The sequence below is a fragment of the Pseudomonas persica genome (assembly GCF_900291015.1).
Classification (GTDB): domain Bacteria; phylum Pseudomonadota; class Gammaproteobacteria; order Pseudomonadales; family Pseudomonadaceae; genus Aquipseudomonas.
Window position 1 is genome coordinate 1 of sequence record NZ_OLKL01000011.1, and the last position, 54,838, is coordinate 54,838.

54 protein-coding genes, 1 tRNA gene and 1 pseudogene (1 of these 56 cut by a window edge) are annotated in these 54,838 nt (G+C 63.0%); 31 read left to right on the plus strand and 25 right to left on the minus strand.

The genetic code is table 11. The annotated features are described in order from the left end of the window. Positions 1–142 precede the first annotated feature (142 nt). Positions 143–1,018, minus strand: a complete 876-nt coding sequence (locus tag FQ664_RS05615; protein ID WP_144170763.1) for a LysR substrate-binding domain-containing protein — start codon at positions 1,016–1,018, stop codon at positions 143–145. Positions 1,019–1,133: 115 nt separating this feature from the next. Here FQ664_RS05615 and FQ664_RS05620 point away from each other — a divergent pair, with 115 nt between their 5' ends. Beyond that, positions 1,134–2,771, plus strand: coding sequence for a 5-guanidino-2-oxopentanoate decarboxylase (locus FQ664_RS05620; protein WP_144170764.1), 1,638 nt, complete (start codon positions 1,134–1,136; stop codon positions 2,769–2,771). Between the two features lie 114 nt (positions 2,772–2,885). On the opposite strand, the gene FQ664_RS05625 is transcribed toward FQ664_RS05620, so the two are convergent. Further along, complete coding sequence (locus FQ664_RS05625) at positions 2,886–3,806, minus strand: AraC family transcriptional regulator (RefSeq protein WP_144170765.1); 921 nt, start codon at positions 3,804–3,806, stop codon at positions 2,886–2,888. A gap of 202 nt (positions 3,807–4,008) precedes the next feature. Between FQ664_RS05625 and FQ664_RS05630 the strand changes: the two genes are divergently transcribed. Together FQ664_RS05630 and FQ664_RS05635 are read left to right on the plus strand one after the other, a co-directional pair. Further along, on the plus strand, positions 4,009–4,302 hold the full coding sequence (locus tag FQ664_RS05630) for a putative quinol monooxygenase (RefSeq protein WP_063913220.1): 294 nt from the start codon (positions 4,009–4,011) through the stop codon (positions 4,300–4,302). 100 nt (positions 4,303–4,402) lie between these two features. Further along, positions 4,403–4,669 (plus strand): hypothetical protein, encoded by a 267-nt coding sequence (locus tag FQ664_RS05635; protein ID WP_144170766.1) that lies wholly within the window; start codon positions 4,403–4,405, stop codon positions 4,667–4,669. Here the strand turns inward: FQ664_RS05635 and FQ664_RS05640 are convergent, their stop codons facing one another. Then, entirely contained in the window at positions 4,670–5,275 is a 606-nt protein-coding gene (locus tag FQ664_RS05640; RefSeq protein WP_144170767.1) for a flavin reductase family protein, read from the minus strand. A gap of 118 nt (positions 5,276–5,393) precedes the next feature. Continuing rightward, the gene (locus FQ664_RS05645; RefSeq protein WP_144170768.1) at positions 5,394–5,837 is read right to left on the minus strand and encodes a heme utilization protein; all 444 of its coding nucleotides are present in this window, start codon (positions 5,835–5,837) and stop codon (positions 5,394–5,396) included. A gap of 344 nt (positions 5,838–6,181) precedes the next feature. Here FQ664_RS05645 and FQ664_RS05650 point away from each other — a divergent pair, with 344 nt between their 5' ends. Beyond that, positions 6,182–6,934, plus strand: a complete 753-nt coding sequence (locus FQ664_RS05650) for a COG4705 family protein (protein WP_144170769.1) — start codon at positions 6,182–6,184, stop codon at positions 6,932–6,934. Here FQ664_RS05650 and FQ664_RS05655 read toward each other — a convergent pair. The 5 genes and pseudogenes from FQ664_RS05655 to bglX form a co-directional block, all read right to left on the minus strand. Further along, a pseudogene (locus FQ664_RS05655) lies at positions 6,913–7,032 on the minus strand (DUF4172 domain-containing protein); the annotation flags it as partial. The gene FQ664_RS05650 and the pseudogene FQ664_RS05655 sit on opposite strands and share 22 nt — an antisense overlap. Before the next feature lie 118 nt (positions 7,033–7,150). Beyond that, the gene (locus FQ664_RS05660) at positions 7,151–8,470 is read right to left on the minus strand and encodes an MFS transporter (RefSeq protein ID WP_144170770.1); all 1,320 of its coding nucleotides are present in this window, start codon (positions 8,468–8,470) and stop codon (positions 7,151–7,153) included. A 278-nt stretch (positions 8,471–8,748) separates the two neighbouring features. Beyond that, positions 8,749–10,083, minus strand: a complete 1,335-nt coding sequence (locus FQ664_RS05665; RefSeq protein WP_144170771.1) for a sigma-54-dependent transcriptional regulator — start codon at positions 10,081–10,083, stop codon at positions 8,749–8,751. Beyond that, positions 10,077–11,834, minus strand: coding sequence for a sensor histidine kinase (locus FQ664_RS05670; protein WP_144170772.1), 1,758 nt, complete (start codon positions 11,832–11,834; stop codon positions 10,077–10,079). Before FQ664_RS05670 ends, FQ664_RS05665 begins: the two co-directional genes overlap by 7 nt. A gap of 145 nt (positions 11,835–11,979) precedes the next feature. Next, positions 11,980–14,271: a beta-glucosidase BglX gene (bglX, locus tag FQ664_RS05675; protein WP_144170773.1), complete on the minus strand. Its 2,292-nt coding sequence runs from the start codon at positions 14,269–14,271 to the stop codon at positions 11,980–11,982. A gap of 186 nt (positions 14,272–14,457) precedes the next feature. Here bglX and FQ664_RS05680 point away from each other — a divergent pair, with 186 nt between their 5' ends. After that, a complete protein-coding gene (locus FQ664_RS05680) occupies positions 14,458–15,075 on the plus strand; it encodes a TPM domain-containing protein (RefSeq protein WP_144170774.1) in 618 nt (205 codons plus the stop codon). A gap of 144 nt (positions 15,076–15,219) precedes the next feature. Next, positions 15,220–16,443 (plus strand): class I SAM-dependent methyltransferase, encoded by a 1,224-nt coding sequence (locus FQ664_RS05685; protein WP_144170775.1) that lies wholly within the window; start codon positions 15,220–15,222, stop codon positions 16,441–16,443. A gap of 4 nt (positions 16,444–16,447) precedes the next feature. Here FQ664_RS05685 and FQ664_RS05690 read toward each other — a convergent pair whose 3' ends face one another. Then, on the minus strand, positions 16,448–17,326 hold the full coding sequence (locus FQ664_RS05690) for a response regulator transcription factor (protein WP_144170776.1): 879 nt from the start codon (positions 17,324–17,326) through the stop codon (positions 16,448–16,450). Positions 17,327–17,775: 449 nt separating this feature from the next. On the opposite strand from FQ664_RS05690, the gene FQ664_RS05695 reads away from it, so the two are divergent. The 14 genes from FQ664_RS05695 to FQ664_RS05760 all read left to right on the plus strand — a co-directional run bounded on the left by FQ664_RS05695 (position 17,776) and on the right by FQ664_RS05760 (position 30,576). After that, positions 17,776–17,967 (plus strand): Flp family type IVb pilin, encoded by a 192-nt coding sequence (locus tag FQ664_RS05695; RefSeq protein WP_144170943.1) that lies wholly within the window; start codon positions 17,776–17,778, stop codon positions 17,965–17,967. 37 nt (positions 17,968–18,004) lie between these two features. Then, positions 18,005–18,523 (plus strand): A24 family peptidase, encoded by a 519-nt coding sequence (locus FQ664_RS05700; protein ID WP_144170777.1) that lies wholly within the window; start codon positions 18,005–18,007, stop codon positions 18,521–18,523. A 15-nt stretch (positions 18,524–18,538) separates the two neighbouring features. After that, complete coding sequence (locus FQ664_RS05705) at positions 18,539–19,873, plus strand: P-loop NTPase family protein (protein WP_144170778.1); 1,335 nt, start codon at positions 18,539–18,541, stop codon at positions 19,871–19,873. Between the two features lie 12 nt (positions 19,874–19,885). After that, the gene (gene cpaB / locus FQ664_RS05710; RefSeq protein ID WP_144170779.1) at positions 19,886–20,692 is read left to right on the plus strand and encodes a Flp pilus assembly protein CpaB; all 807 of its coding nucleotides are present in this window, start codon (positions 19,886–19,888) and stop codon (positions 20,690–20,692) included. Between the two features lie 63 nt (positions 20,693–20,755). Beyond that, positions 20,756–22,267 carry a type II and III secretion system protein family protein gene (locus FQ664_RS05715; protein ID WP_256675875.1) on the plus strand — a complete coding sequence of 504 codons (1,512 nt, stop codon included), beginning with the start codon at positions 20,756–20,758 and terminating at the stop codon, positions 22,265–22,267. A 15-nt stretch (positions 22,268–22,282) separates the two neighbouring features. Beyond that, on the plus strand, positions 22,283–22,564 hold the full coding sequence (locus FQ664_RS05720) for a hypothetical protein (RefSeq protein ID WP_144170780.1): 282 nt from the start codon (positions 22,283–22,285) through the stop codon (positions 22,562–22,564). Positions 22,565–22,575: 11 nt separating this feature from the next. After that, positions 22,576–23,913, plus strand: a complete 1,338-nt coding sequence (locus tag FQ664_RS05725; protein ID WP_144170947.1) for a TadE/TadG family type IV pilus assembly protein — start codon at positions 22,576–22,578, stop codon at positions 23,911–23,913. A 9-nt stretch (positions 23,914–23,922) separates the two neighbouring features. Continuing rightward, positions 23,923–24,393: a TadE/TadG family type IV pilus assembly protein gene (locus tag FQ664_RS05730; RefSeq protein ID WP_144170781.1), complete on the plus strand. Its 471-nt coding sequence runs from the start codon at positions 23,923–23,925 to the stop codon at positions 24,391–24,393. Further along, the gene (locus tag FQ664_RS05735; RefSeq protein ID WP_144170782.1) at positions 24,393–24,896 is read left to right on the plus strand and encodes a TadE/TadG family type IV pilus assembly protein; all 504 of its coding nucleotides are present in this window, start codon (positions 24,393–24,395) and stop codon (positions 24,894–24,896) included. Before FQ664_RS05730 ends, FQ664_RS05735 begins: the two co-directional genes overlap by 1 nt. Further along, positions 24,890–26,107, plus strand: coding sequence for an AAA family ATPase (locus FQ664_RS05740; RefSeq protein ID WP_144170783.1), 1,218 nt, complete (start codon positions 24,890–24,892; stop codon positions 26,105–26,107). Before FQ664_RS05735 ends, FQ664_RS05740 begins: the two co-directional genes overlap by 7 nt. A gap of 3 nt (positions 26,108–26,110) precedes the next feature. After that, the gene (locus tag FQ664_RS05745) at positions 26,111–27,553 is read left to right on the plus strand and encodes a TadA family conjugal transfer-associated ATPase (protein WP_144170784.1); all 1,443 of its coding nucleotides are present in this window, start codon (positions 26,111–26,113) and stop codon (positions 27,551–27,553) included. Further along, on the plus strand, positions 27,550–28,536 hold the full coding sequence (locus tag FQ664_RS05750) for a type II secretion system F family protein (RefSeq protein WP_144170785.1): 987 nt from the start codon (positions 27,550–27,552) through the stop codon (positions 28,534–28,536). The genes FQ664_RS05745 and FQ664_RS05750 overlap by 4 nt, the downstream gene beginning before the upstream one ends. 26 nt (positions 28,537–28,562) lie before the next feature. After that, a complete protein-coding gene (locus tag FQ664_RS05755; protein WP_144170786.1) occupies positions 28,563–29,531 on the plus strand; it encodes a type II secretion system F family protein in 969 nt (322 codons plus the stop codon). Position 29,532: 1 nt separating this feature from the next. After that, on the plus strand, positions 29,533–30,576 hold the full coding sequence (locus FQ664_RS05760) for a tetratricopeptide repeat protein (protein WP_144170787.1): 1,044 nt from the start codon (positions 29,533–29,535) through the stop codon (positions 30,574–30,576). 62 nt (positions 30,577–30,638) lie between these two features. On the opposite strand, the gene FQ664_RS05765 is transcribed toward FQ664_RS05760, so the two are convergent. Continuing rightward, complete coding sequence (locus FQ664_RS05765) at positions 30,639–31,649, minus strand: DUF4917 family protein (RefSeq protein ID WP_144170788.1); 1,011 nt, start codon at positions 31,647–31,649, stop codon at positions 30,639–30,641. Between the two features lie 260 nt (positions 31,650–31,909). Further along, positions 31,910–33,616, minus strand: a complete 1,707-nt coding sequence (locus FQ664_RS05770; protein WP_144170789.1) for a SulP family inorganic anion transporter — start codon at positions 33,614–33,616, stop codon at positions 31,910–31,912. Between FQ664_RS05770 and FQ664_RS27185 the strand changes: the two genes are divergently transcribed. Continuing rightward, entirely contained in the window at positions 33,615–33,785 is a 171-nt protein-coding gene (locus tag FQ664_RS27185; protein WP_178090951.1) for a hypothetical protein, read from the plus strand. The genes FQ664_RS05770 and FQ664_RS27185 overlap by 2 nt on opposite strands. Before the next feature lie 539 nt (positions 33,786–34,324). Here FQ664_RS27185 and FQ664_RS05775 read toward each other — a convergent pair. The 4 genes from FQ664_RS05775 to FQ664_RS05790 form a co-directional block, all read right to left on the minus strand. Continuing rightward, positions 34,325–34,398: transfer RNA gene (locus tag FQ664_RS05775), tRNA-Gly, on the minus strand. Between the two features lie 111 nt (positions 34,399–34,509). Beyond that, positions 34,510–35,397: a (R)-3-hydroxydecanoyl-ACP:CoA transacylase gene (gene phaG, locus FQ664_RS05780; RefSeq protein ID WP_144170790.1), complete on the minus strand. Its 888-nt coding sequence runs from the start codon at positions 35,395–35,397 to the stop codon at positions 34,510–34,512. Positions 35,398–35,845: 448 nt separating this feature from the next. Further along, positions 35,846–36,538 (minus strand): pseudouridine synthase, encoded by a 693-nt coding sequence (locus FQ664_RS05785; RefSeq protein ID WP_144170791.1) that lies wholly within the window; start codon positions 36,536–36,538, stop codon positions 35,846–35,848. A 9-nt stretch (positions 36,539–36,547) separates the two neighbouring features. After that, entirely contained in the window at positions 36,548–36,760 is a 213-nt protein-coding gene (locus tag FQ664_RS05790) for a cysteine-rich CWC family protein (RefSeq protein WP_144170792.1), read from the minus strand. Positions 36,761–36,902: 142 nt separating this feature from the next. On the opposite strand from FQ664_RS05790, the gene FQ664_RS05795 reads away from it, so the two are divergent. Then, on the plus strand, positions 36,903–37,352 hold the full coding sequence (locus tag FQ664_RS05795; protein ID WP_144170793.1) for a hypothetical protein: 450 nt from the start codon (positions 36,903–36,905) through the stop codon (positions 37,350–37,352). A 43-nt stretch (positions 37,353–37,395) separates the two neighbouring features. Here the strand turns inward: FQ664_RS05795 and FQ664_RS05800 are convergent, their stop codons facing one another. After that, positions 37,396–38,502: an enoyl-CoA hydratase/isomerase family protein gene (locus FQ664_RS05800; RefSeq protein WP_144170794.1), complete on the minus strand. Its 1,107-nt coding sequence runs from the start codon at positions 38,500–38,502 to the stop codon at positions 37,396–37,398. A gap of 126 nt (positions 38,503–38,628) precedes the next feature. Here FQ664_RS05800 and ung point away from each other — a divergent pair, with 126 nt between their 5' ends. After that, positions 38,629–39,321: a uracil-DNA glycosylase gene (ung, locus tag FQ664_RS05805; RefSeq protein WP_144170795.1), complete on the plus strand. Its 693-nt coding sequence runs from the start codon at positions 38,629–38,631 to the stop codon at positions 39,319–39,321. A gap of 120 nt (positions 39,322–39,441) precedes the next feature. On the opposite strand, the gene FQ664_RS05815 is transcribed toward ung, so the two are convergent. The 5 genes from FQ664_RS05815 to FQ664_RS05835 all read right to left on the minus strand — a co-directional run bounded on the left by FQ664_RS05815 (position 39,442) and on the right by FQ664_RS05835 (position 44,827). Then, on the minus strand, positions 39,442–40,473 hold the full coding sequence (locus FQ664_RS05815; RefSeq protein ID WP_144170796.1) for an AbrB family transcriptional regulator: 1,032 nt from the start codon (positions 40,471–40,473) through the stop codon (positions 39,442–39,444). After that, on the minus strand, positions 40,466–41,980 hold the full coding sequence (locus FQ664_RS05820) for a tripartite tricarboxylate transporter permease (RefSeq protein WP_144170797.1): 1,515 nt from the start codon (positions 41,978–41,980) through the stop codon (positions 40,466–40,468). Before FQ664_RS05820 ends, FQ664_RS05815 begins: the two co-directional genes overlap by 8 nt. Positions 41,981–41,983: 3 nt before the next feature. After that, positions 41,984–42,442: a tripartite tricarboxylate transporter TctB family protein gene (locus FQ664_RS05825; protein ID WP_144170798.1), complete on the minus strand. Its 459-nt coding sequence runs from the start codon at positions 42,440–42,442 to the stop codon at positions 41,984–41,986. A 68-nt stretch (positions 42,443–42,510) separates the two neighbouring features. Further along, positions 42,511–43,491, minus strand: coding sequence for a Bug family tripartite tricarboxylate transporter substrate binding protein (locus FQ664_RS05830; protein ID WP_144170799.1), 981 nt, complete (start codon positions 43,489–43,491; stop codon positions 42,511–42,513). Between the two features lie 46 nt (positions 43,492–43,537). Next, positions 43,538–44,827 carry an OprD family porin gene (locus FQ664_RS05835; RefSeq protein WP_144170949.1) on the minus strand — a complete coding sequence of 430 codons (1,290 nt, stop codon included), beginning with the start codon at positions 44,825–44,827 and terminating at the stop codon, positions 43,538–43,540. A 200-nt stretch (positions 44,828–45,027) separates the two neighbouring features. Here FQ664_RS05835 and FQ664_RS05840 point away from each other — a divergent pair, with 200 nt between their 5' ends. Next, positions 45,028–45,699, plus strand: a complete 672-nt coding sequence (locus FQ664_RS05840) for a response regulator (protein ID WP_144170800.1) — start codon at positions 45,028–45,030, stop codon at positions 45,697–45,699. After that, a complete protein-coding gene (locus FQ664_RS05845) occupies positions 45,692–47,071 on the plus strand; it encodes a sensor histidine kinase (protein WP_144170801.1) in 1,380 nt (459 codons plus the stop codon). Before FQ664_RS05840 ends, FQ664_RS05845 begins: the two co-directional genes overlap by 8 nt. 117 nt (positions 47,072–47,188) lie before the next feature. On the opposite strand, the gene FQ664_RS05850 is transcribed toward FQ664_RS05845, so the two are convergent. Both FQ664_RS05850 and ygfZ read right to left on the minus strand, forming a co-directional pair. Then, positions 47,189–47,995 (minus strand): HDOD domain-containing protein, encoded by an 807-nt coding sequence (locus FQ664_RS05850; protein ID WP_144170802.1) that lies wholly within the window; start codon positions 47,993–47,995, stop codon positions 47,189–47,191. A gap of 55 nt (positions 47,996–48,050) precedes the next feature. Continuing rightward, positions 48,051–48,992, minus strand: coding sequence for a CAF17-like 4Fe-4S cluster assembly/insertion protein YgfZ (gene ygfZ, locus FQ664_RS05855; protein WP_144170803.1), 942 nt, complete (start codon positions 48,990–48,992; stop codon positions 48,051–48,053). 133 nt (positions 48,993–49,125) lie between these two features. On the opposite strand from ygfZ, the gene FQ664_RS05860 reads away from it, so the two are divergent. Both FQ664_RS05860 and FQ664_RS05865 read left to right on the plus strand, forming a co-directional pair. Then, positions 49,126–49,380, plus strand: coding sequence for an FAD assembly factor SdhE (locus FQ664_RS05860; RefSeq protein ID WP_144170804.1), 255 nt, complete (start codon positions 49,126–49,128; stop codon positions 49,378–49,380). Then, entirely contained in the window at positions 49,364–49,822 is a 459-nt protein-coding gene (locus tag FQ664_RS05865; protein WP_144170805.1) for a protein YgfX, read from the plus strand. The genes FQ664_RS05860 and FQ664_RS05865 overlap by 17 nt, the downstream gene beginning before the upstream one ends. Positions 49,823–49,904: 82 nt before the next feature. Here FQ664_RS05865 and nadB read toward each other — a convergent pair whose 3' ends face one another. Next, entirely contained in the window at positions 49,905–51,509 is a 1,605-nt protein-coding gene (gene nadB / locus FQ664_RS05870; RefSeq protein WP_144170806.1) for an L-aspartate oxidase, read from the minus strand. Between the two features lie 434 nt (positions 51,510–51,943). Here nadB and rpoE point away from each other — a divergent pair, with 434 nt between their 5' ends. The 4 genes from rpoE to FQ664_RS05890 all read left to right on the plus strand — a co-directional run. Then, positions 51,944–52,525 (plus strand): RNA polymerase sigma factor RpoE/AlgU, encoded by a 582-nt coding sequence (rpoE, locus tag FQ664_RS05875; protein ID WP_003252049.1) that lies wholly within the window; start codon positions 51,944–51,946, stop codon positions 52,523–52,525. A 31-nt stretch (positions 52,526–52,556) separates the two neighbouring features. After that, entirely contained in the window at positions 52,557–53,147 is a 591-nt protein-coding gene (locus tag FQ664_RS05880) for a sigma-E factor negative regulatory protein (protein ID WP_144170807.1), read from the plus strand. Between the two features lie 12 nt (positions 53,148–53,159). Then, positions 53,160–54,122, plus strand: coding sequence for a MucB/RseB C-terminal domain-containing protein (locus FQ664_RS05885; RefSeq protein ID WP_144170808.1), 963 nt, complete (start codon positions 53,160–53,162; stop codon positions 54,120–54,122). Positions 54,123–54,344: 222 nt separating this feature from the next. After that, positions 54,345–54,838 carry the 5' portion of a DegQ family serine endoprotease gene (locus FQ664_RS05890; protein WP_474707134.1) on the plus strand. 907 nt of this gene lie beyond the right edge of the window, so 494 of the gene's 1,401 nt are visible here — the first part of the coding sequence; the start codon lies at positions 54,345–54,347; the stop codon falls past the right edge of the window.

The window sequence follows — 54,838 nt, forward strand, 5'->3', positions numbered from 1 at the left end:
GCCCTGATGAAAAATCAGGACGAATATGTCACCAAAGGCGGGAAACTGGCTTGCTGAAAACCATAGAATCTCCCACAGGCACTGCACAGATTTCGAAGTCGGTGTAGAACCTGTGGGAGCGGGTTTACCCGCGAAAGGGCCCTTACAGGCTGGCCCGATCCTCCAACCAATCCAGCAACTCCACCAAACCCGGTGGCAAACTCCTGGGCTGGCTCACCAGGTAATACCCCTTGCCGGTCATTACCTTCAGCGCAAACGGCATGCACAACCGCCCCCCGCGCAGGTCATCGCCGATCAGCGACCAGTCGCCGATGGCCACACCGGTCCCCTGCGAGGCCATGGCCATCGCCATGTCCAGCGTCTCGAAATGCTGCTTTGGCCCTTGAGTGCCCAGGGTCACCCCGGCTGCCTGCAGCCACAACCGCCAGTCATGCTCATCCCGCGACGGGTGCAGCAGCATATGTCGCGCCAGGTCCTCGACCTGCTGCAACGGTACCGGCCCCTGAGGCAGTGACGGCGCGCACACTGGCGTCAGCTGCTCGTCGAACAGCTTGCGCACGCGCAGCCCGTGGTTCGGCACATCGCCGTAGACCACCGCCGCATCGAAACCCTCGCGGCGAAAATCCACCCCATGTTGCACCGTGGTGGTCAGCTCCACCGGTACATCCGGGCGTAGCGCCTGCCATTCCATCAGGCGCGGCAGCAGCCAGCGCATCACGCAGGTCGGTGCCTTGAGCTGCAAGGTAGTGCTGCGCCCACCCACTTCACGCACCCCTTGCTCGATCAGCGTGAACACCTGCTGCACCCTTGGCAGCCAGTCCTGGCCTTCACGGGTCAGGCTCAGCCCGCGGGCCTGGCGCTGGAACAAGGCATAGCCCAGATGCTCCTCGAGGGCTGCGATCTGCCGGCTGACGGCGCCCTGGGTGATATGCAGCTGCTGCCCGGCACGGGTGAAGTTGCAGTGCTGGGCGGTGACCAGAAAGGTATGCAGGGCGGGCAGGGGCGGGAGGCGTTTCATTTGCGCTAAGCCATGATTACAGAACATGGCTAGTATGTGTTTTTTTGCATTGTGGCGATAGCCGTGTCTGGGTCCAATAAGGGCATAACCCAACCAGAATTCACGGTGAAACCCGATGGCAACCTGCGGCGAAGTACTGGTAAAACTCCTTGAAGGCTATGGCGTGGACCATGTCTTCGGCATTCCTGGTGTACATACCGTGGAGCTCTACCGCGGCCTGGCAGGCTCGTCCATCCGCCATGTCACCCCGCGCCATGAGCAGGGTGCCGGGTTCATGGCCGACGGCTATGCGCGGACCCGTGGCAAGCCCGGGGTGTGCTTCATCATCACCGGCCCGGGCATGACCAACATCACCACCGCCATGGGCCAGGCCTATGCCGACTCGATCCCGATGCTAGTGATTTCCAGCGTGCAGTCCCGCGACCAGTTGGGCGGTGGCCGCGGCAAACTGCATGAACTGCCCAACCAGGCGGCGCTGGTGTCGGGTGTGGCGGCATTTTCCCACACCTTGATGAGTGCCGATGACCTGCCGCAGGTGTTGGCCCGGGCGTTCGCCGTATTCGAAGGTGCCCGCCCGCGGCCGGTGCATATCGAGATCCCGCTCGACGTGCTGGTCGAACCGGCCGAACACCTGCTGCCGGGGCGCCCGGTGCGCAGCAGCCGGGCGGGGGCTGCGCCGCAGGCAGTGGCGCAGATGGCCGAGCGCCTGGCCAATGCCCGGCGGCCATTGATTCTTGCAGGGGGCGGTGCGTTGGCTGCGGGTGCTGCGCTGGCACGCCTGGCCGAACACCTTCAGGCTCCGGTGGCGCTGACCATCAATGCCAAGGGGTTGCTGCCGTCCAGCCACCCGCTGCAGATCGGCTCGACACAGTCGTTGCCGGCCACGCGGGCGCTGGTGGCCGAGGCCGACGTGGTGCTGGCGATCGGCACCGAGTTGGCCGAAACCGACTATGACGTGACCTTCAAGGGCGGTTTCGAGATCCCGGGCAGCCTGTTGCGCATCGACATCGACCCGGACCAGACCATGCGTAATTACCTGCCGGCGCTGTCGCTGGTGGCTGATGCCAAACTGGCCGCCGAGGCGCTGCTCGGCGCCCTGCAGGCCCTGCCGCAGCCTGTGCGTGAAAGCGCATGGGGGGCGGATCGGGTGGCCAGGCTGCGCCAGGCACTGGCGGCGGGTTGGGACCAGCCGGCCCTGAGCCAGACGCGTTTGCTGACGACGATTCTCGAGCGCCTGCCCAATGCCGTCCTGGTGGGCGATTCGACCCAGCCGGTGTACACCGGCAACCTGACCCTGGATATGGACCAGCCACGGCGTTGGTTCAATGCCTCGACCGGCTACGGCACCCTGGGTTATGCATTGCCGGCGGCCATGGGCGCCTGGCTGGGCAGCGCGGAACAGGTCGGCGAGCGGGCGCCTGCGGTGTGCCTGATTGGTGATGGCGGTTTGCAGTTCACCTTGCCGGAGCTGGCCAGCGCGGTGGAGGCGCAGGTGCCGCTGATCGTGCTGCTGTGGAACAACCAGGGGTATGAGGAAATCAAGAAATACATGGTCAATCGGGCGATCGAGCCGGTCGGGGTGGATATCCACACTCCCGACTTCATCGGCGTGGCGCGGGCGCTGGGGGCAGCGGCGGAGCAGGTGGCGGATGTGGCGGGGTTGCAGGCGGCGTTGGGGCACGCGGTGGAGCGCAAGGGGCCGACCCTGATCCAGGTTGATCAGAATCAATGGCAGGCGGTTGTGCCGGGCTGAAGTAGAGCTGTTGCCTGTACTGGCCTCTTCGCGGGTAGCGCAGTTTTCAGCATCTGTGCAAAACCTGTGGCAGCGGGTTTACCCGCGAAGAGGCCGGCACAAGCAAAGCTGAACTCAGCCAGCAGTAGCCCGCAACCTGGCCACATCGCGGATTGGCGGCGCGCCATACAGCCGGCTGTATTCACGGCTGAACTGCGACGGGCTTTCATACCCCACCCGATACCCGGCCACCGCTGCCTCAAGCCCGTCATTCAGCATCAACCGCCGCGCCTCTTGCAGGCGCAGTTGCTTCTGGTACTGCAACGGGCTCATCGACGTCACGGCCTTGAACCGGTGGTGCAAGGTCGAGATGCTGAGGTTGACCTCCCGTGCCAGGTCCTCGATGCGCAAAGGCAATTGGTAGTTCTGGTTGAGCCAGGTAATGGCCTGGCAAACCCGGTGGGTCTGGCTGTTGGCCAAGGCGATTTCGTACAACCGATAACCCTGCGGCCCACGCAGCAGGCGGTAGAGAATCTCCCGGCGAAACAGCGGCGCCAGCATCGCGATGTCACGCGGGGTATCCAGCAGGCGGATCAGCCGCAGCAGGGCGTCGAGCAACGCGGCATCGGTTCTTTCCACATACAAGCCACGACCGGAAGGCCGGTTGGGCACCAGCATCGGTCCGCTTTCGGCGATCAGCTGGCTGATCTCGGCCGGGTCCAGGTCCATGCGCAGGCCGAGGCTCGGGTGCTCGGGGCTGGCGTCGAGCCTCACGCCGCTCAGCGGCAAGGTTACCGAGACCACCATGTAGTGCAGCGGGTCGTAGGCGTATTGCTCGTCCCCGAGGAACAGGCTTTTGCTGCCCTGGGCGAGGATGCACAGCGCGGGTTGCGCCAGTGTCGGCACCGAGCGCACGTTCTCGGTATAGCGCACCAGGTACAGGTCATCGATGGCCGATGCCGGGCCGTGGGGCTCGCCGGCGTGGCGGCGGATCAGCTCGGCCAGCTCCTGGCGTTGCAGTTCCAGGCTCGGGTCGATGGACGTGGCGGTGGTCATGATGGCTTTCCTCTGCTGACCGACGCAGCATAGGTTTGGGCAATGGCGGGCGCTAGTCAAAAGCTGCACGTCGATTGCCTGATCCTGCCGCGCTGCAGGATCAGGCAATCGGCGAGCAGTAATGGCCTAACGCGCCGCGCGGGTGAGCCTCTAAGCTTGGCAACCTGGCTTTTCCGTCCGCCTGCTTCAAGGAGATTGTGCAATGACCCCGACACAACCGGTCACCCACCTTGCTTTCATCCGTGCCAGCAGCGGGCGCTCGGCGGAGCTGGGCGCGCGCCTGCGTGACTTGCTCGAGCCCTCGCTGCGGGCGCCGGGTTGCCTGAGCTTCACTGTGCAGCGTTCGCAGGCTGATGCCGACCTGTGGTTGCTCAGTGGCAGCTGGCGCGACCAGCAGGCGATGAGCGGATACTTTGCTTCGCCAACGCTGGAGGTGTTCGGTGAGCTGGTGCAGGCACGGGTGGTCAGCAGCCTGGATCTGCATACTTTCGATTGAGGTGTTGTCTGCTCCGACCCTATCGCCGGCTCAAGGCTACCGCCCTACCTGTGGGAGCTGGCTTGCCGGCGATAGGGCCGGTACAGGTGAATAGGGTAAGATGCTGCCCTTGATCAACCAGGTAGATAGCAACATGGCACGTAGGGAATTCCCGCATTTCGAAGCGGTTTCGGCGATGGTTCCGGTGGAAGGCGGTGGCTACAACGCGGCCATCGCGATCAAGGCCCTGGGCATGGGCGGCGCGCCGCGCTTTCACAAGATTCTCGACGGGCAAGTGTTCAAGGGCGCCGTGGCCGCCGACGAAGCAGCCACGGCCGAGTTGCAACGCCTGCAGGGCGTCAGCGCAGAAGGTGAGCTGATCTGGTGATCAGGCCGGCGGCCGGGCCATCTTGAACAGGTTGCCCAGCTCGAAATAGTCCGCCGGGCCACCGCCACGCAGGATCGGTTCGGCGGCAGCGGTATCGTAGATGCCGTTCTTCAACAGGTGCTCGGCAATGTGCACCGCTACCACTTCACCCAGGATCAGCCAGCTGGGCAGCGGTTCCTGATCAGCGCGCTTGAGCTGGACGATCTGGCTGACCTTGCACTCGAAGGCCACCGGGGTTTCGCCGACACGCGGCACGTTGACAATGCGCGACGGTGTAGCGGTGAGGCCGCTCAATTCGAATTCGTTTATCTCGGCGGCAACCGGTGCGCAGCTCTGGTTCATCTGCTCGGCCAACGGGCGGGTGGCCAGGTTCCAGACGAATTCGCCGGTCTGCTCGATGTTGTTCAGGCTGTCTTTGCGCCCGACGCTGCAGAAACCGATGATCGGCGGGATGTAGTTGAAGGCGTTGAAGAAGCTGTAGGGCGCCAGGTTCAGGCGGCCTTCGCGGTCCTGCGAGGAGATCCAGCCGATAGGGCGGGGGCCGACGATGGCGTTGAACGGGTCGTGGGGCAGGCCGTGGCCTTTGGCGGGTTCGTAGTAATACATCTGTGCTGGGCTTGCTGGCCCTACCTCCTGGTGGAAAAGGCGCCTAGTGTGCCAAGCCTGTGCCCGCCTGCAAATGATCAAGCCCGGCCGAAGCCGGGCTGGGTGCTCGCATCAGGGATCAGCTGATGCGGTGGGCGTTGGTGCGGTCGAAGCCGTCTTCGGCGAAGCGTTGGCCGCCAGTGCGGTCGAAGCCGTCTTCAGCGAAGCGCTGGCCGCCAGTGCGGTCGAAGCCGTCTTCGGCGAAGCGCTGGCCACCAGTGCGGTCGAAGCCGTCTTCAGCGAAGCGCTGGCCGCCAGTGCGGTCGAAGCCGTCTTCGGCGAAACGCTGGCCGCCGGTGCGGTCGAAGCCGTCTTCGGCGAAGCGTTGGCCGCCGGTGCGGTCGAAGCCGTCTTCGGCGAAGCGTTGGCCGCCGGTGCGGTCGAAACCATCTTCAGCGTAGGCAGCGGATTGGCTCTGGGCCGCTGCGAAGGTGTGGGCGTTGGTGCGGTTGAAGCCATCTTCGGCGAAGGCGCCAGCCGCGAAAACCGAGAGGGCCAGGGTGAGGATCAGTTTGTTTTTCATGGTCGTTGCTCCAGGGGGGGGGTGAGGTTGTTTGTTTCTATGGGTTTAATCCTACGCCGATTAATTTGATTAAAAAGCGCAAATAATAGCGCTTAAAAATCGAGTAATTCGATATATATTGGCGTGGATCCTGTGGCTCTGGCAGCGGTTCTGGCTCAGGATGTGCCTGCCCATACGCCGACGTTCTGCCAGCCATTTCAGCTTGAGGGGGTGGAATTAATGGGGCGTTAAGGATGAAAAATCTGTCATTGAAGGCCGCTCAACGCATTTTTCATACATCACCAACCGTTTTTTCAAATGCTGCTCAGCACCATCGCCGCACCTCAAACCGGAGCGGCACAACAATGAACAAACTCCCGCAAATCACCCTGGCCTTCTGGGTCATGAAGATCTGCGCTACCACCCTTGGCGAAACGGCGGGCGATTTGCTGTCGATGACCCTGAACATCGGCTATGCCCTTAGCTCGCTGCTGCTGATCAGCGTGTTCCTGCTGACCCTGCTCGGCCAGCTGTACTCGCGCCGCTACCACCCGATGCTGTACTGGCTGGTGATCCTCTCTACCAGTACCGCCGGCACCACCATGTCCGACTTCATGGACCGCACCCTGGGCCTGGGCTATGCCGCAGGTTCGGCCATCCTCATCGGCCTCCTGCTGTTGACCTTCCTGGTATGGCGCCTGAGCGGCAACCCACTGGATGTCACCCGCATCAAGAACCGCACGGGCGAGCTGTTCTACTGGGTGGCGATCCTGTTTTCCAACACGCTGGGCACTGCTCTGGGCGACTACCTGGCCGATGACTCGGGGCTCGGGTTTGCCGGTGGTGCATTGCTGATCGGCAGTGCCATCGCCTTGGTGGTGGTGGCCCGCTGCTGGACACGCATCCCCGGCGTGGTGTTGTTCTGGGTGGCGTTCGTGCTCACCCGCCCGTTCGGCGCCACCTTGGGCGACTTCCTCACCAAGCCGCACGAGAAGGGCGGCCTGGACTTCGGCACGGTCGGTTCTTCGGCGGTATTGGGCGGGGTGTTGCTGGTACTGGTGCTGATGGCCTCCTGGTACCAGCGCCGTGAACCGCGTCAGGCGTTGGAGATGTCCTGAGTGTTGATGCGGTAGCGGGTACTGCGGCCCCCGCCAGGCAGGCGAATCAGGCAGGCCTTGTCGAGCAGGTGGGTCAGGTGACGGGTCGCAGTGGCGCTATTCGGCTCATTCTGTGAGCTGAATAAGGCCGTCAATCGGCTCACAGGCTGCCGCATATCACAAAAAAGGGGCGCCCCATGCACTGGAGCGCCCCTTTTCAGTACTGCCAGGCCAGCATCACTCAGTGGTAATCCGCGAGTGCTTCCTTGTGTCCTTCATGGTCGCGTAAACCAGCAGCGAGCAGGCGATGCAGGCGGTGACGTACCAGTAGAAGCCGCTCTCCATGCCGGCGCTCTTGAACCACAGGGCCACGTACTCGGCGGTGCCGCCGAAGATCGACACGGTCAGGGCGTACGGCAGGCCCACGCCCAGGGCGCGGATTTCGGTAGGGAACAGCTCGGCTTTGACCACGGCGTTGATCGAGGTGTAGCCGCTGACGATGATCAGCGCCGCCATGATCAGGAAGAACGCGCCCCACCAGGTCTGGATGGTATGCAGGGTGCTGAGGATCGGTACGGTGAACAGGGTGCCGAGCACACCGAAGGCGATCAGGATCGGGCGCCGACCGATCTTGTCGGACAGACCACCGATCACCGGCTGCAGGCACATGAACAGGAACAGGGTGGCGGCCGAGATGGTGGTCGAGTCGCTGATGCTCATGCCCACGGTGTTGACCAGGTACTTCTGCATGTAGGTGGTGTAGGTGTAGAAGGCCAGGGTGCCGCCCATGGTCAGGCCGACCACGGTCATCAGCTCCTTGGGGTGGCGCAGCAGGGTGCGCATCAGGCTTTCCTTGGCCTTTTCCTTCTTGGTGAACGAGGCGGTTTCTTCCATGCCGCGACGCAGGTACAGGGCCACCACGGCGCACAGCGCACCGATCACGAACGGTACGCGCCAGCCCCAGGCATACAGCTGCTCGGTGGTCAGGGTCTGTTGCAGGACGATCAGTACCGCCAGGGCGATGAGCTGGCCGGAGATCAGGGTCACGTACTGGAAGCTGGAGAAGAAGCCACGGCGGTCCTTGCTGGCCATTTCGCTGAGGTAGGTGGCCGAGGTGCCGTATTCACCGCCCACCGACAGGCCCTGCAGCAGGCGTGCGACGACCAGCAGGATTGGCGCGGCGACGCCGATGGTTTCGTAGCCAGGGGTCAGGGCGATGACCAGCGAGCCTGCGCACATCAGCAGCACCGAAGCCATCAATGCGGCCTTGCGGCCTTTGCGGTCGGCGTACAGGCCCATCAGCCAGCCACCGATCGGGCGCATGAGGAAGCCCACGGCGAAGATCGCGGCGGTATTGAGCAATTGTGCGGTGGAGTCGCCGGCCGGGAAGAAGGCCTTGGCGAAGTACAGCGAGAATGCGGCGTAGACGTACCAGTCGTACCATTCGACCATGTTGCCGATGGATCCGCTGAAAATCGACTTCAGGCGGCTGGCGGTGGTTTTTTCTGCGGCAGGCGCGGTGGCCGCCCCGGCGGGCAGGGAGGTGGCATTATCCATCAGGGGTACCTTCTCGTTGTTTTTGTGGAGCGCGCCGTGGCGCAGCTTGCCAAGGCAATTGCAGAAGGTGTGCCAAATGGGGGCATGGGGCTTCAAATGGGGGCGCTATGCGCCCCTTCGCGGGCACGCCCGCTCCCACAGGTGCCGCGTGACGCCTGACGTGTCGCATTTCTTTGTGGGAGCGGGCGTGCCCGCGAAGGGCTGCAAGGCAGCCCCAAAAAATCTTGTTGATGAGCGGTTCTTTGCTTACCGGCTGAGCGCGATAAGCGGATTTCCGCTCATTTGCGCCCTACAAAATCCTCGCGTACCAACCCATGCCGCTGCATCTTCTCGTTCAGTGTGCGCCGCGGCAGCTGCAAGTCCTCCATCACCGCCTTGATCTCGCCCCCATGCTGGCGCAACGACGCGCGCAGGCATTGCGCCTCGAAGGCTTCCATCTGCTCGCCAAGCGATTGCCCGGCAGGCGCCACTTCGATGTTCGGCGAACCCAGCCCCAACGCATGGCGTTCCGCCGCATTGGCCAGCTCACGCACGTTGCCGGGCCAGTCATGCGACAGCAACTGCGCCAGTTGAGCGCCCGACAGCGGCGGGGCCGCACGGCCCAGCTTTTCGCCAGCGGCACGGGCAAAGTGCTCGAACAGCAGTGGAATGTCCTCACGCCGCTCACGCAAGGGCGCCAGGCGCAACTCGGCCACGTTCAGGCGATAGGCAAGGTCTTCGCGGAAACGCCCGGCGCGGGCTTCTTCGAGCAGGTCGGGCTTGGTCGCGGCAATGATGCGCAGGTCGACGCTGATGCTTTGGTTGGCCCCCAGACGCTCCAGCTTCTGCTCCTGGATCACCCGCAGCAGCTTGGCCTGTTGGGCCAGTGGCATGCTTTCGATTTCGTCGAGAAACACCGTGCCACCGTTGGCGTACTCCAGCTTGCCGATGCGCTTGCCCTGGGCACCGGTAAAGGCGCCGCTTTCATGGCCGAACAGTTCGGCTTCGAACAGCGATTCGGGGATGGCTGCGCAGTTGAGGGCGACGAAGGGCTTGCCGGCGCGCGGGCCAAAATCGTGCAGGCAGCGGGCCACGCGCTCCTTGCCGCTACCGGTTTCGCCACGGATCAGTACATTGACCGGCAGGCTGGCCAGGTCCAGCACCTGCCGACGCAGCTGTTGCAGGCCCTGGGACATGCCAAGTAGCGTGCCTTCCAGGCGTGACTTGAGGTCGGCCTGCTCGTGCAGCCGGCGGTTTTCCAGCACCAGCTGGCGCTTTTCCAGGGCCCGGCGCAGGCTGCCCAGCAGGTGCTGCGGGGTGAAGGGTTTTTCCAGGAAGTCGTAGGCCCCGCTGCGCATGGCTTCTACCGCCATGGGCACATCGCCGTGGCCGGTCAGCAGAATCACCGGCAAGTCGGGGTCGTCCGCCTGCAAGCGTTCGAGCAATTGCAGGCCATCGATGCCCGGCATGCGCACATCGCTGATGATCACCCCGGGAAAATGCCGCGGCAGGTGCGCCAGGCATTCCTCGGCGCGGGCGAACAGTTGCACGCTGAAGCCGGACAGGCTCAACCATTGTTCGACCGCGGTGCGGATACTGGCTTCATCATCGACGACGATCACTGAATTCAACATACAGGCTCCAGGTCACGGGGCAGGGTAAGGCTCAGGCGCGCGCCGCCGGGCAGGTTTTCGGCCTGCAGTTGGCCACCGGCCTCGTGGACGATGCCGTAGGAAATGGCCAGCCCCAGCCCCAGGCCCTCGCCAACCGGCTTGGTGGTGAAGAACGGGTCGAAGACCTTGGCCAGGTCGGCCTCGGCAATGCCGCCACCCGAATCCAGCACACTCAGGCGCCACCGCTCGCCGTCGGGCTCGATGCGGATCTCCAGGCGTTTGTAGCGCTTGTCGGCCATGGCGTCGAGGGCATTGCGCAGCAGGTTGATCAGCACCTGTTCCAGGCGAATGGCATCGCCGCGCACCCAGGCCGGGCGCGCCAGGTACAGGGCAACCTCCACTTCCTCGCTGCGGATGCGTGCTTCCAGCAGGTGCAGGGCCTGGTCGACTACAGTGGCCAGGTCGAGGCGTTCGCGCAGACCGACCGGGCTGTTGCGGGCGAAGGTTTTCAGGTGGCTGGTGAGCGCGGCCATGCGCGTGAGCATCTGCTCCAGCGGTTCCAGCGCCTGGCGTGCTTCGTCATGGCGACCATGGTCGAGCAGCAGGCGCAGGGTTTCCAGCTGCATGCGCTGGGTGGTCAGCGGCTGGTTGATTTCATGGGCCATGGCTGCCGACATCTGCCCCAGCGCGGCCAGCTTGGCCGATTGCACCAGGCCCTCCTGGGCGGTGCGCAGCTCACGGGTGCGTTCCTCGACTTGGCGCTTGAGCTCCTCCCGGCTGCGCTGGCGCAGGCGGGCCAGGCGCAGGCGCTGGCTGACGAACAGCGCCGCGAACACCAGGCTCAGCCACACGGCGGCAGCGCCGAGGGCGGCATTGCGGCCGTCGGCGGCGACCTGTGGCTTGCGCAGCAGGTGCAAGGTCCAGTTCTCGCCCGTCAGCGGCAGGCTTTCCCACAGGTACTCGGCGCTGCCCTCCGGGCCTTGTACGCGGCTAAGGGTGCTATTGGCGGCAAAGCGCGTCAGTACCTGGTGCAGCAGCGGCACCAGCGGTTGCTTGTCGTACTGACGGGTTTCGGCCAGCTCGGCACGGTCGGCGCCACTGAGTGGTTGCAGCTCGCGGTAGCGCCAGCCATCCTGGTTGGCGATGAAGGTGATGCCGCGGGCATCGCTGACCAGCAGGATATCGCTGCCCTGGCGCCATTCGCGTTCCAGTTCGGGGAACTCCAGCTTCACCACGATGGCACCGAGGAAGCGGCCATGCTCGTCGTTAACCGCGCTGGCGAGGAAGTAGCCCGGCACGCCACTGGTCACGCCCACGGCGTAGAAGCGGCCACTGCCCTGGCTGCGGGTTTGCTTGAAGTAGGGCCGGAAGCCGTAGTTGGAGCCCACGTAGCTGCTGGGCAGCCGCCAGTTGCTGGCGGCGATGGCCAGGCCAGTGCGGTCGAGCAGTTCGAGGGTGGAGGAGTTGGCGGCGCCGTTGATGCGCTCGAGCTTGCGGTTCAGGGCCTCCTGCACCGGTTTGCTGACCGGGCCGCGCAGGGCGGCGATCAGTTCCGGGTCCAGCGCCAGCACGGCGGGCAGGGCGCGGTAGCGGTCGATCAGGGTGTGCAGGGCATTGGCGTACAGGCCCAGCTGCTGGCTGGCACGCCGGGCGTCGTCTTCCATCGCCTGGCGCTTGGCCTGGTGCATGGCCCAGCCGGCGCTGAAGGCGGTGCCCAGCACGATCAGCAGGGTGATCAGCCCCAGACGCAGGGCGCGAACGGAAAAGGGCATGGGGCGGATCCGGATGAATGGGATATCAGGGCCGGCCTCTTCGCGGGTGAACCCGCTCCCACAGGTATCGCGCAGGTCATCTGCTTGCGCAGTAGCTGTGGGAGCGGGTTTACCCGCAAAAGGGCCGTTACAGGCGACCAGTCAGTTACAGCAGTTCAAAACTCTGCTGCTGCACCGCCTGGGAGTCCAGCCCTACCTGGACATTGAACTCCCCTGGCTCGGCAACCCGCTGCAGCTGGCCATTGTAGAACTTCAGGTCGTCCTCGTTGATGCGGAAGCTCAACGTGCGCGACTCACCCGGTTTGAGCATCAGCTTCTGGAAGTTCTTCAGCTCCTTTACCGGGCGGCTCATCGATGCCGATACATCCTGCAGGTACAACTGCACCACGGTCTCGCCTGCCAGCTTGCCGGTGTTCTTCACCGTCACGTTGGCCTCCAGCGTGTCGCCACGCTTGAGGTCCCTGTTCGACAGCTTCAGCCCCGACAGCTCGAAGCTGCTGTAGCTCAGGCCATAGCCGAACGGGTACAGCGGGCCATTGGGCTCCTCGAAATACTGCGAGGTGTAGTTGCCCGGCTTGCCCGGCGTGAAAGGCCGGCCAATACGGGTGTGGTTGTAGTACATCGGGATCTGCCCGACCGAACGCGGGAAGGTGATGGCCAGCTTGCCGGACGGGTTGTAGTCGCCGAACAGCACATCGGCGATCGCGTTGCCGCCTTCGGTACCGGCGAACCAGGTTTCGAGGATGGCGTCGGCCTGCTCGCGTTCCCAGGCAATCGACAGTGGGCGGCCGTTCATCAGCACCAGCACCAGCGGCTTGCCGGTGGCTTTCAGGGCCTTGATCAGCTCACGCTGGCTGGCCGGGATTTCCAGGGTGGTGCGGCTCGACGACTCGTGGGACATGCCGCGGGATTCGCCGACCACTGCCACCACCACATCGGACTGTTTCGCCGCCTTCACCGCCTCGTCGATCAGCACCGCAGGCGGGCGCGGGTCGTCGACGATTTCCGGGGCATCGAAGTTGAGGAAGTTCAGGTAATCGAACATCGCCTTGTCGCCGGTGACGTTGGAACCTTTGGCGTAGATCAGCTTGGCCTTGCCCTCCACGGCGCGGCGCAGGCCTTCGCGCACGGTCACCGAGTGCACTGGTTTGCCGTCGGCAGCCCAGCTGCCCATCATGTCGATCGGCGCATCGGCCAGCGGGCCGACCAGGGCGATGGTGCCGGCCTTTTTCAGCGGCAGGGTCTGGTTGCGGTTTTCCAGCAGCACCAGGCTGCGGCGCGCCACGTCACGCGCGGCGTCGCGGTGCAGGCGCTCGTTGCCGTAGTAGTCCTTCAGGTCGGTTTCGGCCTTGCCGATGCGCACGTACGGGTTCTTGAACAGGCCCATGTCGTACTTGGCACCCAGCACTTCGCGCACCGCCTGGTCCAGCTCGCCCTGGGTCACTTCGCCGGACTTCAGCAGGCCAGGCAGCTCTTCGCCGTACAGGGTGTCGTTCATGCTCATGTCGATACCGGCCTTGATCGCCAGCTTGGCGGCTTCGCGGCCGTCGCGGGCGACGCCATGGCGGATCAGCTCCTGGATGGCGCCGTGGTCGCTGATGGTCACGCCCTTGAAGCCCCACTCCTTGCGCAGCAGGTCGTTCATCAGCCAGGTGTTGGAGGTGGCCGGCACGCCGTTGATCGAGTTCAACGCCACCATCACCCCGCCGGCACCAGCATCGAGTGCGGCGCGGTAGGGTGGCAGGTAGTCGTTGTACATTTTTGGCAGGCTCATATCGACCGTGTTGTAGTCGCGCCCGCCTTCCACCGCGCCATACAGGGCGAAGTGCTTGACGATGGCCATGATGCTGTCGGGGTTGGCCGGGCTGCTGCCCTGGAACGAACGGACCATCACCTGGCCGATCTTCGAGGTCAGGTAGGTGTCTTCGCCGAAGCCTTCACTGGTGCGGCCCCAGCGCGGGTCGCGGGCGATATCGACCATCGGAGCGAAGGTCATGTCCAGGGCGTCGGCTGCGGCCTCGATGGCGGCGGTGCGGCCGACCTTGGCGACGGCGTCCATGTCCCAGGTCGCGGCCATGCCCAGGCCGATCGGGAAAATGGTGCGTTCGCCGTGGACGGTGTCGTAGGCGAAGAACATCGGGATCTTCAGGCGGCTGCGCATGGCCGCGTCCTGCATCGGCCGGTTTTCGGGGGCAGTGCGTGAGTTGAAGGTGCCGCCGATGCGCCCGGCGGCAATTTCCTCGCGGATCTTATCCTTGGGCATTTCCGGCCCGATACTGATCAGGCGCAACTGGCCGATCTTCTCGGCTTCGGTCATCTGGCTGATCAGATGGTCGATGAACGCCTGCTTGTCCTGCAGGGGCGGGGCGGAGGGGGCGGCGAGGGCCGCCTGACTGGCAAGGCCCATGGCCAGGCCCAGCAAAGACAGTTTCATCATCAATTCCGTTATGGGGCCTCTGCCGTATCCATGGTGATACGCGCGCGGCCGAAGTTTTCAGGCGGCTATTGTTGTACGATTTGCAGGCATTTCTTCCAGAGGCGGATTATGCCTGAATATCTCGCCAGCGGACGAAGCCCCGAATGCCGGGACAACAACTATAAGAACGCTCAAGAGACCGATGGCATGACCCCCCTCGACGAATACCATCAGCGCCAGATCGCTGAAGCCATTGCCCGTGCCGAACGGCGCACCGATGCCGAACTGGTGACGGTGCTGGCCCGCCGTGCCGATGATTACGCCTATTGGCCATTGTTCTGGGCCGCTGTGTTGGCGCTGGCCGTGCCGGGCCTGTTGCACTGGCTGCTGGGCTGGCCCGGCGTGCGTGGCTTGCTGGTGGCCAATGTGCTGCTGTTCGTCGGCCTGTGTCTGCTGCTGCGCAACCCACGCCTGGGCGGCTGGCTGATCCCCCGGGCATTGCGCCGCTGGCGCGCCTCGCGTCTGGCCCGCCAGCAGTTTCGCGAACAGAACCTGCAGCGCACGGCAGGTGCCACGGGGGTGTTGATCTTCGTCAGCGAGGCGGAGCGGCATGTGGAGATCCTGGTCGACCGCGGCATCGAGCGCTACCTGGATGCCACCGCCCGTGCGGCCATCGTCGCCCGCTTTGCCGAACAGGTACGCCAGGGCCGCACCTTGCAGGGTTTTGTCGAGTGCATCGAGGCTTGCGGCGAGCTGCTCAGCGAGCACGTGCCGCCTACTCATTCCCGTAATGAGCTGCCCAACCGGCTGGTGATTCTCGATTGAGTCGAAACCCGCGGACTTGATGTGTCCCCTGTGGGAGCGGGTTCACCCGCGAATGCTGGCTTGAGGCCAGCGACGCATTCGCGGGTAAACCCGCTCCCACAGGGTGTAGAATGCGCTCCCCGCTATCCGAGGCACCGTTTTTCCATGTCCGCCAGTTCTTCCGCCCCGTCCGCGCCGGATGCGCGCAACCGGTTTCTCGACCTGCTGAACGCCGCCCTGCATGGCAATACCCTGGTCAAGCTGGTGCTGGCGCGCCATGTCGGTGCCGACCAGACCTTGCAACGGATCATTGCCAAGCCGCTGCTGGTCAAGGGCCAGCCATGCCTGTCGCTGGTATACCGCCACCAGACCCGCGACATCACCCGCAACCTGGCACTGGATCAGGCCCAGGCGCTGGTCGCCGAGCTGCTGCCGGACAGTTTCCGCAACGCGCACCTGTTCGACGCCGACGGTGAAGTGCAGTTGACCTTCAGCAAGAAGGGCAAGCCCATGCTTCAGCGCCACGGCGCACAGGCACCGCGCGAAGCTGCCAGCAGCAGTGGCCATGACCGCGAGAAGAAGCGCTACCTGGAGCTGTCACGGCCGTTCCTGCGTGACCTCGGCGTGACTGACGCACAAGGCGCGCTGATCCCGTCCATGTCGCGCAAGTGGAAGCAGATCAACAAGTTCATCGAAGTCTTCGACCACGCCCTGGCCAGCGCCCCGGTGCCGGCGGAGCAGGCGCTGCGGGTGGCCGACTTCGGTTCGGGCAAGGGTTACCTGACCTTTGCCATGCACGACTACCTGCGCAACAGCCTGGGCCTTGAGGCACAGGTAACCGGTGTCGAGCTGCGCCAGGACATGGTCGACCTGTGCAACGCTGCCGCTTTGCGCCTGGAACACCCGGGCCTGGAGTTCCAGTGTGGCGACGTGCGTAGCGTGGTGCCCGCGGCGATCGAAGTGATGATTGCCCTGCATGCCTGCGACATCGCCACCGACTACGCCATCCACACCGGCATCCGCTGCAACGCCGCGATCATCATGTGCTCACCGTGCTGCCACAAACAGATCCGCCCGCAACTGCACAGCCCGGGGTTGTTGCAACCGATGCTGCAGTACGGCCTGCACCTTGGCCAGCAGGCCGAGATGCTGACTGATAGCCTGCGTGCGCTGTACCTGGAAGCCTGCGGGTACGAGACCAAGGTGTTCGAGTTCATTTCGCTGGAGCACACCAACAAGAACAAGATGATTCTTGCGGTGAAGCGGCGCCAGGCTGTGGACAACGGCGCGTTGCTGGAGAAGATTGCCCAGCTCAAGGCGTTCTATGGGGTGCAGGAGCATTGCCTGGAGACGTTGTTGCGGGTGGATGGGTTGCTGCCTGGGGCGTGATTGTTCAGCGGTTCTTGTGAAACGCCGCACTCGGTAACACGCTATCCAGGACGGGCGCATTTGAACCTTTCAAGGGCTCGGTTGCGCTGACCGGCCCGCCGAGCTGGCTGGCCTGGCGGTATTCGCTGGGCGTGCAGTTGGTGAATTGCTTGAAGGCGCGGGCGAAATAGGACGGGTCCTTGAAGCCGGCCTCATAGCCAATGCTGGTAATGGGCATCTGGCTGTTGAGGAGCAAGTCCATGGCCAGGTTCATGCGCTTGCTCAAGATGTAATCCAGAAAGCCAAGGCCGTTGACCTCCTTGAACAGGCGGCTGAAGCGAGCCGTGGTCATGCCGCAGCGCTGGGCGAGATCCTTTTGATCGATGCATTCGCGAAAGTGCTGGTCGATGTATGGCATGACCTTGCTGAGTGCTTTGTGCTTGTGGTGTTTGCCGGTCAGGCGAATGCTGTCGGGCAAGGACGGCAGATGATCGATCTGCTGCGCATTGCCCTGACTTTTGATCATGCGGCGTACTTCGCAAAGCTGCTTCAGCACATCGAGGTAGCGACTCATCTCGCTGCTTGTAAGCGGTAACACCAGGTATTCCCATACCCGCGAACGCATGGCCCAGACGGCCAGTTCTTCGGAGTGCTGCACGGTGAACATGGTAACCGGGATGGACGGTGAGTTGCGTTTCACTTCCAGCAGCAGGTTGAGGTTAAGGGTGTCCGGGCGATCGAAATGCATGCAGATCATGTCTGCCTGTTGGCGTTCGGAATGCGCGACGGCCTTTGCCAGTTTGCAGTCGCAGACATGACTGAACTGTGCCATCAACGCTTCGGTGGAATGATCGCGTGTCAGATCGAACCACAACAACAGCGGCTTTGTGCCTGGGTTAGACATCGTGACTTAACCTTATGCTGGGGAGTTTCCCTACGTGCAGCAGTATTGTCAAAACACTATTAACTCGCCGATGAATTTGGTTATTACCTTAGAACGTTTTCGCTTAACGCGTTCTATGCGTTTTGTAAAACCCTGATGTTAGACAGGTTCCGCACGTGGGCTGGTCTTTGGCTATGACGACCGCTTGTCGGCTTTGAACAAACGTGCCAGGACCTGTTCCTGAACGGGCTGCAAATGCGTACGAAAGCACTTCTCATATTCGGGTTTCCAGCCTGTTTTCCAGGTGGCCTTGTCCACCTTTTCGGTGCTGGCCAATGGCCGTAAAAAAGTCCTAGCGATTCGCAAAAATCTCCTAACCCCTACCGTCACCCTCTAGCTAGGATTCCCATCAGGTAGTGCAAACACCACTGCCCGGGAAGAAAAATAATGTCCTTAGCGAGGTGAGCGAAATGACTCTGCAAACAATCAAGACTTCGGTGATGAAGTTCGCCAAAGATGAAAATGGCTTGACCGTTGTGGAATATGCGATAGCAGGTGGGTTGGTTGCCGCCACCCTGATTACTGCGTTCACTAACTTGGGAGCCGCAGTGAAGGTAAAGATCAACGCGCTGATTACTGCGCTTGGCGGCACGACTGCTTGAACTAAATCCTTAACTAAGCCCCAAGGGGGATGCAGCAATGTCAGCAGAGTCTCTGTTCGCCATTGTCGTGCTGCTAGGGCTGCTGGGCATAGCGGTGGTCGGGGATCTTCGTAACCACCGCATTCCCAACATGTTGATCTTGCTGGGGTTGGGTTTGGGGTTGGCGGGCCAGGTTTATTCCGCAGAACTTACCGGGCTGGGTTATGGCGTGGTGGGTATGTTTATCGGGTTTGCCGTGTTTATTCCGATGTACGCGCTGGGGGGCATGGCAGCCGGCGACGTCAAGCTGATGGCCATGGTCGGTACCTTTCTTACTCCGCATGAAGCACTTTCTGCAGCACTTCTTAGCCTGATTGCCGGTGGCGTGTGCGGGATGTTGATAGTGCTCATGCGCGGGCAGTTGAAACAGACGTTACAACGCTACTGGTTGATCTTGACGGCGCAGGCTTATTTTGCGCCGGAGGCGGATGAGGTGGCAGGTAAGCCTTTCCCTTATTCAGTCGCGATCCTGTCCGGAACCCTTGTCAGCCTGTTTGGGCTGCCGCTAGGCCTATAGCCTGGGAGGCTAATAATGTACGCACTCAGAGACAGTGGTGCCTGCGCCTGTGACAAGGACGCAGTGCAGAGGCTGGCACCTCAGCCACGTACAGTTCACGAGACTGGCCTGGCGGAAAGCTTTCTCGGTGATTTGCTGTGCAAGCACTTGCACGACGCCGGTACGCTGGACCTGTCGCGCCTGGTTGAGCGCCTGGCGCTGACCGGTGCAGTGGTAGAAGAAGTACTGGCCTTTCTGCGCAAGGATGGTCGTGTCGAAGTACTGGGCCAGGTAGGTGTGCAAACGGGGGGGCAGGTGCTGCGCTACGGCTTGACCGAGCGCGGCCGCGGTACCGCCCGGGATGCACTGGCGCGCAGCGGCTACATCGGCGCGGCGCCCTTTCCGGTAAGTGCCTACCGTGACCTGCTCAAGCTGCAGACAATCCACCATGGCCGCATCAGTACGCAGGACATGCATGCGGCCTTCGCTGGCGTTGTGCTCTCGGAGAGCATGCTCGATCAACTGGGCGTAGCGCTGAACTCCGGGCGCGCCATCATGATTTATGGCCCCGCAGGTACCGGCAAGACCTACGTCAGCAGCCGGTTGATCCGCCTGTTCGCCGAAGCCATCTGGGTGCCCCATGCCATCGAAATCAACGAGTCGGTCATCGAGGTGTATGACCCCCAGGTGCATCAGCGCCTGGAGGAAGAGGCGCAACCGAACAGCCTGTTGCTCAATGAAGGAATCGATCGTCGGCTGGTGCGTTGTAAACGCCCGGTGGTGATCACTGGCGGCGAATTGGGCATGGAGCAACTGGATGTCCGCTTTGATCCCAGTACCCGTCAGTACCAGGCCTCCTTGCAACTGAAGGCCAGCAATGGCCTGTTCATCATCGACGACATGGGCCGCCAGCGCATGGCCCCGGCCGAGCTGCTCAACCGCTGGATCGTGCCGATGGAAGAGAAGCGCGACTTCCTCAACCTGGGTGGCGGGCGTCATTGCGAGCTGCCGTTCGATCTGGTGCTGGTGTTTTCCACCAACCTGAATCCCCTGGAGCTGGCCGACGAAGCTTTCTTGCGGCGCATCGGCTACAAGCTGCAGTTCAGCTACCTGAAGGTCGATGAGTACGAACGCATCTGGCGCCAGGAGTGCGAACGCCTGGGCCTGGCTTACGACCCTTCGCTGTTGCGCTATGCGCTACAGGCGCTGTACGAGGCCGAAGGCGTGCCGCTGGTGCCGTGCCACCCTCGCGACCTGCTGAACATGGCACTTGACCGTCAGCGTTACCTGGGCGGCGAGGGGCCGTTGTCGGAGCAGGAGCTGAAATGGGCTTGGCAAAGCTACTTCGTGCAGATCGACTTCCTTGGATAAGGAGATGCAGATATGAGCGCCCGTACGCTGATCCTGATTGCCGTTTCCCTGACCCTGGGGCTTGGCGCCGCCTGGATGGCCAACAACTGGCTCGATGGTCGGCTCAACACCGTCCCGGACGACAACATGAAGAACGTGGTGGTCGCCACGGTGGAGATCCCGTTCGGGCAGATGATCGAGGCCCAGCAGGTTGCCATCGTGCGCATGCCCAAGGATGCAGTACCCGACGATGCCTTCGACAGTAACGAAAAGGTGCTGGGCAAGATCGCCACCTTCGCCCTGTTGCGCGGTGACGTGCTGCGCAGCGCACGCCTGGCCGAGCACTTGGGTGGCAGTACCCTGGCTTCGTTGATCGCCCCCGACAAACGTGCCATTGCGGTGCGCGTGGACGACGTGGTCGGGGTGGGCGGGTTCCTCTTGCCGGGTAACCGGGTCGATGTACTGGCGACCAAGCAAAGTGACGGCAGCGGTAATGACGCAGAGTCCAGGACTATTCTCCAGGACTTGCGGGTATTGGCCGTGGACCAGACGGCAGGGACGGACAAGACCCAACCGGTGGTAGTGCGTGCCGTGACCCTGGAAATGTCGGCCAAGGAGGCAGAAATCCTGGTCAAGGCGCAATCGGAAGGGAAGTTGCAACTGGCCCTGCGCAACCCGCTGGATGCCCAGAAGCAACCGCAAGCCGTTGCCGCGCCGGTCCAGGCTGCGCCGCCAGTAGCCAAACCCCAACTAAAGCCGGTGGCAAAAGGCAACGGGGGAGTTGGCTCGGTCACCATCATTCGCGGGACTGAAGTTGAAGTAGCGAAAACAAGATTCTGAGGCAGCTGGCGTCCGAATAGCTAACCTTCGGCAGGAACGAGATCACCTCGCAGGGAGTAGTCAATGAATACTTTGCAGAGACTAGGGCTGTACCTGTTGTGCGGGCTCGGTACGCAGCTGCTGTTCGCTGGCGTGGCGCAGGCTGCAGAACCGGGTGCGGGCTACAGCGCCATGCCGGCGGCCAATACCAACATGGTCCAGGTACCCATCTATAAGTCGCGGACGATCAGCACTCGTACACCGGTCAGGAAAATCTCGGTAGGCAACCCGGATATCGCCGACATCCTGATCACCAGCCCCACTCAGCTCTACCTGCTCGGCCGTTCCCTGGGCACTACCAACGTGTTGCTGTGGGACAGCAGCAATCGCTTGATCGAGACCATGGATGTGGAGGTCGTGCATGACCTCACCGGGCTCAAGACCAAACTGCACCAGTTGCTGCCCGAGGAGAATATCGAGGTGTTCAGCGCCCAGGGCGCACTGGTGCTGCGTGGCCAGGTGCGCAGCGCTGCCGCCATGGACACAGCGATGAAAGTGGCCAAGACCTATGCCGCGCAAACCTCGAGTGTGGTGCAAGGCAAAGGTGAAGCTGCCGAGGCTGCACCGGCCCAGTCGCTGGAGGTGATCAACCTGCTCAGCGTCGGGGGCAGCCAGCAGGTGATGCTGGAAGTCAAGGTGGCGGAGATGCAGCGCAGCCTGATCAAGAACCTCAACGTCCGCTTCAATGCCCTTGGCAGCTCCGGCAACTGGAGCGGTGGCGGGTTCAACAATGGCCAGGGGCTGGGCCTGACCCCGGGTGGCGGGTCGATCCTTTCGCCAGGCTCGCTGATTGGTGGCGGCAAAGGCTTGTTCGCCCAGTTCCTGTCCGACGATTTCCTCTTCAACGTGGTGCTGGAGGCGTCCAAGGACAATGGTTCGGCCAAAGTGCTGGCTGAACCCACCCTCACCACACTGACCGGCCAGCAGGCAGAGTTCATTTCCGGTGGCGAGTTCCCGATCCCGATCACCGAGGATGATGGCATCACCATCGAATACAAGGAATTCGGTGTCGGCGTGAAGTTCCTGCCGGTGGTGCTCGACTCCGGGCGTATCAACCTCAACCTGAATGTCTCGGTGAGCGAGCTTTCCAACGTCAACTCGCTGGTACTCGACACAGGCCTCAACAGTATTCTGGGCGATGGTGTTACCCAGGTCATTCCGTCGCTGACCAAGCGTAGCGCCGAATCCACGGTCGAACTGGGCAATGGCCAGACCATAGCCATCGCCGGCTTGATCAGCGAAAACACCCGCGATTTCGTCAGCCGTTTCCCGGGGCTGGGGGACCTGCCGATACTTGGGCACCTGTTCCGCAGCCAGTCGTTCATCAACGGTGAAACCGAACTGGTGATCCTGGTGACGCCGCACCTGGCCAAACCGGTGGATGCCAAGGCGGTACGCCTGCCCACCGAGAAGTTCGTCGAACCCAGTGACCTGGACTTCTACCTGCTCGGCAAGACCAAGGGCAGTGAGCCGGGGCGCGCGGTGCCCGTCAGCCTCGGGGTCAGCGGTGGCAATTTTGGTCATGATCTGAACTGATCGGGGAGAACCAGCATGAGAAGCATGATCGTGTGTTGCGCGCTGCTGTCGGGATTGTCCGGTTGCATGTCCTACGACGAAGGGCGCGTTGGCCCGCTGGGCTACAGCGTTTACCAGACCACCTACCAGCAGATTGCCGACAAGCAAGTGGCCGCCAACCCAGGTACCGAACTGCCTGCCGCCGGTGCCGATGGGCCGTTGCTGGAGAAGGTGATCAATGGTTATCGGGGGGCGACTGGCGATGCACAGCAGGTCGGTCAGCCGATCCAGATCCAAGTCACTGATTCAACTCGCTGATTGAGGGCGTGATCATGACTCTTCGAGCTCAACGGATGTTCACCGCGCCGCCGGGCCAACAGCGGGGGGCAGTGACTGTCATCATCGTGATCGCCCTGGTCGCGATATTGATGATGGCAGCGTTGGTGCTCGATGGCGGTCACGTGTTGTTGAACAAGACCCGACTGCAGAATGCCGTGGACGCCGCCGCCCTGAGTGGTGCAAAGACCCTGAGCCAGGTGATGGGCTCTGGCAATAGTGCCAGTACCGCGCGAGCCGCCGCGCTCTTTACGCTGAACGAAAACGCCAAGGCTGCGGGCAACAACGAACTGTCGACGGCAATCGGCGGCAACCCTGGAGCATTCGCGGTGGTGGAGCTGGCAGACAATGTCTATGGGCCTTTCTCCTTCCCTGGGCCGACTAATGCCACTTATGTGCGGGTTTCGGTAGCGAATTACTCATTGGCAGGCTTTTTCTGGAGCTTCGCCCAGTCATTCGGTACAGGCGCCTTGGGAGCCAAGCAGGTGACGGCGATTGCCACCGCCGGGCCGAGCCCGACCAGCCCATGTGATCTTGCGCCGCTGCTGGTGTGTGGCAACCCGGATCAATATAACCCAGATACCGGCATGTTCTGGGGTTATCGCTTTGGTGACCTGAAGGTCTTGAAATCAGCCTCCAAGAACAGCGATCCGATTGGCCCGGGCAATTTCCAGCTGCTCGATTTTGGCTCTGGCGGCAAGACCATTGGCGAGCTGATGGCTGGCGGCGGTTCAGTTTGCCGCAATGTCGGTGACAACGTAGCCACCAAACCTGGCAACACGGTTGGCCCATCCGTGAAAGGCCTGAACACGCGCTTCGGTGAGTACACCGGGACGCTCAATAGTTCGGACTATCCGCCAGACCTGGTGACGGACTATAGCAATCCGCTGATGAAGTACAACGTTGCCGACGATCGGGAGGAGTACCAGGGCCAACCCGTCACCTCGAGCAACGGCAATCTGTCTTCTGGCGGCACGCCGCTGTTCGACTACAACGACTATGTCGCGCAGACAGCCGCGTGTGTCGCAGGCGCTACGGGTTGCCAGTCGGGTGGGGTTTTCGAGCGGCGGATGCTGAAGATCGTGATGGGTGACTGCTCCGGCAAGGACTCGGGAGCATCGTCAATTCCGGTCCTCGGTTTTGGTTGTTTCTTTGTGGTGCAGCCGGCCGACAACTCGGGCGGTGATTCGCAGATCTTTGGCCAGTTCGTCAAGCAATGCGAGGGTGACGGTGTGCCGGGGCCCACGCCGCAAGACGATTCCGGCCCGCAGATCATCCAGCTGTACAAAACCTTTCTCAACGGCAGTGGCACACCGAGCACCGACTCCTGAGGAGCTGTCATGGAACTTCACCGGCTCAAGCGTGCGCAGCGTCAGCAAGGGGTGGCAATCGTCGAGTTCACTATCACCCTGCCGCTGTTGCTCCTGACCTTGCTGGCCTTTGGCGAATTTGGCCGCATGCTTTACCAGTACAACAGCCTGCTGCAGGGCAGCCGTGATGCCGCGCGCTTTGTCGCCAGCCAGGCCTGGAACTCGACCTTGGGCAAGGTCGAGGTGAGCGCCGATCTCGAGTGCATGACCAAGTATGTGGCGGTGTACGGTGCACCTTCCACGCCGCCCTGCAGCCTGACCGGCATGCCCGCCAACACTACCGTGCAGGTGGCCAAGGTGGCGGGCACCAACGACCACGTGCAGGTGACCATCAGTTCTGTCTTTTCTCCGCTAATCGCCAGTGGCATTCCGGCGTTTATCGGCAATAGCACGGCGCTGAACTTCCCGTTGGTCGCCACCACCGTGATGAGGGCACTGTGATGAAGCGCAGAGGCATGCAGGGCGTTTACGTGGTGGAGTTCGCTATTGTCAGTGCGTTGATGTTCACGTTGTTGTTCGGCGTACTGGAAATAGGCCGGCTGTACTACACCGTGAACGTGCTGAATGAGTCCGTGCGACGTGGCGCACGTCTGGCGGCGGTATGCAATATCAGTGACCCGGTGGTGCTACGCCGGGCGATATTCAACAGCGCAGGTGACAGTGGCGCCAGCAGCCTGCTGGCCGACCTGGACACCTCGGACCTGACCCTGCGTTACCTGGACAAGGACGGTGCGCCGGTAGCCAACCCCGGTGATCTGGTGAGTGCCAGCGGGTTTGCCGCTGTCCGCTATGTGCAACTGACGCTGCAGAACTTCCAGTTCAGCCTGTTTATTCCAGGGTTTGGCGTACCCATTACCTTGCCAGTATTCAAGGCGACCTTACCTCGCGAGAGCCTCGGGCGGCATACCGAGGCGGATGTCGCACCGGAGATCACGCCATGCTGAATCTAAGGGAATCTTCTATATCCGCTACCGCCATCAAGCCCGGAATGCGTCTGTTGATCAGCAGCTCCGACGCGTTGGCCTTGCGTCAGTTGCAAGAAATCTGTCAACGCATCTCTGGCCTGGAGGTGAATGTTCGCCAGGTGAGCAATGGGCATTGCGACCCTTTGTACGGGCTGGACCGGATGCCCGATTTCCTGCTGCTGCGCGTTGGCCAGCTGTGGCGTGAGGAGCTGGCCGCCCTGTTGCAACGCCCGGCCCATGAGCGCCCGCCGCTGTTGGTGTGTGGCCTGCTGGACGATCGGGAAGGCATGCGCCTGGCGATGCAGGCCGGTGCCCGCGATTTTCTGCCGGAGCCCATCGTTGCCACGGAGCTTATCGCCGCCTTGAACCGTATGCTCATGGAGACCCAGACCAGCAGCACGGCAACCGGCAAACTGATCGCGGTGATGAATGCCAAGGGGGGCTCCGGCGGCACGGTACTGGCCTGCAACCTGGCGCATCAGCTCAGCCTCAAGGGCAACGCCCTGTTGCTGGACCTGGACCTGCAGTTTGGCAGCGTGTCGCATCATCTGGATGTGGCGCAGTCGCACAGCCAACTGGATGTGTTGCAGCAGATAAAAGAGATGGACGGGGTGGCACTGCGCGGCTTCTGCAGCCATTTCAGCCCGTCCTTGCATGTGCTTGGCAGTCGCGCCAATGAATTGTGTCTGCCGCAGGATGTCCAGGCCGAACAGCTCGATGCGCTGCTGCAACTGGCGCGCGCCAACTATGACTGGGTGGTGGCGGACTTGCCGCGGCAGATCGATCACATCACCGCTTCGGTGCTGGAGCAGGCAGACCGGGTGTACGTTGTCATGCAGCAGAGCGTCAACCACCTGCGTGACGCCAGTTCCCTGGCGCGCATCCTGCGCGATGACCTGGGCGTACGCGGCAATCAGCTGGAGGTGGTGGTCAACCGCTACGACAAGGCGGCGCCGGTCAGCCTCAAGGATATCGGCGAGGCGCTGCGCTGCACCAATATCGTGAAACTGCCCAATGACTTCAGCGTCATCAACCAGAGCCAGAACACCGGTGTGCCATTAGGCTTGCAAGCACCTCGCTCCCCGATCGCCCAAGCGCTGCGTGGGCTGGCCGAGGAATTGGTTGGCAAGCAGGTGGACACTGAAAGTGGACTGTTCAAACGCGCCTTCAAGCGTGTTTTTCGGGGGTGAACCATGCTTAGCGATTTCCGTAACCGTTTGCGCAAACAGGCAGTCACCCCCGAGGCATCGACGCCGTCGAAGCACAGTGGCGCTGCGAAGGACCCGGCAGAGGCGCTGATGGCGTGGGAGCATTCAGCACCGGATGTTCTGTTTGAAACGAAAAGCCAGGTCACCTCGGTGGAAGCCGAGTGGCGGGAAAAAACCTATCAGCAACTGCTCAAGGTCATGGACCTGTCCTTGCTCGACTCGCTCGAGCAGGCCGAGGCCGTGCGGCAGATCCGCGATATCTGTCAGCGTTTGCTTGATGAACACTCGGCGCCGGTGAGCTCTGTCAGCCGCCAGTTGATCATCAAGCAGATCACCGACGAAGTGCTTGGCCTTGGCCCGCTGGAACCGCTGCTGGCCGACCATACGGTGTCCGACATTCTGGTCAACGGGCATGACTCGGTGTACGTCGAACGGTTCGGCAAGTTGCAGCGCACCGATGTGCGTTTTCGCGATGATCAGCATTTGCTCAATATTATCGACCGCATCGTTTCCAGCCTGGGCCGACGCATCGACGAGTCTTCGCCACTGGTCGACGCCCGGCTCAAGGATGGTTCGCGGGTCAATGCGATCATTCCGCCGCTGGCCATTGATGGGCCGAGCATCTCGATCCGCCGTTTTGCGGTGGACCTGCTCAACATCGAAAGCCTGATCCAGGCCGGCGCCCTGACCCCGGCCATCGCGCTGATGCTCAAGGCAATTGTGCGAGGCCGGCTGAACGTGCTGATCTCCGGCGGCACCGGCTGCGGCAAGACCACCATGCTCAATGTGCTGTCCAGTTTCATTCCCCACAACGAGCGCATTGTCACCATCGAGGACTCGGCCGAGCTGCAGCTGCAGCAACCGCATGTGGTGCGCCTGGAAACACGGCCGGCGAACATCGAGGGGCGCGGCGAGGTGGGCCAGCGCGAGCTGGTGCGCAACAGCCTGCGGATGCGCCCGGACCGTATCGTGATCGGTGAGGTGCGTGGCGCCGAAGCGCTGGACATGCTGACGGCGATGAACACCGGCCACGATGGCTCACTGACCACGATCCACGCCAACACCGCGCGCGACGCGTTGGGCCGGGTCGAGAACATGGTGTTGATGTCTGGCGCCACATTCCCGATCAAGGCCATGCGCCAGCAGATCGCGTCGGCCATCGATGTAGTGATTCAGCTGGAGCGGCAGGAAGACGGCAAGCGGCGGTTGGTCAGCGTGCAGGAGATCAACGGCATGGAAGGCGAGATCATCACCATGACCGAGATCTTCTCTTTTGTCCGCAGTGGTGTGGGCGAGCAGGGCCAGGTGCTTGGTGACTTCCGGCCAAGTGGCATGGTCCCGGCCTTTCGCGATGCCTTGGCCAAGCGCGGCATAGAATTGCCGCTGACGATGTTCAGGCCTGAATGGATGGAGGCTCGTCAGCCATGAGTCAGATACCCGGTGAATACATCCTGATATTTCTTGGCATGGTGTTCGTGGCTGTGTTCCTTCTCAGCCAAGGGTTGGTGGTACCAGTGTTTGGCGAGGCGGGCAAAGTACGTAAGCGTATCCGTGGCCGACTGGTGATCCTGGAGCGGGCAAGCCATCTGCCGAACATGCAGACCGTGTTGCGGCAGAAGTACCTGACCCGCTTGTCGCCGCTGGAGGCGCGGCTCGAGCAGTTACCCTTCATGGCGTCGCTGACGCAAATGATCGAGCAGGCCGGGCATGAGTACCGGGCCTATCGGGTATTGCTGATCGGGTTCGTACTGGCAGCGGCTGCCGGGATGCTGGCCTGGCTGTTCTTTCCTTACTGGTGGTTGGCGCTGGCGGCAGCGTTCGTGGCGTTCTGGCTGCCGCTGCTGAAAATCTCCGCTGATCGTGGCAAGCGTTTCGCCAGGTTCGAGGAGGACTTGCCGGATGCGCTGGAATCCATGTGCCGGGCGTTGCGCGCGGGGCACCCCTTCAATGAAACCTTGCGCCTGGTGGCCGATGAACACAAGGGGCCGGTGGCGCACGAGTTCGGCCTGACCTTCGCCGATATCAACTACGGTAATGATGTGCGTAGGGCCATGCTTGGCCTGCTCGAGCGGGTGCCGAGCATGACCGTGATGATGATGGTGACCTCGATCCTCATTCATCGCGAGACCGGTGGCAACCTGACCGAAGTGCTGGAGCGCCTGAGCCGCCTGATACGCGGGCGTTTCCGCTTTCAGCGCAAGGTCAAGACCATGTCGGCCGAAGGGCGAATGTCGGCCTGGATTCTGGTGGCAGTACCCTTCGTGTTGGCGGCGGCGATCATTGTCACGACCCCGGAGTACTTGACGTTGCTGATCAAGGATCCTACTGGGCATAAGTTGGTCATGGGGGCTTTTGGCTCCATGTTGATGGGGATTTTCTGGATTCGGAAAATCATCCGTATCCAGATTTAGGCAGTTCTCGCATGGGGGCGTCGGTCATGGACTATTTGCTCGGTTTGTTGAGTAGGGTGACGGACAGTGAGGCACTGGCACGCCTGCTGATCGTTGGTGCGATCGGGATGAGTACGGTCATTGCAGTGATCACAGTGACGTTACTGGTGCTGGGCCTGCAGAGCCCTCTGCAACGCCGTCTTGCATTGATCAAGCGTGACCACTCCAGCGCTGCGGCCGGGCGCGAGGCGCCAGGCAACCTGCAGCTTTTACTGGAACGGGTCGGTCGGCGCGTTACCCCGTCTGCGGAGGGGCAGGTGTCGGCCACCCGAACCCTGTTGACCCACGCGGGTTACGGCTCGGCGTCAGCGGTACAGGTGTACTGGGCTGTGCGTTTGCTGCTGCCGTTGATGCTAATGGGTATCTCGCTGTTAACACTGCCACTGGTTCCCAACCTTTCCTCGATCACGATCATCGGTGTGGTGCTGATGGGAGCGGCCGTCGGATGGCTGCTACCGGCGGTGTATGTCGACAAGCGCAAGAAGGCTCGACAGGGGCGGTTGCGTGCGGCCTTCCCCGATGCCCTGGACTTGATGGTGGTTTGCGTGGAGTCGGGCTTGGCGTTGCCCCAGGCTATCGAGCGAGTGGCCGAAGAAATGGCAGTCAGCCAGGCCGAGCTGGCCGAGGAACTGGCGTTGGTCAATGCGCAGATCCGCGCCGGTATTTCCAGTACCGAAGCGCTCAGGCAACTGGCGGACCGCACCGGGCTGGAAGACATCCAGGGCTTGGTCAGCCTGTTGGCCCAGAGTATCCGCTTCGGCACCAGCGTAGGGGCTACCTTGCGTATCTATGCCGAGGAGTTTCGTGACCGGCGCATGCAGGCCGCCGAGGAAATGGGCGCGAAAATCGGAACCAAGCTGGTTTTTCCGCTAATTTTCTGTCTGTGGCCAAGCTTCTTTCTGGTAGCCATCGGCCCGGTGATCATCGGGATACTTAAAACGTTCGGGAAGCCATGACATGAAAAGGATCAGCTTGCTGTTGACCATGACAGCCGTGCTCTCGGGTTGCCAGAGCACGGGGTCAGACTTGAATGGGGTACGTTCTGTCTACTCCGCTGGCAACTCGGTGCTCTACCAGGTGCAGTCGCAGAGCAACTCGCCCGACCAGGCGATGCAGATGGCGGCGATGGCCTACCAGGCCGGTGACCTGGACCAGGCGCTGTACCAGTACCTGCGCGTCCTTGAGCTGGCGCCCGAACGTTATGAAGCCCTGGTCTGGGTTGGCCGTATCCACCGCGAACGGGGCAATAACCAGCTGGCCGAGATGGCCTTCACCGAGGTGCTGGGCAAGGCGCCTGAAAACCCCGATGCCCTGACGGAAATGGGCCTGCTGAATCTGTCCATGCGTAAACATGAGCAAGCCAAGGCGATGCTGTTGAAGGCAGTTGCCGTGGATCAGAAGCGCTTCACCAAGGACCCGGCCAACACCCAGGCCGGGGCGGCTGCGCTCCGGGTCGACAGCAAGTCACCGCTCAAGGCATACAACGGGCTGGGGGTGCTTGCGGATCTGGGCGAAAACTTTGCCGAGGCGCAGACGTACTACCGCCTGGCCGAACTCATTGATCCACGTTCGGCGTTGGTGCAGAACAGCCTGGGGTATTCCTACTACATGGCCGGGCAATGGGCCGATGCCGAACTCCGCTACAAACGTGGTGTGAGCTATGACGGCACCTACAAGCCGCTGTGGCGCAATTATGGGTTGCTGCTGGCGCGCATGGGGCGCTATGAGGAGGCGGTGTCTGCCTTCGAACAGGTCGAAAAGCGTGCCGAGGCCAGCAATGATGTCGGCTATGTCTGCCTGGTGGAAGGCAAGCTGGATGTGGCCGAGCAGTTTTTCCGCAGCGCAATCGAGTTGTCGCCGGGGCACTATCCCGTCGCCTGGGAAAACCTGAACAGGGTCCAGCAGATTCGGCAAATCCGCCAGATGGGCGGCAATGTAGCGATGCCCGAGCCAGTTGCAGTTGGCCCGGTCGTGCAGGTGACGACGGCATCGGCCCCTTGATGGGGCCGAGTGGTTCAGCGGGCAAGCCCTGATGCCTGTCAGACAGCGTTAACGGGGCTGCTTCACCTATGGGGGAGCGGTGCTTCAATAGCCAACGCTGCTTGCCCCAACGGATGCGTACTGGCATCAAAGAAATGCAGCACTGTCCCCGGCATATCCCCGAAGCGATCGACAAAATGCTGCTTCTGGTTGATCACCGATGCCTCGCTCAACGGCCTGATGGCAATCGACAGATGCGCCGAGCGGGCCAGCCGGATGGCTTCGAGCAGGTGCTGGTCACTGCTGTCCAGGTGCTGCCCGAACAGGCATAGCCCCTGGCTTTCCCGCGCCAGTTGCCCCAGGCACCAGCCCAGGTAATCCGAGTTGCGGATGGCGCGCAGTTTCTCGTCGCTGCGGTCTTCGTTGACGAACAGTGGCACTTCGCCAGGGATGTTCACGGCAAAACCATCGAGCAGTTCGGTGCTGTCGGCGCTGCGTTGGCGGGTGGTGCCGTCGGGCAGCTTGAGCAGGTGCAGGCCGCCATGCAGGTGCAGCACCCGGGTGCCTTCGCCGCTGGTGCGGCGCACGTCGAAGAAGCCCTGCTCGTCGAACAGTTCGGCGAAGCCGTGCGGAGCGTGTTGCACGGCCCATGGCAGCAGCAGGTCGTAGTTGCTGGTATAGACGCTGCGGTAGCCGCGCAGGGCCTGGTTGAGGGTTGCCAGGGTCGTGGCCGGCATGAGTGGCCACGGCAGGTGCACCGTGCGTACGGCGTGGATCAGCGCTTCCTTGATCGAATAGTAGCGGTTCAGCGGCGCGGTGGAGTTGATGGCCAGCGCGGCGTTGGCGCGCACGGTAGTGTTGAGGGCGCTGAGCACCGGCTCGAACAGTTCCGTACCCAGCGACTTGAACAGTGCCTGGTCGCTGATGGCCAGGCCTTTCTTGCGCCCGGCGCGTTGCGCTTCCTCGAACAGAGAGAAGTAGCCGAACGGCTTCCACAGCGCGCGGCTGGCGCCATTGCCCAGCAGCAGGGCGTCGCAAGGGTGGCGGGCGGCGAGTTCTGGCCAGGGGGTGAGGGTGGCGTCGAGTGCGGGCATGCTGGGGTCCGTTGGGTGGAGCGGGAACGGGGGCGACTTTAGCATGTCATGCAAGGTGTGCGAGGGTTGGTCTCCAGGCAAGGGCCTTGTGTGGCAATGCCGGCCTCTTCGCGGGTAACCCGCTCCCACAGGGATCGCGCCACCTTTGGAATTTGAGCAAGACAGTTGCATCCACCTCGACCGCACCGGCCTTGAGCCATGCGCCAACCCTGTGGGAGCTGGCTTGCCGGCGATAGAGCCAGTGGCAACAATGCATCTCTTCAACCTTGCTCAGCCACCTCCACGCTGCGACTCCTGTTACGCCACACCCGATATGCGCGGATGCCCGCCCGCACCGAGCCGAACAGCAGTTTGTCTTCCATCTCCCGTGCCATCCCCGAGCGCACCAGCATGCGCAGGAAGGTGCCGCGGGCGCGGGCTATGGCGAACAAGATGCCCTGGGCTGCCAAGGTGTCGCGCACTTCGCGCAGGGCGGCGATGCCGCTGACGTCGATGCTGGTTACCGCTTCGGCATCGAACAGCACGGCTTTGGGCTGGTCCTGGCTCTGCACTGCTTCGAGCAGGCGCATCTTGAAGTAGTCGGCGTTGAAAAACAGGATCGCGTCGTCGAAGCGGTACACCACCAGGCCTGGCACGGTGCGGGCATCCTTGTGTTTGTGGATGTCCACCTGGCCTTCGGTGCCCGGCAGCCAGCCCAGCACCGCGTCGGTGGGCTGGTAGATGCTGTACAGCAGGCGCAGGATCGCCAAGGTCACGGCAAATACGATGCCGGGCAGCACACCCAGGCCCAGCACGCCGACCGTGGTCAGCAGGCACAGCCAGAACTCGAAGCGGCTCAGGCGACGGATGTGCCCCAGCGACTTGATATCGATCAGCCCCCAGCCGGCCATCAGCAGTACGGCGCCCAGCGCCGCCTGCGGGATCCACGCCATCGGCGCGGTGAAGAACAGCAGGATCAGGGCGATGACCAGCGCAGCGATGATGCCCACCAGCTGGCTTTTGCCACCGACCATGTCGTTGACCGCGGTGCGTGAGTCGGCGCCGCTGATGGCAAAGCCCTGGGAAACCCCAGCTGCCAGGTTGCTTACGCCCAGGGCGACGAATTCATGGTTGGCATTGATCGCGTAGCCGTGCCGGGCGGCGAAGCTGCGGGCGGTGAGCATGGCGCTGCAGAAACTGACGGTGGCGATACCCAGGGCGTCGCGCAGCAGGCTTTTCATTTCGGCCAGGTTACTGTGTGGCCAGGCCAGCTGCGGGATGCCGGCAGGTACCGGGCCGAGGATGGCGACGCCGAAGCGATCAAGGCCGAACAGGCCGACCAGCAGCATGAACAGCACTACTACCGTTAGTGCCGCGGGCAGGCGTGGGTAGCGCCGTGGCAGCCAGATCAGCAGGCCCAGTGCGGCGAGGCCGATGAGCAGCGTCACCCAGTGGATTTCGCCCAGGCGTTGAAGGAAATTGATCAGGCTGAGGATGAAACCGTCGCCCTCGATCTTGAACCCCACCACCTTGGACAATTGCCCGGCGATCAGGCTCAGGCCGATGCCGTTGAGGTAGCCGATCAGGATCGGCCGCGAGAAGAAGCTGGCGATGAACCCGGCCCGGGCCACGCCGGCGGCAATCAGCATTACCCCGACCAGCAGGGTGACGATCACTGACAGTTCGGCAATCCGGTGTGGCTCGCCCATGGCCAAGGGCGCCACGGCGCCGGCGATCATTGCGCAGGTGGCGGCGTCGGGGCCGACCATCAGCTGGCGTGAGCTGCCGATCAGGGCGTAGACCATCATCGGCAGCACACAGGCGTACAGGCCGTACTGCGGAGGCAGGCCGACGATCTGCGCATAGGCGATGGCAATGGGAATCTGGATCGCGGCCACCGAAAGACCGGCCTGCAAGTCGGCGTGGAACCACTCGCGGCGGTAGTGCAGCAGGTTGGCAAGGCCCGGTAGCCATCGGGAGAGAAACATGCGTCGTCCTTTCGAAATGTTTCATGAATCCATCTGCGCATTGAAACGGATCGGCAGGCAAATGGCGATGTGGCAGATCAAGCCGGCGGGCAGAAACGAAAAAAGAGCCGAAGATGGCTCCGTTAGTATTTTGGCCAGGACTATCCTCTACGTTAACGTTTTTTATTGAAAATTAACGTTTTGGGCAGGCAACGCAGATGCCCGGTATCCCTCTGGGCGTCCACTTCCAGAAGTCCTCCCAACCCATTCGGAACAGTTGGGCGAGAGGCACCTGGTCGATCTCTACTCGCCGGCGTCGGTCGCTTCCCAATCTTCAAAGGCGGATCGGACGGCCTCCAGAATGCGAGCGGCCCGGCGTTCATCCTCAAGTTGGGGGTACTGCTTTTTGAGCTTCCCTGAAATCGTCCAGTCCTTTAACGGGAGCTCAAAAAAACACTAACATTTCGTTGATCTTATCCTGAAATATTAACGGATAGGCTCACTCAAAACGCTAATTCTCTGTCCAAATCATTAATATTTTGAGGTTGTGATACAAAAACGCTAATGCACATGCGAAGGGAGTAAATGAGTTGGAGCTCCGACTGGTTTTCAGGCGGTCTGGAAGAGAAGGCTTTCGCGTTTTGTGAGGAGGTTGACTCAGCGAGAATGACGCTTGAGCGGGAGAAGCAGGAGGGAGGGGGCGAGCTGAGAAATCATGGATCAAGGGGGTGGAGCGGGTAGAGGGAATCGAACCCTCAACTAAAGCTTGGGAAGCTTTCGTTTTGCCACTAAACTATACCCGCATCTGCGCTGCACTTTTTACCAGAACCCCTCACGAATTAGAAGCCCGAGTTATAAAAAAAGCTTGTCGGCACCCCATAGCCTGCGGGGGCGGCTACAGGGCACCGATGCGCTCAGATGGCCAATGCATGCTGCCCCTGTTGTACGTGCTGGTAGCGTTGACGAGGCTCGCGCACAGTCGGCTTGAGGAAGCCGAGCAAGACGCTGCGGGTGTTCTCGCAGGCGGTCTTGTTTTCCATGTCGAGGAAGTGGCCCGCGTCACGGATCACGCTGAACTGGCTCTTGCCCACATGCTTGCCGAACTGCCGGGCATCTTCGGCCGTGGTGTATTCGTCGCGGTCGCCGTTGATGAACAACACCGGGATGTCGATGTTGCGCGCGCCGTTCAGGGCCCGCTGCAGGTCATGCTGCAGTACCTCGTTGATGTGGAAGTGCATCTGCGCGTACTCGTGGCTGTCCAGGCTGCTGACGTGGCGGTAGTTGAAGCGCTTGAACAGCGACGGCAGGTGCTTGCCGATGGTGTCGTTGACCAGGTTGCCGACCTGATAGCGGTCGCAGGCGGCCAGGTACTGGCAGCCACGGTCCAGGTAGTCGCGCATCGGTTCGTTGATCACCGGCGAGAACGAGCTCACCACTGCTTTCTTCACGTGCCGCGGCTGGTGCGCCAGCGCCAGCAGCGTGCTTGCGCCACCCCACGAGAACGACATCACGTGGTCTGCCTGGAAGTGCTCGATCAGCTCAAGGAGGATATGCGCTTCGGTCTCCTTGCTGATCAGGCGTTCCTGGCGATTGTGCGGCTTGGATTTGCCCGCGTATGGCTGGTCGAACAGTACTACGTTGAACTGCGGGTGCAGGTTACGTACCGTCTGGGCGAACGAGGCCGTGGTGGCCAGCGAGCCATTGATCATGATGATCGTTTTCTCGGCCGCATCCGCGCGATAGAACTCCGTGTAAACCCGATACTGACCTTGGATATCAAGTACAGCGATTTCTGGCCTCATGTCATCGACTCCTGGCGCAAAAAGGGTATTCGCGTCACCTAGGGTGCACGTTCTTTATGACAGGTAGGCATTTGCCTGAAGAGAAACCGGGGGGCCCTGTGTCGATCCTTGGCACTTGCGTCGACGGTATTGTTTTTGGCGGGCAATTTGCTGTGCCCCAAGGCATCGAGGCCTTGGGTGGCCGGCAAAAGGTGTCTTCGACTGCGGGCGTGACTTGGTAGTCACATGCAGACTGACGATTTGGATTCAAGCAGTGGGTCGGCGATCCTGCAAGTGCCGTTCGGGCGGAAATGTGACTTTTGTCGCTGAGCGGTCGTATGACGACCCTGGGCTGTCTGCCCCGGCCTCTTCGCGGGTAAACCCGCTCCCGCAGGCATTGCGCCGCGCCCGAGGGCAGCGGAAACCTTGTGGGCGCGGGTTTACCCGCGAAGAGGCCGGGGCAGGCAACCTAGACCGTGGCTATCTCATCCGCCGTCAGCTCACGAAACGCCCCCGGCGCCAATCCCGGGTCCAGCCGGATTGCTCCCATGCTCTCGCGATGCAACCCCACCACCTTGTTGTCGAAATGGCCGAACATGCGCTTCACCTGGTGATAACGCCCTTCGACGATGGCTAGCCGCGCCTGGCGCGGCCCGAGGATGTCCAACTGGGCGGGCTGGGTGGTGAGGCCTTCGAAAGCGAAGTAGAAGCCTTCCAGGAACTTGGCCACATAGTGCTCGCCAATCTCGTCTTCGGTTTCCACCAGATAGTGCTTGGGCAGCTTGGTCGCGGGCTGGGTAAGCCGCCGTGACCACTGGCCATCGTTGGTCAGGAGCATCAGGCCGGTGGTGTTGAAGTCAAGGCGCCCGGCTATGTGCAGGTCCTCACGCAACGCGCTGGGCAGCAGGTCGAGCACGGTGCGGTGTTGCCGGTCCTGGGTGGCGCTGACGCAGCCAGCGGGTTTGTGCAGCATCAAGTAACGCGCCGGGCGGCCAGCCTGCAGCAGTTGGTCGTCCAGCTCCACGCGGCTGAATTCGCGGACCTCGGCCAGCGGGTCGCTGACCACCTGGCCATCCACTCGCACGCGGTGTTGCGCCAGCATCAGGCGGACTTGCTGGCGGTTGTGGTTCGGCAGGTTGGCGAGGAAACGGTCGAGGCGCATGGCAAACAGTCAGAGGGAAGCGGGGGGGCGGAGTTGTTCTTCAACGGCGGCGCAGCGCGGGCACAGGCAGGCTTTGTCGCGCAGATCGGCGGGCAGGGCCTGGAGCACGGCCGGGTCGATGCTCACGGCGTAGCACCAGCAGGCCTGGGTGGCCCGACGCGGGTCGGCCAGGCTGCACTGGTTGAGGGCACCACAGGCGGGGCAGTGCTGGTCGTCATGCATGCTGCCGCTCTCCTGTATCAAATTGTTGCAGAAATGGCACTGCACTTCGGCGCCACGGTCTTATTCAATGTCGATGATCGCATTTCGCATCGACGCTCGCCAGCGCCGCTGTTCGGGCACTCCAGCGGTCCAGGAGGCCGCCATGTCTTATCGAATCCTGTTGATCGCCCTGCTGGGGCTGATGACTTCCGCCTGCGTTCCGTACTACGAGAGCGGGGGCTATTACCGGTCGGACCACTACTACTCCGACCGTTATGTGTCACCGGACTATTACCGCTATGACCGCTATTACGTAACGCCGCAACCGCGCTATTACTACCAGCCGGCACCGCGCTACTACTACCGCTCGGCGCCAGCGCCTCATTACCGGTCTCATCCGCAGCCGGGGATGAAGCAGTGGCATGGCAACCCACGCTATGACCATGGCAACCGCCAGCGGTATGACTATGGGCGCGACCGGGATCGTCATGATTATCGCGGTGGCAGCCAGCGCTACCAGAATGACCGTTGGCACTCCAATGGGCGGGGGGATGGTGACCGGCGTTGGGATGGGCGGCGTGGGCACGGGCAAGGAGGCAACTGGCAGCAGTAGGTGAATTGAAAACCGGGGCGCTTTGCGCCCCAGGCTTCAGCGTTCAACCCAGATCAGCCAACGGGTGTCGCCCCTCCCACACCTTGGCAAAATGCGCCTCGACCACCGCCGCCGGCACTTGCGCCACATCGGGCCAGTGCCAGCGCGGCTGGTTGTCCTTGTCCAGCAAGCGCGCACGCACGCCTTCGCTGAATTCCGGGTGGCGGCAGCAGTTCAGGCTCATGCTGTATTCCATCTGGAACACCTGCGCCAACGACAGGTGGCGTGCCCGATGGATTTGCTCCCACACCAGGTGGGCGGTCAGCGGGCAACCTTCATGCAACCGTTGGCCGGCATCTGCCAGCAGCGGGTCGTCGTGGTGCTTGAGCCCCTCCAGCGCGCGCCAGGCGGCGGCAGCATCGGCTACGTCGAGCAACTGATCGATCACCTGCCGCCGCGGCAGCCACTGGGCCTCGGGCAACTCGGCGCAGGCACGGTGCTGTTCGGCCTTGAGCAGGCTGTTCAGTTGCAGGGCGGTCTGTTCCTGCCAGTTAAGTTGCAGCAGCTCCTCGATCAGCGCCTCTTGCTGGTATTCGCCCAGGAAGCGGTCGGCCAGGCCCAGATCAAGGGCGTCGTGGGCGTTGATCGGCGCCCCGGTCAGGCCGAGGAACAACCCCAGCTTGCCCGGCAGGCGGGCAAGGAACCAGCTGGCGCCCACGTCCGGGTACAGGCCGATGCTGATTTCCGGCATGGCCAACCGACTGCTGGGGGTGACGATGCGCACATTGGCGCCCTGCAGCAGACCCATACCACCGCCCAGCACATGCCCATGGCCCCAGCACAGCAGCGGCTTGGCATAGGTGTGCAGGGCAAAGTCCAGGCGGTATTCGGCGGCGAAGAAGGTGGCGGCCAGCGGGGGCACGCTGCCGGGGTGGTCGCGGCAGGCTTGCGCCAGCGCCCGCACATCGCCACCGGCGCAGAAGGCCTTGGCACCGTTGCCGCGCAGCAGCACGCAGACGATCCCCGGGTCGCGAGCCCAGGTGTGCAGCTGTTCGCCCAATACCTCGAGCATCGGCAGGTTCAGGGCATTGAGCGCCTTGGGCGCATCCAGGGTGGCGATGCCGATGCGGGCGCCATCGGCGCCGGTGAGTACCTCGCAATGAATGGCCATGGACTACCTCGTGCAAGTCATCGCTCAAGTATGGCTTGCCTGGCCAAACATGCCGGTCGTCGGTCGGATCGTTTGACAAGCGGGAAGGGCTTACCTAGTGTCGCGCCATTGTTTATGGAAGGCCCCATGACTGACGACGATCGCATCAAACTCGAACCCAGCTGGAAGGCCGCCTTGCGCGCCGAATTCGACCAGCCCTACATGCATCAGCTGCGCGAGTTCCTGCGCAGCGAATACGCCGCCGGCAAAGAGATCTACCCGCCAGGGCCGTTGATCTTCAATGCGCTCAACTCGACGCCGCTGGACCAGGTGAAGGTAGTCATCCTCGGCCAGGACCCGTACCACGGGCCGGGCCAGGCCCATGGCCTGTGTTTCTCGGTACAGCCGGGCGTGGCCACGCCACCGTCGCTGGTCAACATCTACAAGGAGTTGCAGCGCGACCTGAACATCCCGATTGCCAATCATGGCTACCTGCAGAGCTGGGCCGAGCAGGGCGTGCTGTTGCTCAACACGACCATGACCGTGGAGCGCGCCAATGCCGCGTCACATGCCAAGAAGGGTTGGGAATTCTTTACCGACCGGGTCATTCAGGTGGTCAGCGAGCAGTGCCCGAACGTGGTGTTCCTGCTGTGGGGCTCGCATGCGCAAAGCAAGCAGAAGCTGATCGACGGGACCAAGCACCTGGTGCTGAAATCGGTGCATCCGTCGCCGTTGTCGGCTTACCGTGGGTTCCTGGGGTGTGGGCATTTCAGCCGGACCAACAGTTTCCTCGAGCAGCGGGGTATGGCGCCGATCAACTGGGCGTTGCCGCCGTTGTGAAGGCCTGACATACCGCGTTGCCTGCTTCGCGGGTGAACCCGCTCCCACAGGTACAGTACTACCCTCAGGGGCTGTGTGGTCCCTGTGGGAGCGGGTTTACCCGCGAAGAGACCGTCACAGTCATTCCGGGGTTGCATTCCACAGCCGGAACAACGGCTCTGCCAGAAACAGCACGAACAGCAGTCGCATCACCTGCAGCGCTGTCACCAGCGGTACCGACAGCTGCAGGGTCTCTGCCGTCAGGCTCATCTCGGCAATCCCGCCCGGCATCATCCCTAGCGTCAGCGAACGCAAATCCAGCGCGCTCATCACGCTCAGCACCCAGGCTGCGCTGCCGGCAATCGCCATGCACAACGCCGTGGCCACCAGGGTGCGCCCAAGGAACGAGGGGGCGCGGCGGAAGAACGCCCGGTTGAAGTGGCAGGCCAGACCGCTACCGATCAGCCACTGGCCGATCTGGCTGGCGCCATTGGGCAGGGCAATCTGCAGGTCGCCGGCAAGGCTCACCGTGGCTGCCACCAGCAATGGCCCGAACAACCACGGGTTGGGCTGGCGCAAGCGCTGCCAGAGCAAGGCGACGGCAACGCCCAGCGGGGCAATCAACGCCAGCCAGCCCCAGCTCACGCTGCCGGTGTGATTCAACGGCACGCCGTCACCCAGCAAGAACTTGAACAGTGCCGGCACGCACAGTACCACCGCCAGGACGCGCAGGCTCTGCGCCGCCGCCACCTGGCTGAGCACCGCGCCGTTGCGCGCGCCAAGGTTGACCATTTCCCCCGAACCGCCCGGCATGCTGGCAAAGAACGCGGTAGCGCGGTCCTCACCGGTGCGCCGCAGCAGCCATACGCTGATCACGCTGGACAGGGTGGTGAACAGCGCGCCGCAGAAGATCAGCGTGAAATGGCTGGCCACCTGCTCGATCACCGCCGGGGTGAAGTGCAGGCCAATGCCGATGCCGATGATCCACTGCCCGCATTTGCGGCCATTGGGGATTTCCGACAGCTGCCAGGGTGTCAGACAGCGCACCAGGATGATCGCCAGCAGCGAGCCGACCATCCACGGCAAAGGCCAGCCGACCTTGCTGGCGGCAAAACCGCCAGCAAGGCCGACCAGCCCGGTTGCGACAAACAGCGGCAACGAGCGATCAGGCATCGGCCATCGCCCGGCGCTCCAGGCTGCGTTTGCGCCAGCTGCGCAGCAGCGGCAGGGTCAGCATGCAAATGGTCAGTACCCATACCGACATGCTGATCGGGCTCGACCAGAGGATGCCCAGTTCGCCGTTGGAGATCGACAGCGCCCGGCGCAGGTTCTGCTCCATCAGCCCACCGAGGATGAAGCCGAGCAGGATCGGCGACAGCGGGAAGTCCAGCTTGCGCAGGATATAGCCCATGATGCCGATGCCGACCATCAGGAACAGGTCGAAGGTGGTGGCATGCACGGCGTATACGCCGATCGCCGTGATGATGGCGATCACCGGCACCAGCGCCCAGTTCGGCACGGCGAGGATGCGGGTGAAGATGCGGATCATCGGGATGTTGAGGATCACCAACATGATGTTGGCGATGAACAGCGAGGCGATCAGGCCCCAGACGATGTCTGGCTGCTGTTCGAACAACAGTGGGCCAGGGGTGATGTTGTACAGCGTCAGTGCGCCGATCATCACCGCGGTGGTGCCCGAGCCGGGTACGCCGAGGGTCAGCATCGGTACCAGGGCGCCACAGCAGGAGGCGCCGATGGCGGTTTCCGGGGCGGCCAGGCCACGGACGTCGCCCTTGCCGAATTGGCCTTTGTCCCCTGCCAGGCGTTTTTCGGTCATGTAGGCCACAGCACTCGCCAGTGTTGCACCGGCACCTGGCAACACACCCATGATGAAGCCCAGCAGGCCGCAGCGGATATTGACCACGAATACCGAGGCCGCTTCCTTGAAGTTGAACAGCATGCGCCCGGTGGCCTTGACCGCCTGGTGGCCATGGTGGGTCTTTTCCAGCAGCAGGAGGATTTCGCTGATGGAGAACAGGCCCAGCACCAGCACCACGAACTGGATGCCATCGGCCAGGTGCACGCTGTCGCCGGTGAAGCGGTACACGCCACTGTTGGCATCGATACCGACTGCCGACAGGAACAGGCCGATCAGTGCGGCAATGAAGGTTTTCAACGGCTTGTCGCCAGCCATGCCGCCAAGGGCGACAATGGCGAACACCATCAGCACGAAGTACTCCGCCGGGCCGAAGGCGATTGCCCATTTCGCCAGCAGTGGGGCGAACAGCACCATGCCGCAGGTGGCGATCAGCGCACCGATGAATGAACTCCAGGCCGACAGCGACAGCGCTACGCCAGCCAGGCCATTACGGGCCATCGGGTAGCCATCGAGGGTGGTCATTACGGTCGAGGCTTCGCCGGGGATGTTCAGCAGGATCGAACTGATGCGCCCACCGTACTCGCAGCCCAGGTACACCGCCGCCAGCAGGATCAGCGCCGATTCCGGCGGCAGGCCGAGGGCGAAGGCGATGGGGATCAGCAGGGCCACGCCGTTGATCGGGCCCAGGCCCGGCAGCAGGCCGACCACGGTACCGATCAGCGTGCCGGACAGGGCGGTGACCAGGTTGTAGGGGGACAGGGCGACGCCGAAGCCCTGGCCCAGGTAGCTCAAGGTATCCATGTGTCAGTTCTCCAGTACGCTCAGCAGGCCAAGGGGCAGGGGCACGTCCATCACGCGGTCGAACAGCCAGTAGAGGAACAGGCTCATGCCCGCTACCACGAGGGTGCTGTGCAGCCAGCGACCGCCGTACAGGCGGGCCATGGGCACGCCGACCAGGATGGCGCTGAGGATGAAGCCCAGGGCTTCGAAGGTGCTGGCGAAAGCGATCAGCAGGCCGACGCAGGCGGCGATCTTGATCAGGGTTTCGCGGTCCAGCTCCGGCTCGTCGTCCTTGCGCACGATGGGCGTGGGGCGGAACACCAGGTACAGCAGACCCAGGCCCAGCAGGCCGAGCATCAACAGCGGGTAGGCGCGCGGGCCCACCGGTTCATAGGAAAACGCCGCCTGGTAAGGCCAGGCCATCACGGCCAGGGCGGCGCATACCGCCAGCAGGGCCAGGGCGAAGATGCGTTGCAGGATCATGAAGGAATCCTCGTTTGTGGGAGCGGGTAAACCCGCTCCCACAGGGGGCTGTGAAAGGTCGTGGTGGCTTACTGGATCAGGCCAAACTCCCTGGCCAGTGCCTTGTAGTCAGCCACTTGCTTCTTCACATAGCCGTCCAGCTCTTCGCCGGTCATGGCGAACGGGAACAGCTCGCGCTGGTCACGCAGCTTGGCGAAGTCTTCCGAGGCCAGCATCTTGTCGAATGACTGCTTCCACCAGGCGTAGTCCTCGTCGCTCACCTTCGGCCCCAGATAGAAGCCGCGCACCACTGGCCAGACGATGTCGTAGCCCTGTTCCTTGGCGGTGGGGATGTCTTTCATCTCGGGCTCGTCCAGGCGGTTTTCCGAGAACACCGCGAGGATGCGCATGTTGCCGCTCTGAATGTGCGGCATGGAGTCGGAGATGTCGGTCGAACCGACCTGGATGTGGCCGCCCAGCAGCGCTGTGGCGATTTCGCCGCCGCCTTCCAGGGCCACGTAGCGCAGGTCACGCGGGTTGATGCCGGCGGCCTTGGCGATCAGAGCGGTCTGCATCCAGTCCTGGCTACCCACGGTACCGCCAGAGCCGATCACCACCTTGCTCGGGTCTTTCTTCAACGCCGCGACCAGGTCGTCGAGGGTCTTGTAGGGCGAGTCGCTCTTTACCGCGATGGCGCCATAGCTGGTACCGACGGCGGCCAGCCATTTCACCGCGCTCTCGTCGAAGCGGCCGAACTTGCCCTGGGCCAGGTTCAGCAGCGAGCCGCTGGACCAGGCTACCAGCGTGCCGGCATCGGCCGGGCGCTGGGCGACCACGGCGTTGTAGGCTACTGCGCCGACACCACCGGGCATGTAGGTGACGCGCATCGGCTTACTGAGGATCTTCTCCTGCACCAGGGCGCTCTGCACCAGCTTGCAGGTCAGGTCGAAGCCACCGCCGGGTGAGGCGGGGGCAATGCATTCGGGGCGTTTCGGTTCGGCAGCGAGGGCGTTGCCGGCCAACAGCAGGCAGCCGGTAGCGAGGACGAGGCGGCGCAGTGAAAAGGTCATCGTCTATCTCCGTGAGCGTTGTTGTTATCGGATTACCGCTATTGGGTTACCACAGCGCAACGCTGTAGCTCACCAGCAGCCGCACTTCGTCCGCGTCGCGGGCGAAGTTGGAGCGGAAGGTGGCGTTGCGCAGGCGCACGGCGACGTTTTTCAACGGGCCGCTTTGTACCACGTACTTCATTTCGGTATCGCGTTCCCATTCCTTGCCCTCGCCACCGGCGGCGCGGCTGACGTTGTCGCCGCTGATGTAGCGGGTCATGAAGGTCAGGCCGGGCACGCCGAGTGCGGCGAAGTTGTAGTCGTAGCGCGCCTGCCAGGAGCGCTCGTCGGCGCCAGCGAAGTCGTTGATCTGGACGAAGTTGACCAGGTACGGGTCGGCACCATCGACGTACGGGAAGGCGCTGTCGCCGGACAGCTGCTGCCAGGCGGCGCTGACCTTGTGCCCGCCCAGGGCATAGCTGAGCATGCCGTTGACAGTGGTGTTGTCGATGTTGCCGGCCTTGGCGGCGCCGGCGTCGTCACTCACGGCCAGGCGCAGATCGGCGCCGAAGGTACCCGGGCCCCACGGCTGGGTGGCGAGCAGGCCGATGAAGTGCTGGCGGTAGATATCGTCGAGCTGGGCAAAGTGGTAGCTGCCGGTGATGCGATCGGTGAACTGGTAGTCGAGACCGGCCAGGTCCAGGTTATCGGCGCTGAACGAACCACCGAAGCGGCCGTTCTTGTTGTTCAGGGCCAGGTCTTCCCAGTTGGTGTCGTTGCGGTCCTTGGCCTTGTCCAGGCGGCCGCCGGTGAAGGTCAGGCCCTTGACCTCCTTCGAGGTGAGCAGGCCACCTTCGAAGGTTTGCGGGAGGATGCGCCCGTCGTTGGGCTGCAGGGTCGGCAGTTCGGGGATCAGGGTGCCGATTTTCAGTTCGGTCTGCGACACCTTCACCTTGCCGGTCAGGCCGAGCTTGGCGTATTCGTCGGCGGCCTTGCCATCATCGTGGGTCGGCAGCAGGCCGGTGTCGGTGCGGTCGGGGCTGGAGTCGAGCTTGATGCCGAGCATGCCCAGCGCATCCAGGCCGAAGCCCACGGTGCCATCGGTGTAGCCAGACTCGAAGTTGAGGATGAAGCCCTGGGCCCATTCGTCGCGCTTGGATTGCTGCGCACTGGTGCCGTCGCGGAAGTCGCGGTTGAAGTACATGTTGCGGGTTTCGAAGGTGGCCGTGCTGTCTTCGAAGAAGGCGGCCTGGCTCATCGGGGCGACACCGGCAAGCGCAAGGGCGCTGGCGATGGCGGAGGGGCGTGCGGCAAAGGAACGGGTAGGCGCGAACGCCTGCGGCTGCGATGACAGCATCACTGATGGCTCCGTTTATTGTTCTTATTCGTTGCACCTTGCGGGTGCTTTTTTCGGCGCGAAGGGCGACCGTGGTGCGATGCTAGGTAACCAACCTTTCGCTAACCTTTCAGCGTGAAAGGTTTGTCGACAGGGGCTTCACAGGCCTGCCGACAGCGGTACACTCCGCGCCACCGTCCCACCCGAGCAGGGAGATTCCGATGCGTGTGCTGCTGGTCGAAGACCACCTGCAACTGGCCGAAAGCGTGGCCCAGGCCTTGAAAAGCCATGGCCTGACCGTGGATGTGCTGCATGACGGCGTGGCCGCCGACCTGGCCCTGGCCAGCGAGGAATACGCTGTGGCGGTGCTGGATGTCGGCTTGCCGCGCATGGACGGCTTTGAGGTGCTGGCGCGCCTGCGTGGCCGTGGCAAGACCCTGCCGGTGCTGATGCTGACCGCACGCAGCGACGTCAAGGACCGGGTCCACGGCCTGAACCTGGGCGCCGACGACTACCTGGCCAAGCCGTTCGAGCTGACCGAGCTGGAAGCGCGGGTCAAGGCCTTGCTGCGCCGCAGCGTGCTCGGGGGCGAGCGCCAGCAGCGCTGCGGGCCACTAGTGTACGACCTGGACACCCGGCGCTTCACCCTGGGTGGCGACAACCTGACCCTGACCTCACGCGAGCAAAGCGTACTGGAGGCGCTGATCGCCCGCCCGGGCCGGGTGATGAGCAAGGAGCAACTGGCCGCCCAGGTGTTCGGCCTGGACGAAGAGGCCAGCCCCGAGGCCATCGAAATCTACATCCACCGCCTGCGCAAGAAGCTCGACGGCCACCCGGTGGCCATTGTCACCTTCCGTGGCCTGGGTTACCTGCTCGAGCACCGCGATGCGTGACAATGGCAGCCTGCGCGGGCGCTTGCTCGGCAACCTGGCCTTGCTGCTGGTGGTGCTGATGCTGGCCAGCGGCCTGAGCGCCTACTGGAACGGCCGTGAGGCCGCCGACACCGCCTACGACCGGACCCTGCTGGCCTCGGCGCGGACCATTGCCGCAGGGCTGTCTCAGCGTGACGGTTCGCTGAGCGCGGACGTGCCTTACGTGGCCCTGGACACCTTCGCCTACGACAGTGCCGGGCGCATCTACTACACGGTGCTGGACATCCAGCAACGGCTGATTTCCGGCTATGAGAACCTGCCACCGCCACCACCAGGCACGCCGCGCACCGACGATTATCCTGCGCTGGCACGGTTCTACAACGCCACTTACCTGGGCCAGGACGTGCGTGTGGTCAGCCTGCTGAAGCCGGTAAGCGAGCCGAACATGAATGGCATGGCGGAAATCCGCGTGGCCGAGACCGAGGAAGCGCGGGTGCGCATGGCCCGTGGGCTGATGGCCGATACTCTGCTGCGCCTGGGGATGCTGGCGTTGGGCGCCTTGGTGATGGTGTGGTTTGCCGTGAGTGCCGCGTTGCGGCCGCTGGAGCGCCTGAGCACGGCGGTGGAAGAGCGTCAGCCGGACGATCTGCGGGCCTTGCCGGTGGTACAGGTGCAGCGTGAGCTGAGCCCGCTGGTGCGGGCCTTGAACCACTTCACCGAGCGATTGCGTGGTCAGTTCGAGCGTCAGGCGCAGTTCATCGCCGACGCCGCCCACGAGCTGCGCACGCCACTGGCCGCGCTGAAGGCGCGGGTTGAGCTGGGTTTGCGTTCGGCCGAGCCGCAGGAGTGGCGGCAGACGCTGGAGTCCGCGGCCCAGGGTACCGATCGCCTGACTCATCTGGCCAACCAGCTGCTGTCGCTGGCACGGGTCGAGAACGGCGCGCGGGCGATTGCCGAAGGCGGCGCGCAGCGCCTGGACCTGAGCCAGTTGGCCCGCGAACTGGGCATGGCCATGGCGCCGCTGGCGCATAAACGCGGGGTGGCGTTGGCCCTGGAGGCCGAGGCGCCGGTGTGGCTGAAAGGGGAACCGACGCTGCTCAACGAGCTGCTAAGTAACCTGGTGGACAATGCCCTGGCCCATACGCCAGCGGGTGGCAATGTGATCTTGCGGGTGGTGGCGCCGGCGATGCTGGAGGTGGAGGACGACGGGCCGGGGATTCCCGAGGCGGAGCGCGAGCGGGTGTTCGAGCGCTTCTACCGGCGTAGTGCGCAGGGCAGTGGGCTTGGCTTGGCGATTGTTGGCGAGATCTGCCGGGCGCACCTGGCACAGGTGAGCCTGCATGACGGTGCCAAGGGCGGGTTGCGGGTGCGGGTGAGTTTCATCGCGGATTGATGTATTGCCTGTACCGGCCCTTTCGCGGGTAAACCCGTTCCCACGGGGACCGCGCGGCATTTGAAGGTTGCGCCGTACCTGTGGGAGCGGGTTTACCCGAGAAGAGGGCGGCACAGGTCAGCGCAACATGCTGCGCGCCTCGATCAGTTCATCCACTTCCAGCTCGGTGCCGTACGGCAAGCCCAGGTGGCGGTACGCCGGCAGTGCCGCCAGCGGCCGGTGGCGCCCGCGCTGGCTGATACAGCGGGCGATCTGCACGATGTCGATGTAGTCGATCTTGTCGGTCTGCCGGTCCAGGTCCTGCACCTGGCTCGGCAGGTTGACCAGTTGCTCCGGAAACTCCCAGGCCTTGAGGATCTTGTCGCCCAGCACCGGCTGGATCTGCTCGATCACAAAATGCAGGCACACCGGGTCGGACAGCAGTTCGTTGTGCTCTTCGGCATAGATCAGCACCGGCAGCGCGCCAATCTGGTTGACCAGGCCACCCAAGGTGGCCTGGTCGGGCTTGAGTTGGGTGTAGCGGCGGCAGATTTCGTAGCTGATACCCGCCACATCCAGGCTGTTGGCCCAGATGTCGCGCAGTTTTTGCTCAACCGCCGGCGCGCGGGCGTGGAAAATCTGCTCGATCACCAGGCCAATGGCCAGGTTGCAACTGTAGTTGATGCCCAGCCGCGTGATGGCGGTGTGCAGGTCGGTGACCTCGACCGCCGCGCGCAGCAGCGGGCTGTTGACGACCTTGATCAGGCGCGCTGAAAGGGCCGCATCGCGACCGATCACCTTGCTCAGGGCCGCTACGCTGATCTCGCTGTCTTCCGCTGCCTCGCGGATGCTCAAGGCAACCTCGGGCAGGGTCGGCAGGACCAGGTCATCCTTTTCGATGGCATCGAGCAACTGTGCTTGAACCATCTCGGCCAGCTTGTTCATGGGCGTGTCTACCGCAGTGGTGGTGCGGCCCCGCCACGTAGGCGGGGCAGGCTGGTCAGCGCTGGATTTCCCGGTCGCGGTCCAGTTCGTAGGGCAGGGTCAGCACCTGCAGGCGCGGGCCTTCGAGGCTGCCCAGGTGCAGGTTGTCGTCTTCCACCGCTTCGGCGCTGAGCACTGCAAGCAGTTCGCAGCCTGCGCCGTTGCTGGCAGCCATGACCACTTCACCGACCGACGAACCATGGGTGGGCGAGAAGATCTCGGCGCCCGGGGCCGGAATGGCTTGCTGGTCCAGTACCAGGCGGTACTGGCGGCGCTTGAGCTTGCCCAGGTACTGCATGCGGGCAACGATTTCCTGGCCGGTGTAGCAGCCCTTCTTGAAGCTGACGCCGTCGACGGCCTGCAGGTTGATCATCTGCGGGATGAACAGCTCGTGGGTCGGCCCCATGACCTGGCCGATCCCGGCGCGAATCTGCCCCAGCAGCCAGTCGTTGAGGCTGCCTTCGGGCAGCGCGGCGGCCAGCGCCTGGCGAACACTGGTAGCGTTGTCCGCCGGCACCCACAGCTCCACGCGGCCAGCGGACACGGCAATGGCGATCAACCCGTCGTGGCGCACAGTGCTGCCGGCTGCTACAGGCACATCGAGCCCCAGCGCCTGCAGCGCCGCAGCGCCGCCGTGCAGGCCGAAGCGTGCCCAGGCAGCGCTTTCATCGGTCAGCGTGGCCTTGGAGAACACGGCGTACTTCTTCAGATCGGCCAGCTGGGCGTCGAGCAGCTCGCTGGCCATGGCCAGCAGGTAGCCATTGCCTTCGGGCAGGATACGGAAACTCGACTGCATGCGCCCCTTGACCATGCAGCGGGCGCCGAGGCTGGCGTGTTCCTGGCTGAGGTAGTTGATATTGCAGGTCAGCTGGCCTTGCAGGAACTTGCCTGCATCGGAGCCGCGGACGGCGAGGATGCCCTCGTGGGACAGGGGGCAGAAGAAAGCGGAATCGGCCATGGGTCATCGCGGTGGCTAAAGACTGGCGGCCATCATAGAACGCCGGTAACAAAATAGGTAGGTGACTAGACCAACGCCCGGTGTCGCTTCGCTCGCCTGGCTGTATACTGGCGGGCCATTCGAGGAGGGCCCCATGGTCGAACAAACTGAACTCAACCGGCTTTTCTGGCACAGCCGCCGCGGCATGCTGGAACTGGACGTGCTGCTGGTGCCTTTCACCCAGGAAGTCTACCCCACGCTCAACGAAACCGATCGCGAACTCTACGTGCGTCTGTTGAGCTGCGAGGATCAGGACATGTTCGGCTGGTTCATGGAGCGCAGCGAGTCCGAAGACCCGGAGCTGCAGCGTATGGTCCGCATCATCCTGGACCGTGTCCAGCCCAAGTGAGTGTTTCGAGTGCCGCTGGCAAGGCTCGCGCCTGCTGCTAGCGGCCTACCTGGGTTGCCAGGGACTGGCGTGGTTGGCCGTATGGGCGAGCCCGCTGCCCGGGTGGTTGGCCCTTGCTGTTGTCGCCGCCTGTACTGCCCACGCTGGCTGGGCCATTCCCCGACGTATTCTGTTGACGCATGAGCATGCCGTTGTTGGCGTGCGCCGTGATGTGCGCGGCTGGCAGGTGTTCAGCCGGGCCCGTGGTTGGCAACCGGTGCGCTTGTGCCGGGACAGTGTGGCATTGCCGGGGCTGGTGGTGTTGCGCTTTGTGCGGGCGGGGCGCTGGTTGGGGCAGAGCCAGTGCGTACCGCGGGATGCGCTGGGGGCTGATGAGCACCGGCGCTTGCGGGTGCGGTTGAAGTTCAGCCGGCGGCGGTGGGCCGAGGCGGGGTATGGCTGACAGGTGTTCGCCTTGGCAGGTTCGGCGCCTGTGAGATCGAGCGCCGCCCGCGCGGCGCTCGATCTCACAGGCGCTACAGCTTTCAGAGAGGGCCCAGAATGGTGTCCTTGGCCTCGTCCAGCATCCCCGGATAGTCCAGGGTGTAATGCAGTCCGCGGCTTTCCTTGCGCTGCATGGCCGACAGGATCATCAACTCTGCCACCTGCGCCAGGTTGCGCAATTCGATCAGGTCGCGGCTGACCTTGTAGTTGCTGTAGAACTCATCGATTTCGTCCAGCAGCAGGCGAATGCGGTGTTGCGCTCGCTGCAGGCGCTTGCTGGTGCGTACGATGCCGACGTAGTCCCACATGAAACGCCGCAGTTCGTCCCAGTTGTGCGCAATGATCACGTCCTCGTCCGAGTCGGTGACCTGGCTGGCGTCCCAGCCGGGCAGGGCCTTGGGCATGGTCACTTCATCCAGGTGTGCCTGGATGTCGGCCGCGGCGGCACGGCCATAGACGAAGCACTCCAGCAGCGAGTTGCTGGCCATGCGGTTGGCACCGTGCAGGCCGGTAAAGCTGGTTTCGCCAATGGCGTACAGGCCTGGCACATCGGTGTGGCCACGGTCGTCGACCATCACCCCGCCGCAGGTATAGTGCGCCGCCGGTACCACCGGGATCGGCTGGCGGGTGATGTCGATGCCAAAGGCCAGGCAGCGCTCGTACACGGTGGGGAAGTGGCTCTTGATGAAGTCGGCCGGCTTGTGGGTGATGTCCAGGTACACGCAGTCCACGCCCAGGCGCTTCATCTCGTGGTCGATGGCGCGAGCCACGATGTCGCGCGGGGCCAGCTCTTCGCGCGGGTCGAAGCGTGGCATGAAACGCTCGCCATTGGGCAAGCGCAGCAGCGCGCCTTCGCCGCGCAGGGCTTCGGTGATCAGGAAACTCTTGGCCTGTGGATGGTACAGGCAAGTGGGGTGGAACTGGTTGAACTCCAGGTTCGCCACCCGGCAACCGGCTCGCCAGGCCATGGCGATGCCGTCGCCGCAGGCGCCATCGGGGTTGCTGGTATACAGGTAGACCTTGGCCGCGCCGCCAGTGGCCAGCACGGTGAAACGCGCGCCGAAGGTGTCCACCTCGCCGGTGTTGCGGTCGAGCACATAGGCACCCAGGCAGCGCTCGCCGGGCAGGCCGAGGCGGCGTTCGGTGATCAGGTCGACCGCCACGCGCTGCTCCAGCAACTGGATGTTCGGGCGCAGGCGGGCCTGCTCCAGCAGCGTGGTGAAGATGGCTGCACCGGTGGCGTCGGCGGCGTGGATGATACGCCGGTGACTATGACCGCCTTCGCGGGTCAGGTGGAACTCGAAGCCGCCGTCGTCGACGCTGTAGTGCTCGTCGCGAGTAAAGGGCACGCCTTGCTCGATCAGCCACTCGATGGCTTCGCGGCTGTGCTCCACGGTAAAGCGCACAGCCTCTTCATGGCACAGGCCACCGCCGGCATTGAGGGTGTCCTCGACATGCGACTGTACGGTATCGGTATTGTCCAGCACCGCCGCGACACCGCCCTGGGCCCAGAAGGTCGAGCCGTTGGCCAGGTCGCCCTTGCTGAGCACGGCGATTCGCAGGTGGCTGGGGAGGTTCAGTGCCAGGCTGAGACCGGCAGCACCGCTGCCGATCACCAGGACATCATGTTGGAATTGTTGGCTCATGTCGGGACACTAGTATTCTTTGGAAGGGGCGCGGCACAATAGTCACGCGCCGATGGCATTGTGAAACTATCGTTATAGCTGGCCGGGTTGCCTTTATAGCAGCCCCGGGTGGCCAATTTCCATGGCACTTGCCTGGTCGCGACAACCTTTGTGGGAACTTTCCGACATGGCCGGAAATCCTATGAAGGCTGCCCACGCGCCACAACTTGCCGCGGCGACGCAGGGCGGCAGGCCTGTCCGGGCTGTCCCTGCGTACTCGAAACCTGATTATCGACGTAGCCGGCCGTGACCGTGCCGCGTCTTCCGTGCAACCCGACCAAGGGCTGCAGGAAACTTGCTTGGAGGGGAGAACTTTTGCGCAAAGCCCGAGTCTATGGTTGCAAGCCTGAACGATGGCTGTTGCAACGCTCCTTCGAGTTCACTGAGGAGTGTTCATGCTAACCCAGGAAGAGGATCAGCAGCTTGTCGAGCGCGTTCAGCGCGGCGACAGGCGAGCGTTCGATCTGTTGGTGCTGAAGTATCAGCACAAGATTCTCGGGTTGATCGTGCGGTTCGTTCACGACACCCACGAGGCCCAGGATGTAGCACAGGAAGCCTTCATCAAGGCCTACCGTGCGCTTGGCAACTTCCGCGGCGACAGTGCGTTCTATACGTGGCTGTACCGCATCGCCATCAACACGGCGAAGAACTACCTGGTGTCCCGTGGAAGACGGCCGCCAGACAGTGATGTGAGCTCCGAGGATGCGGAGTTTTACGACGGCGATCATGGTCTCAAGGATCTCGAGTCCCCAGAGCGCTCGTTGTTGCGGGATGAAATCGAAGGCACCGTCCATCGCACCATCCAGCAGCTACCGGAAGATCTGCGCACGGCCCTGACCCTGCGTGAGTTCGACGGTCTGAGTTACGAGGACATTGCCAGCGTCATGCAGTGTCCGGTGGGTACCGTGCGCTCTCGAATCTTCCGCGCTCGGGAGGCCATAGACAAAGCCCTGCAACCTTTGCTGCAGGAAACCTGAGACAGCGGCGACAGCCAAGAGAGGAACCGCCATGAGTCGTGAAGCTTTGCAGGAATCGCTGTCCGCGGTGATGGATAACGAAGCGGACGAGCTTGAACTGCGTCGGGTATTGAATGCCGTCGACGACGCTGAAACCCGTGCCACCTGGTCGCGTTACCAGGTTGCCCGCGCAGCCATGCACAAGGAGCTGCTGCTGCCTAACCTGGATATCGCCTCGGCGGTGTCTGCAGCGCTGGCTGACGAAGCCGTTCCGGCCAGGGTCAAGAAGGGCCCATGGCGCAGCATTGGCCGCCTGGCGGTAGCTGCCTCGGTCACCGTCGCGGTGCTGGCGGGTGTACGCATGTACAACCAGGACGAGATCACTGGCGCCGAGCTGGCTGCCCAGCAACCTGCCCAGCAAGGCCTGAGTGTGCCACAAGCCCAGGGCCCAGCCGTTTTGGCAGGCTATAGTGAGAGCAGTGAGCAACCAACCGGGCCGATGGCCAACGGTGTGCTGCAGAACCAGGCCGGCTGGGATCAGCGTCTGCCAGGCTACCTGCGCCAGCATGCCCAGGAATCTGCGCTCAAGGGCACTGAAACCGCATTGCCATATGCCCGCGCCGCCAGCCTGGAAAACCGTTAAGTAAGGAGGATCATGCGCGCGCTACCTCTCCTGTCGCTGCTGATTGGCAGCTGCATGACGGTGCCAGCATTGGCGGCCAATTCCTCGCCCGCGGCGAGCGATTGGCTGAACAAACTGGCACAGGCCGAGCAAAAGCAGAGCTACCAGGGCTCTTTTGTCTACGAACGCAACGGCAGCTTCTCTTCCCACGAGATCTGGCACAGGGTCGACGACGGCAAGGTCAGCGAGCGGCTGTTGCAGCTCGATGGTGCCGCCCAGGAAATCGTGCGCGTGGATGGCCAGGTAGAGTGCGTCAGCGGGGCCTTGGTCAGTGGTGTTACGGCCCCCCCGGACGCCGCGCAGCGGGTGCTTGATCCGCTGAAACTGATGGGCTGGTATGACTTGAGCGTGGCGGGCAAGTCACGGGTCGCCGGGCGCGATGCCGTGATCGTGACGCTCACCCCGCGCGACCAGCACCGCTATGCCTTCGAATTGCACCTGGATCGTTCTACCGGCCTGCCGCTGCGCTCGTTGATGATCAACGACAAGGGGCAGTTGCTGGAGCGCTTCCAGATGACCCGTCTCGAAACTGAAGCGCCCAGCGATGAAGACCTGCGTGCCAGCGCTGCGTGCAAGCCGGTGCAGCAGGTGGCCACTGCCAGTAATGGCACGGTCGCCGGCTGGCGTTCGGACTGGCTGCCGCCCGGGTTCGAACTGGTCAACAGCTCGGTACGCCACGATCCGAAGCATGACAGCACTGTCAGCAGCCTGATGTACGACGATGGCCTGGCGCGCTTCTCGGTATTTCTCGAGCCGGTGAAGGATGAGGGCGGGACCGACATGCGCACCCAGCTTGGCCCGACGTCGGCGGTTTCGCGTCGGCTGAACACGCCCAAGGGCAAGGTGATGGTCACTGTGGTTGGCGAAATTCCGCTGGGTACCGCAGAGCGCGTGGCGCTGTCGATGCGCCCTCAGGATGGCCAGGCGCACCAGTGATGGCGCGCTTTTGCGGGCCAGGCGTGCGGGCCACGGCAAGGCGCGTGGACATGCCGCTGAAATGAAATTAAAGCATTGTCATTTGCAATCCATCGACAAATTTTCTATAGGTCAGGCTTCTTGGAGCCTGGCCTTTCCTGCTTTGTGCAGGGGCTTTTCTAAACTACCGCTCGTTGTGACGGGAGCCGTATGTCAATACCACGCTTGAAATCCTACCTATCGATGTTCGCCGCCGTGCTGATGCTCGGCCAGGTGCTCAGCGCCCAGGCCGAGGAAGCCCTGCCGGACTTCACTACCCTGGTCGAGCAGGCCTCGCCAGCCGTGGTCAACATCAGTACCAAGCAGAAGCTGCCGGACCGCCGCATGGCCGCCGGGCAGATGCCCGACCTGGAAGGCCTGCCGCCGATGTTCCGCGAGTTCTTCGAGCGCAACATGCCGCAGCAGCCGCGCTCGCCGCGTGGCGACCGCCAGCGCGAGGCCCAGTCGTTGGGGTCGGGCTTCATCATTTCCAGCGATGGCTACGTGCTGACCAACAACCACGTGGTAGCCGATGCCGACGAGATCATCGTCCGCCTGTCGGACCGCAGCGAGTTGCAGGCCAAGCTGGTCGGCACCGACCCGCGCACTGACGTGGCGCTGCTCAAGGTCGAGGGCAAGAACCTGCCGACCGTCAAGCTGGGTGATTCCGAGAAACTCAAGGTGGGCGAGTGGGTGCT

What these genes read in the sequence shown, in the direction of transcription:
- FQ664_RS05695 (WP_144170943.1), top strand. Translation starts at nt 17,776, where the DNA reads ATGACTCTGCAAACAATCAAGACTTCGGTGATGAAGTTCGCCAAAGAT.
- FQ664_RS05700 (WP_144170777.1), top strand. Translation starts at nt 18,005, where the DNA reads ATGTCAGCAGAGTCTCTGTTCGCCATTGTCGTGCTGCTAGGGCTGCTG.
- FQ664_RS05760 (WP_144170787.1), top strand. Translation starts at nt 29,533, where the DNA reads ATGAAAAGGATCAGCTTGCTGTTGACCATGACAGCCGTGCTCTCGGGT.
- FQ664_RS05730 (WP_144170781.1), top strand. Translation starts at nt 23,923, where the DNA reads ATGGAACTTCACCGGCTCAAGCGTGCGCAGCGTCAGCAAGGGGTGGCA.
- FQ664_RS05795 (WP_144170793.1), top strand. Translation starts at nt 36,903, where the DNA reads ATGTCTTATCGAATCCTGTTGATCGCCCTGCTGGGGCTGATGACTTCC.
- FQ664_RS05840 (WP_144170800.1), top strand. Translation starts at nt 45,028, where the DNA reads ATGCGTGTGCTGCTGGTCGAAGACCACCTGCAACTGGCCGAAAGCGTG.
- FQ664_RS05860 (WP_144170804.1), top strand. Translation starts at nt 49,126, where the DNA reads ATGGTCGAACAAACTGAACTCAACCGGCTTTTCTGGCACAGCCGCCGC.
- bglX (WP_144170773.1), bottom strand. Translation starts at nt 14,271, where the DNA reads ATGATGAAACTGTCTTTGCTGGGCCTGGCCATGGGCCTTGCCAGTCAG.
- FQ664_RS05635 (WP_144170766.1), top strand. Translation starts at nt 4,403, where the DNA reads ATGCTGCCCTTGATCAACCAGGTAGATAGCAACATGGCACGTAGGGAA.
- FQ664_RS05850 (WP_144170802.1), bottom strand. Translation starts at nt 47,995, where the DNA reads ATGAACAAGCTGGCCGAGATGGTTCAAGCACAGTTGCTCGATGCCATC.
- FQ664_RS05845 (WP_144170801.1), top strand. Translation starts at nt 45,692, where the DNA reads ATGCGTGACAATGGCAGCCTGCGCGGGCGCTTGCTCGGCAACCTGGCC.
- FQ664_RS05615 (WP_144170763.1), bottom strand. Translation starts at nt 1,018, where the DNA reads ATGAAACGCCTCCCGCCCCTGCCCGCCCTGCATACCTTTCTGGTCACC.
- FQ664_RS05665 (WP_144170771.1), bottom strand. Translation starts at nt 10,083, where the DNA reads ATGTTGAATTCAGTGATCGTCGTCGATGATGAAGCCAGTATCCGCACC.
- FQ664_RS05820 (WP_144170797.1), bottom strand. Translation starts at nt 41,980, where the DNA reads ATGGATACCTTGAGCTACCTGGGCCAGGGCTTCGGCGTCGCCCTGTCC.
- FQ664_RS05620 (WP_144170764.1), top strand. Translation starts at nt 1,134, where the DNA reads ATGGCAACCTGCGGCGAAGTACTGGTAAAACTCCTTGAAGGCTATGGC.
- FQ664_RS05630 (WP_063913220.1), top strand. Translation starts at nt 4,009, where the DNA reads ATGACCCCGACACAACCGGTCACCCACCTTGCTTTCATCCGTGCCAGC.
- FQ664_RS05790 (WP_144170792.1), bottom strand. Translation starts at nt 36,760, where the DNA reads ATGCATGACGACCAGCACTGCCCCGCCTGTGGTGCCCTCAACCAGTGC.
- FQ664_RS05715 (WP_256675875.1), top strand. Translation starts at nt 20,756, where the DNA reads ATGAATACTTTGCAGAGACTAGGGCTGTACCTGTTGTGCGGGCTCGGT.
- FQ664_RS05755 (WP_144170786.1), top strand. Translation starts at nt 28,563, where the DNA reads ATGGACTATTTGCTCGGTTTGTTGAGTAGGGTGACGGACAGTGAGGCA.
- FQ664_RS05625 (WP_144170765.1), bottom strand. Translation starts at nt 3,806, where the DNA reads ATGACCACCGCCACGTCCATCGACCCGAGCCTGGAACTGCAACGCCAG.
- nadB (WP_144170806.1), bottom strand. Translation starts at nt 51,509, where the DNA reads ATGAGCCAACAATTCCAACATGATGTCCTGGTGATCGGCAGCGGTGCT.
- FQ664_RS05750 (WP_144170785.1), top strand. Translation starts at nt 27,550, where the DNA reads ATGAGTCAGATACCCGGTGAATACATCCTGATATTTCTTGGCATGGTG.
- cpaB (WP_144170779.1), top strand. Translation starts at nt 19,886, where the DNA reads ATGAGCGCCCGTACGCTGATCCTGATTGCCGTTTCCCTGACCCTGGGG.
- FQ664_RS05815 (WP_144170796.1), bottom strand. Translation starts at nt 40,473, where the DNA reads ATGCCTGATCGCTCGTTGCCGCTGTTTGTCGCAACCGGGCTGGTCGGC.
- FQ664_RS05825 (WP_144170798.1), bottom strand. Translation starts at nt 42,442, where the DNA reads ATGATCCTGCAACGCATCTTCGCCCTGGCCCTGCTGGCGGTATGCGCC.
- FQ664_RS05745 (WP_144170784.1), top strand. Translation starts at nt 26,111, where the DNA reads ATGCTTAGCGATTTCCGTAACCGTTTGCGCAAACAGGCAGTCACCCCC.
- FQ664_RS05680 (WP_144170774.1), top strand. Translation starts at nt 14,458, where the DNA reads ATGACCCCCCTCGACGAATACCATCAGCGCCAGATCGCTGAAGCCATT.
- FQ664_RS05800 (WP_144170794.1), bottom strand. Translation starts at nt 38,502, where the DNA reads ATGGCCATTCATTGCGAGGTACTCACCGGCGCCGATGGCGCCCGCATC.
- FQ664_RS05685 (WP_144170775.1), top strand. Translation starts at nt 15,220, where the DNA reads ATGTCCGCCAGTTCTTCCGCCCCGTCCGCGCCGGATGCGCGCAACCGG.
- FQ664_RS05830 (WP_144170799.1), bottom strand. Translation starts at nt 43,491, where the DNA reads ATGACCTTTTCACTGCGCCGCCTCGTCCTCGCTACCGGCTGCCTGCTG.
- FQ664_RS05645 (WP_144170768.1), bottom strand. Translation starts at nt 5,837, where the DNA reads ATGAAAAACAAACTGATCCTCACCCTGGCCCTCTCGGTTTTCGCGGCT.
- FQ664_RS05640 (WP_144170767.1), bottom strand. Translation starts at nt 5,275, where the DNA reads ATGTATTACTACGAACCCGCCAAAGGCCACGGCCTGCCCCACGACCCG.
- FQ664_RS05785 (WP_144170791.1), bottom strand. Translation starts at nt 36,538, where the DNA reads ATGCGCCTCGACCGTTTCCTCGCCAACCTGCCGAACCACAACCGCCAG.
- FQ664_RS05735 (WP_144170782.1), top strand. Translation starts at nt 24,393, where the DNA reads ATGAAGCGCAGAGGCATGCAGGGCGTTTACGTGGTGGAGTTCGCTATT.
- FQ664_RS05770 (WP_144170789.1), bottom strand. Translation starts at nt 33,616, where the DNA reads ATGTTTCTCTCCCGATGGCTACCGGGCCTTGCCAACCTGCTGCACTAC.
- FQ664_RS27185 (WP_178090951.1), top strand. Translation starts at nt 33,615, where the DNA reads ATGCGTCGTCCTTTCGAAATGTTTCATGAATCCATCTGCGCATTGAAA.
- FQ664_RS05660 (WP_144170770.1), bottom strand. Translation starts at nt 8,470, where the DNA reads ATGGATAATGCCACCTCCCTGCCCGCCGGGGCGGCCACCGCGCCTGCC.
- FQ664_RS05690 (WP_144170776.1), bottom strand. Translation starts at nt 17,326, where the DNA reads ATGTCTAACCCAGGCACAAAGCCGCTGTTGTTGTGGTTCGATCTGACA.
- FQ664_RS05835 (WP_144170949.1), bottom strand. Translation starts at nt 44,827, where the DNA reads ATGCTGTCATCGCAGCCGCAGGCGTTCGCGCCTACCCGTTCCTTTGCC.
- phaG (WP_144170790.1), bottom strand. Translation starts at nt 35,397, where the DNA reads ATGAGGCCAGAAATCGCTGTACTTGATATCCAAGGTCAGTATCGGGTT.
- FQ664_RS05880 (WP_144170807.1), top strand. Translation starts at nt 52,557, where the DNA reads ATGAGTCGTGAAGCTTTGCAGGAATCGCTGTCCGCGGTGATGGATAAC.
- FQ664_RS05670 (WP_144170772.1), bottom strand. Translation starts at nt 11,834, where the DNA reads ATGCCCTTTTCCGTTCGCGCCCTGCGTCTGGGGCTGATCACCCTGCTG.
- FQ664_RS05765 (WP_144170788.1), bottom strand. Translation starts at nt 31,649, where the DNA reads ATGCCCGCACTCGACGCCACCCTCACCCCCTGGCCAGAACTCGCCGCC.
- FQ664_RS05705 (WP_144170778.1), top strand. Translation starts at nt 18,539, where the DNA reads ATGTACGCACTCAGAGACAGTGGTGCCTGCGCCTGTGACAAGGACGCA.
- rpoE (WP_003252049.1), top strand. Translation starts at nt 51,944, where the DNA reads ATGCTAACCCAGGAAGAGGATCAGCAGCTTGTCGAGCGCGTTCAGCGC.
- FQ664_RS05650 (WP_144170769.1), top strand. Translation starts at nt 6,182, where the DNA reads ATGAACAAACTCCCGCAAATCACCCTGGCCTTCTGGGTCATGAAGATC.
- FQ664_RS05740 (WP_144170783.1), top strand. Translation starts at nt 24,890, where the DNA reads ATGCTGAATCTAAGGGAATCTTCTATATCCGCTACCGCCATCAAGCCC.
- ung (WP_144170795.1), top strand. Translation starts at nt 38,629, where the DNA reads ATGACTGACGACGATCGCATCAAACTCGAACCCAGCTGGAAGGCCGCC.
- FQ664_RS05885 (WP_144170808.1), top strand. Translation starts at nt 53,160, where the DNA reads ATGCGCGCGCTACCTCTCCTGTCGCTGCTGATTGGCAGCTGCATGACG.
- FQ664_RS05720 (WP_144170780.1), top strand. Translation starts at nt 22,283, where the DNA reads ATGAGAAGCATGATCGTGTGTTGCGCGCTGCTGTCGGGATTGTCCGGT.
- ygfZ (WP_144170803.1), bottom strand. Translation starts at nt 48,992, where the DNA reads ATGGCCGATTCCGCTTTCTTCTGCCCCCTGTCCCACGAGGGCATCCTC.